The organism is Luteimonas sp. GW821-FHT14E02 (assembly GCF_058803905.1).
On the sequence record NZ_JBXAPK010000012.1, the window covers coordinates 1 to 56,022 of the forward strand.

A 56,022-nucleotide genomic window follows, 5' to 3' on the forward strand; every position below is an offset into this window, starting at 1 on the left:
TTTTTCTTTGGTTCGTTTCTTTTGACGCTTATCAAAAGAAATGAACTCGGCCGCGTAGCGGACGAAACGCTCTTGCTTTCAAACCCAAGACTTCAAGTGAAGTCAAACCCCAGGCTAGCGACTACCAGTCCTCTCCAACACCAGCAGCGGATCGATCCGCACATCGAACCAATTCATCCCCCAATGCAGATGCGGCCCTGTGGCACGCCCGGTCGCGCCGACAGCAGCAACGATCTGCCCTTGCTGCACGCGATCGCCAACCTTCACATCAATCCGCGACAGATGCAGGAAGTTGCTGCTCACACCATGGCCATGGTCGATCAGCAGCGTGCCGCCGGTGAGATAGAGATCGGGCGCGGCGAAGGTCACCACGCCGGCGGCCGGTGCCTTGACCGGTGTGCCCGCCGCAACGGCGATATCCATGCCCGAATGTCCCGCGCCGGGTTGTCCGTTGTACACGCGCGCGTTGCCGAAACGGCCGCTGATGCGGCCCTGCACGGGCCAGATGAAGGGTTGGGCGAAATCGCTGCGGTCGTCGTCGCGCAGTCGCGCGGCGGTCACCAGCGCCTGTTCGCGTTCGATGCGCTTGGCGATTTCGGGCGGCGGGTTGACCGTTTTTGGCGGAACGCCGTTAACGTGTTCTACCGGCCAGTTGCGCGGTGCCACCATGATCGAGACCGTGTCGGTGCCGCCATCGGCGCGACGCACTTCGATCGAGAGCGGCCCTTTCTCGTCACGCCCGACGCCGAACACCACCGTGCCGTAAGGTGTTGGCCGCAGATCGCGGCTGGCATAGCGGACGTGGCTGCCGGCGGGCACCTTGCCGAGCACCAGGGCGCCCTGCGAGACCGAAGTGGGAAAGATGATGCGTCTATCAGCTGCGTCCTGCGCGTTCGCCACGCCGAGGCAAGCGGTGAACAGCAGCATCGGCATGGCGAAAATCGCCCGCAACGCCGACCTCAACGCGCGAACTCCAGTCGCCGGCCCCGCGGTTCGCCGATCAGGCGCGAGCCATCCCACGCCAGCTCGCCATTGACCCAGGTCGAGGCGATGCGCGAACGGAACGTCGTGCCTTCGAACGGCGACCAGCCGCACTTGGACAGCACGTCCCCGCGCTGCACCGTGAACGGTGTGTCTTCGACCAGTACCAGATCGGCGTGATACCCCTCGCGCAGGTAGCCGCGTTCCTTTACGTCGAACAATTGCGCCGGCGCATGCGCGAACTTCTGCACGACCTGCGTCGTGCTCAGGCGACCTTCGTGGACCAGTTCCAGCGCCGCGACCAGGGCATACTGCACCAGCGGCAGACCGCTTGGCGCACGGGTGTACGGCTGCGATTTTTCTTCCAGCGTATGCGGCGCATGGTCGGTGGCGAGCACGTCGATCACGTCCGAGGCGAGGGCGCGGATCAGCGCCTCGCGGTCGCTCGCGTCCTTGATCGCCGGATTGCACTTGATGAGATGGCCGAGGCGGGCATAGTCGGCGCGATCGAAGCGCAAGAAATGGATGCAGGTTTCCGCGGTGATGCGCTTGCGCACGCCGTTGCCGTCGACCAGCAGGCCCGGCGTGAACAGGGCCAGTTCGTCGGCGGTTGAAATGTGCAGCACGTGCAGGCGCGTGTCGTGCTTGCGCGCGAGCGAGAGCGCGAGCTGCGTCGATTTCATGCAGGCTTCGCGCGAGCGGATATCCGGATGCTTGTCGGCCGGGATGTCGTCGCCATATTCGGCGCGATATTTCGCCAGCTGCGCATCGATCATCGGCGTGTCTTCGCAGTGGGTGATGATCGGCGTCGGCGCCTCGCGGAAGATCGCGTCCAGCGTGTCGGGGTTGTCCACCAGCATGTTGCCGGTGGAGGCGCCCATGAACACCTTGATGCCCGGCGCGGTCAGCGGATCGAGGCCGCGCACGTCGGCGAGGTTGTCGTTGCTCGCGCCGAAGTAGAAGCCGTAGTTGGCGCGGGCGCGTCCGGCGGCGCGGCGGTACTTGTCCTCCAGCGCGGCGGCATTGAGTGTCGGCGGGCTGGTGTTGGGCATGTCCATGAAGCTGGTCAGCCCACCGGCCACCGCCGCGGCCGATTCGGTGGCGATGTCGGCCTTGTGTTCGAGGCCGGGTTCGCGGAAGTGCACCTGGTCGTCGATCATGCCCGGCAGCAGGCGGCGGCCGCGCGCATCGATCACGATCTCGCCCTCGCGGGCGCTCAGGCCGCTGCCGATGGCCTCGATGCGGCCGCGTGCGATGCGCAGATCGCCATCGGATTCGCGCCCGTCGCTGACGAGGCGGGCGTTGACGATCAAGGTGCCGGGGGTATCGGCCATGCGGGGTCCTCAGGAGTGGGGCGGGACAGGGTCGTGCCCGCCCGGATGCAGCGGATGGCAGCGGCCGATGCGGCGGATCGCCAGCCAGCCGCCGCGCCAGGCGCCGAAACGGGCGATGGCTTCCATGGCGTATTCCGAGCAGGTCGGCACGAAACGGCAGCGTTGGCCGAGCAGGGGGCTCAGCCAGCGTTTATAGCCGCGTAGCAGGAAAATGAGGAGGCGGTCGATCACGGCGTATGAATGGGGCTGACCGCATACTGCCGCGGTTGCCGCTGTCAGCCGAGAAGGGTATAACAGCGCGCTTTCCCGTCCAAGGGAATCCTCTCCCGCCCGGGGGAAAATCAGGAAGGATTGCAGCAAAGTGGCAGTGAAGAAACCCGCGAAGAAGGCCGCCAAGGCCGCCAAGAAGCCCGCAAAGCCCGTCGCCAAGAAGGCCGCCGTCAAGAAGCCCGTTGCCAAACCGGTGGCGAAGAAAGTCGTGGCCAAGAAGTCGGCGCCAGCAAAGAAGGTCGTCGTCGCCAAGAAGCCGGCTGCCAAGAAGGTGGCTCCAGCGACCAAGAAGGCGCCGGCGCCGGCCAAGGCGGTGAAGAAGGCCCCGGCCCCGGCGAAGCCGGCCGCCAAGCCTGCCGTCGCCGTCGCCAAGCCGGCACCGGTGAAGAAGGCTCCGGTTCCAGCTCCCGCGCCTGCTCCCGAGAAAAAGCAGCCCGCGCCGCCGACCCGCGCCGCGACGCCAGCGCCCGCAGTCGCCGAGAAGAAGCCGGCTCCCGCCAAGGCGCCCGCTGCCGGCGAAGCCAATGGCAAGCCCGTCGCCGTCAAGTCGGCGTTCGCGCCGCGCCCGGTGGGCAAGGTGGCCGTGGCCATCGCGGCCAAGCCTTCCGCGCCCACGCCGAAGGTCAAGGTGAAGGTGGTGCCGTACAAGACCGACAAGGCCAGCGGCCGTCCGATCATTCCCGACGGCTACAAGCCGAGCGTGGACGAGGAGTACATGAGCCCGCTGCAGGTCGAGTACTTCCGCCAGCGCCTGCTGCAGTGGCGCGCGGACCTGGTCGAGGAATCCAAGCAGACCATCGAGAACCTCAAGGACGAAGTGCGCGACGTCGGCGACGAAGCCGAACGCGCCACCCGCGAAACCGAGAACTCGCTGGAACTGCGCACCCGCGACCGCTACCGCAAGCTGATCGGCAAGATCGACAGCACGCTCAAGCGTCTGGATGCCGGCGAGTACGGTTACAGCGTCGATTCGGGCGAGGAGATCGGCCTGGAGCGCCTGGAAGCGCGTCTCACCGCCGAGCGCACCATCGACGAACAGGAACGCTGGGAACATCTGCAGAAGCAGATCGGCGACTGATCCGGAACTGAAAAGCGCCGACTCTTCTTGCTTTTCATCCCGGCGCAAGCCGGGATCCAGCCTTTCGTCCAGGCAAACGAATCTTTCAGACAAGAGCTGGATCCCGGCTTTCGCCGGGATGACGATATTTCCTGGGCGCTCCAAGCCCCGGCATCACTCCCGTGTACTGATCACGGCACCGACGCTGGCGCAGATCACGAAGAGAATGCCCGCCATCTGTTGCAGGCTCAGCGGCTGCTGCAGGATGAGATAACCGGCGAGCGCGCCGATGCCGGGTTCGGCGCTCATCAGCACGCCGAACGTCGCCGAGGGCATGCGGCGCAGCGCCATCATTTCCAGCGCATACGGCAGCAGCGGCGTCAGGATCGCGAGACCGAACGTCTGCAGCATCAGCCCGCCCGGGATGTTGAGGTGGGTGATGTGGAGGCGGGTTTCGTACACGCCGAAGGGCGTCGCGATCAGTGCCGCGGCCGCGAGCGAGATCGCAAGGCCTTCCAGGCCATGGAAGGATTGTCCGATGCGCTTGCTCAGCAGGATGTAGGCCCCCCATCCCACGGCGGCGACGAGCGCGAAGCCGAAGCCGACCAGATCGACGCTCCAGCCTTCGCGAGTCCGCACCAGCAGCAGCACGCCGGCGAAGGCCAGCAGCAGCCAGACCAGGCGCCAGCTGCGCGCGAATCCCAGCGCGGCCACGCCGAGCGGTCCCAGAAACTCGATGGCCACGACCAGGCCGAGCGGCACGCGCGTGATCGCCACGAAGAACGAGAGCGTCATCATCGCGATCGCGGCGCCGAGGGCCAGCGCGGCGAGGATCTCCTTGCCGTGGTAGCGGCGGAAATCCGGGCGCACCACCACGCACAGGAGGAGCGCCGCCCAGACGAGCCGTCCCCAGGTCGTGGCGAAAGGCCCGTAGTCCTGCATGGTCGGTTGCGCCAGCGCGGCGCCCAGCTGCACCGAGATCATGGAACCGACGGCCATCAGGGCGGCGGTGCCCGAGCGCGAGGCGGATGGCTTGGTGTCGGCTGCGGCGCTGGCGCGATCGTTCTGCAAACTCATCTCCCGGGGCTCGCCATCGCCAGTTAACCATGCCGGGCCGGCGGAGGGCATGCGGGTCGACCTAATTGAGCGTCATCGACCGCCTGCTGAAACAAAAAGCCCCGCATGGCGGGGCTTTCTTCTTGCATGGCGCAGGTGCGCTCACCACCAGCAGTTCTCGTAGCAGCGCTGGTAGCCTTCCTCGCAATTCTCGCGACCGATCTGCGGGCACTCTTCCTGCCAATATTCCCGGCACAAGCGGAAGCAGGCTTCGTATGGGGTTTCTTCGTCATCGAAGGACAGCGCGCGCGGCGCCGGGGCCTTGCCTTCCAGTGCCGCCGACAACTGGGCGAGATCGCCAGCCGGTGTGTTGCGTTCGTCGGCGGATGCAACAGTGAGCATGGAAGCGGCGACCAGCGCGAGCGCGCAGATCGAGGCACGAATGCCATTCAACATGGTTCTCTCCTGTTTTGAAGTGGCCTGTCGCCGCATTCCCCCAAGGGCGCGGCCGCGCGAGTATGCATGCGCCGATGCGACATCGCCGTGACCGGCATGGTTGGAGATGTGACGGCGGTTGCCGTTGCTTATTGCAGATCGCGCAGATCGAGCCTGCGCAGTTTCGGCGCTTTCCAGGTCGTGATTCCGACCACGCCCAGCGTGACGAAGCCGCCCACGATCACCGCAGGCACCAGGCCGAGCAATCGCGCCATCACGCCGTCGTAGAAGGCGCCGAGCTCGTTCGAGGAGCCGATGAAGATGCCGTTGATCGAGGAAACGCGGCCACGCATGTCGTCGGGCGTGACCAGCTGCATGATGGTCGAGCGCATCACCACCGAGACGCCGTCGCACATGCCGTAGGCGACCAGGATCGCCGCCGAGAGCCAGAATTGCCGCGACAGCGCGAACGCGATCGTGCATAGGCCGAAGCAGGCGACGGCGATCAGCAGCACGCGGCCGGCATGCTTCTGCAGCGGATGCCGCGCCAGCCACAACGCGACCAGGATCGAACCCAGTGCCGGCGCGCCGCGCAGAATACCGAGGCCTTCCGGTCCGTAATGCAGGATGTCGTGGATGAAGGCGGGCAGCATCGACATCGCGCCGCCGAGCAGCACCGAGAACATGTCCAGCGCCATCGCCGCGAGCATGATCTGGTTGCCGAACACGAAGCGCAGGCCTTCGCCGATGCTGGAGAAGATTGGCGCGCGCTGCAGCAACTGCGGCGGCTCGGTGACGCGCATCGACGCCAGCGCGGCGACGGCCAGCAGCGCGATGGCGGCGCCCGTGCCGTAGGCGGTCGCCTTGCCGGCCACGCCCACCAGCGCGCCACCGAGCGCCGGCCCGATCACTAGGCTTGTCTGGAACACCACGCTGCCAAGGCTGGCGCCGCGCGTGAACTGTTCGCGCGGCAGCACGCGCGCGAACAGCGCGTTGTAGACCGGACCGAGGAACGCACGCACCATGCCGGTGAACGCGATCGCCACATAGATCGGCCACACGCCCGCGATCGGAAGCAGGCCGATCGTCAACGCCATCAACAGCAACGGCGTCAGCGCCAGACCGAGACAGGCCACCATGCCGAGCTTGCGCCGCGGCAGATGATCGACGAGATAGCCGGCGAACGGCGCCACGCAGAAATACGGCAGCACTTCCGCCAGTCCGATCAGGCCGAGCGCGAACGGCTGGCGCGTGACTTCGTAGACATGCCAGCCGACGGTGACCGCGACGATCTGGTACGACAGCATCGTGCAGATGCGGTACACCATCAGCGTCAGGAAGCCGCGGTTGCGCAGCGGCGAAACGGCTTCCGCCCCAACGGCGGCGGAAGCGTCGGTGCTCACAGTTTGCGCTGTGCCGTGTCGCGGATGTAGGCGAGCAGTGCCGCCAGCCCGTTGCTGCGCGTGGGCGACAGATGCTTGGCCAGGCCGACTGCGGCGATGTAGTCGGGCGAGGTGTCGAGGATCTCCTGCGCGCTGCGTCCCGAGTACACGCGCAAGGCGAGGTAGATCAGGCCGGAGACGATGGCCGAATCACTGACCGCGGCGAAATCGAGTCGTGAGGCATCACCGGACGGCACGATCCAGACCAGCGACTGGCAGCCGTGCAGGCGATGCTCTTCCGTCTTCCATGCTTCGGGGAAGGCGGGCAGCTTGCGGCCGAGATCGATCAAGTACTGGTAACGCTCGGACCAGTCGCCGAAGAAGGCGAACTCGTCCTTGATCGCGGCCTGGGCTTCGGTCGCGGTGGCTTCGAGCGGGAACAGGGCGGGGGAGGCGGCTGCGTTCATCCTAAAAAAATGGGGATGATTGAAATTGAAAGCAACCAACTTTTTCGCTCGTCATCCCGGCGCAAGCCGGGATCCAGCTGTTAGCAGCATCCCGAGCCAAAGGCTGGATCCCGGCTTGCGCCGGGATGACGGCGGTCAGCGTCATGCGCGCTTCCAGCGCACGCCTTGCGGCGTGTCCTCCAGCAGGATGCCTTCGGCGGCCAGTTGGTCGCGGATCGCGTCGGCGCGGGCGAAGTCGCGGTTCTTCTTCGCGGCCGCGCGTTCGTCGATCAGGCTCTGAATGCGGGCATCGTCGTCTTCAGACACGCCGCGCGCGAACCAGTCCACGGGAGATTGCTGCAGCAGGCCGAGCGCCAGTCCGGCGCCGAGCAGCTGCGATTTCAGGTGGCGCCTGGCTTCCACATCTTCTGTCTTGCGCGCATCGGCGGCAATGGCGGCGAGTTCGGCCAGCGCCTGCGGCGTGTTGAGATCGTCCTCGAGCGCCGCCTCGACGACGTCCGGAATCTCGGGCGTCGCCTCGATGTCCGCCAGATCGCGCAGCGTGCCGTACAGCCGGTCCAGCGTGCGCACGCTTTGCTCGATCAGCGCCGGCGACCAGTCCAGCGGCTGCCGGTAGTGCGCCGACAGCAGCGCGTAGCGCAGCGCCTCGGGCGGGTGCGCGCGCACGAGGTCGTGCACCTTCTCGATGTTGCCCAGCGACTTCGACATCTTCGCACCGGCGAAATTGAGCATGCCGTTGTGCAGCCAGAACCGTGCGAAGGTCCTGCCGCCGTGCGCGCATTCGCTTTGCGCGATCTCGTTCTCGTGATGCGGGAACTGCAGGTCGACGCCGCCGGCATGGATGTCGATGGTGTCGCCCAGATGCGCGGCGGCCATGGCCGAACATTCGATGTGCCAGCCAGGGCGGCCGCGGCCCCAGGGCGAGTCCCAGCCCGGGAGGTCGTCGCTGGAAGGCTTCCAGAGCACGAAATCGCCGGGGCCGCGCTTGTACGGCGCCACTTCGATGCGGGCGCCGGCCAGCATGTCCTCGGGATCGCGGCGCGAGAGCTTGCCGTAGCCGTCGAAGGTGTCGACCGCGAACAGCACGTGGCCTTCGGCCGCATAGGCGTGGCCGTTTGCGATCAGCGTCTCGATCATGGCGATGATCTGCGCGACGTGGCGCGTGGCCTCCGGCTCGATGTCCGGTGGCGTGACGCCGAGCGTGGCCATGTCCTCGCGATAGGCGGCGGCGAAGCGGTCGGTGATCGCGCTGATCGGGACGCCCTGTTCGCCGGCGGCCGTGTTGATCTTGTCGTCGATGTCGGTGATGTTGCGTGCGTACTTCAGTGCCCCGAAGCGCCGGCGCAGCAGCGCGGCCAGCACGCCGAACACCACGGGGCCGCGGGCGTTGCCGATGTGCACGTAGTTGTAGACGGTCGGGCCGCAGACGTACATCGTCGGGCAGGCCGGGTCGAGGGGCACGAACGGGTCGACCCTGCGGGTCAGGGTGTTGAAAAGACGCAGGCTCATCGTGAGGAGAAGCGGGAGAGGAGGGGATTCTACCGGCCGGGACGGAGCCATGACAGACGAGATTCAGCCCCCGTCGCGAAACGAGCACCTACACTGCTGCCGTCCCGGATTCCGTCCAAGGTTAATGCCACACAGCCGTCTCCTTACCACCGTCGTGTTGCTTGCCGCCGTGGCGCTCCCGGCGGCGGGGCAGGAACTGGTGATGCCTCAGCCGGAGAACGTGCGCACCGAGTTCGCGCAGGTGCTGCGGGCGCAGCCGGTCTACCAGACCCTGCGCGCGACCGGCATGACGGAGGAATGCGAGGAGCCGACACGGGCGGAAAAGCGCAAGAACAAGCCGGAAAACGGCGAGGAACCGCGCGGTTTCATGAAATTCCTCGATTCGGTCAAGGGCGTCTTCACGTCCGAGTCCGGCGCCGAGGACGGGCAATCGGTGGAGGAGGCGGGGACGCCGCCCGCCAAGGGCCGCAAGTGCCGGCTGGTGCCGGTCGACAAGGAATTCCGTCGACCGATCGCCTACGACGTCGACTACGTCCATCATGGCATCAAGTACCGATCGCGCCTGCCCTACGATCCGGGCAACCGCCTGCGCGTGCGGGTGTCGGTGACCCCGATCGTGGCCGGCGCCGACAACGACTAGGCAAACCTCGCCGGGCTGAGCGGGGTTTTCCTTGCGTGCTCCGGCGCCCCATGCGACCATGCGCGCACGATGCGCCAGACCCTTGCCGCCGCCGATATCCTCACCTCCGCCCGCATGGCGGCAGGGATGACGTCGCGCGCGCGCCGACCGGAAACCCGATTGCTCGCTGGGTAAGCCGGAGGCGGTCTCTCGTCTCGAGCTAGAAACCCGGCGAATGCCGGGTTTTTTCGTTTATGGATTCTCAGTGCCCCTCCGCAACAGCAAAGGTTCTTCCACACCATGAAGCACTTCCTCAACACCCAGGACTGGAGCCGCGCCGATCTCGACGCGCTGCTGACGCAGGCGGCGCTCTACAAGCGCAACAAGCTCGGCGATGCGCTGAGGGGCCGGCCTTTAGACGGCAAGTCCATTGCGCTTGTGTTCTTCAATCCGTCGCTGCGCACCCGCACCAGTTTCGAACTGGGCGCCTTCCAGCTCGGCGGGCATGCCGTGGTGCTGGCACCCGGCAAGGACGCGTGGCCGATCGAGTTCGAACTCGGCACGGTGATGGACGGTGAGGCCGAGGAGCACATCGCCGAGGTGGCGCGCGTGCTCAGCCGCTATGTCGACATGATCGGCGTGCGCGCCTTCCCGAAGTTCGTCGACTGGTCCGTCGATCGCCAGGACAAGGTGCTGGCCGGCTTCGCCAAGTACGCGACGGTGCCGGTGATCAACATGGAGACCATCACCCATCCCTGCCAGGAACTGGCCCACGCCCTGGCGTTGCAGGAACATTTCGGCACCGCCGATCTGCGCGGGAAGAAGTACGTGCTCACCTGGACCTACCACCCGAAGGCCCTGAACACGGCGGTCGCCAACTCCGCGTTGACCATCGCCACCCGCCTCGGCATGGACGTGACCCTGCTGTGCCCCACCGAGCAATATCTGCTCGACGAGCGCTACATGGGTTGGGCGCGCGACAACGTCGCCGAATCGGGCGGCTCGCTCACGATCAGCCACGACATCGACAGCGCCTACGCCGGCGCCGACGTCGTCTACGCCAAGAGCTGGGGAGCATTGCCGTATTTCGGCAACTGGGAGCCCGAGAAGCCCATCCGCGACCGTTACAAGCACTTCATCGTCGACGAGGCCAAGATGGCGAAGACCAACGACGCCGTCTTCAGCCACTGCCTGCCGTTGCGCCGCAACGTCAAGGCCACCGACGCGGTGATGGACTCCCAGCGCTGCATCGCCATCGAGGAAGCCGAGAACCGCCTGCACGTCCAGAAGGCGGTGATGGCCGCCCTGGCCGCACAGGGCTGACCCACCGCGGCCCCGGTGTCCAAAGACTGCAATCTGCCTGTTGTATCCCTTTCCGGTTTGCCCCCATCCCGTTATCACGAGTACCCCCATGACTGCTCCTCAATCTTCCGAACCCGGCGCCCAGGGCGACGTCGTCCTGGCGTTTTCCGGCGGCCTCGACACCAGTTTCTGCGTGCCTTACCTGCAGGAGCGCGGCTGGCGCGTGCATACCGTGTTCGCCGACACCGGCGGCGTGGATGAGGAGGAGCGCAAGTTCATCGAGGATCGCGCCGCGGAACTGGGCGTGGCCAGCCACGTCACCGTCGACGGCGGTCCGGCGATCTGGGACGGCTTCGTCAAGCCGTTCGTGTGGGCGGGCGAGGCGTATCAGGGCCAGTACCCGCTGCTGGTGTCCGACCGCTATCTCATCGTCGACGCCGCGCTCGCGCGTGCGCACGACCTCGGCACGAACGCGATCGCCCACGGCTGCACCGGCATGGGCAACGACCAGGTGCGTTTCGACCTGGCGGTGAAGGCCAGTGGCGACTACCGCATCCTCGCGCCGATCCGCGAAATCCAGAAGGAACACACCGAGGTACGCGCCTACGAGCAGCGCTACCTGGAGGAACGCGGCTTCGGCGTGCGCGCCAAGCAGAAGGCCTACACCATCAACGAGAACCTGCTCGGCCTGACCATGTCCGGCGGCGAAATCGACCGCTGGGAAGCGCCGGGCGAAGGCGCGCGCGGTTGGTGCGCGCCGCGCAGTGCCTGGCCGGCGGAGCCGCTGCGGACCACCGTGCGTTTCGTCGAAGGTGAAGCGGTGGCGCTCGACGGCGTCGAACTGTCTGGCGCCAAGTTGCTGGCCAAGCTCAACACCATGTTCGCGCAATACGGCGTCGGCCGCGGCCTGTACACCGGCGACACCACCATCGGACTCAAGGGCCGCATCGTGTTCGAGGCGCCGGGCCTGACCGCGCTGCTCGCCGCGCACCGCGCGCTCGAGGAAACGGTGCTGAGCAAGCAACAGAACCGCTTCAAGCCGGAGATCGGACGCAAGTGGGTGGAACTGGTCTACGAAGGCTTCTTCCACGATCCGCTCAAGAGCGATCTCGAAGCCTTCCTCGCCACATCGCAGAAGACCGTCAACGGCGAAGTCGTGCTGGAAACGCGCGGCGGACGCGTCGATGCCGTCGCCGTGTCCTCGCCGCACATCCTCAACGCCAAGGGCGCCACGTACGCGCAATCGGCGGACTGGGGCGTGGCCGAGGCCGAAGGGTTCATCAAGCTCTACGGCATGAGTTCGACGCTGTGGGCGGAAGTGAACCGAAAGTAATCGAGACCGACATGCTGCCTTCCGTTCTCGAACACCTCGCCGCGCTGGTGTCCTTCGATACCCGCAATCCGCCGCGTACCATCGGTACCGGCGGCATCTTCGATTACATCCGCGCGCAATTGCCGGATTTCCGCATCGACGTGCGCGATCATGGCGCCGGCGCGGTCACGCTGTTCGCCGTGCGCGGCGCGCCGAAGCGCTTGTTCAACGTGCATCTGGACACGGTGCCGAGTTCGCCGGCGTGGTCGGATGATCCGCTGAAACTGCGCGTCACCGACGATCGCGCCATCGGCCTCGGCGCGTGCGACATCAAGGGCGCGGCCGCCTGCCTGATCGCGGCCGCGAACGCGGTGCAAGGCGATGCCGCATTCCTGTTCTCCACCGATGAGGAAGCCAACGATGCGCGCTGCATCGACGCCTTCCTCAAGACGGACCATGGCTTCGACGAAGTCCTGGTCGCCGAGCCGACACGGTGCGAGGCGGTGCTCGCGCATCGCGGTATCGCTTCGGTGCGGATGGAGTTCAAGGGACGGGCCGGGCATGCCTCCGGCGCCGAAGCCCTGCAGACCAGCGCGCTGCATCAGGTGATCCGCTGGGGATCGGATGCGCTCGCACTGGTTGCCGCGGAATCGCACCAGCGCTTCGGCGGGCTCACCGGCCTGCGCTTCAACATCGGCCGCATCGACGGCGGCATCAAGGCCAACGTGATCGCGCCGCAGGCGGAACTGCGTTTCGGCTTCCGGCCGTTGCCGTCGCAGGGGCTCGACGATCTTCATGCGCGCTTCCACGCGCTCGCGCCCGAAGGCACGCTCTACGAACCGACGTTCCAAGGGTTGCCGCTGCCCGCCGGCGACACCGCCGATGCGGAAAACCGGCGCCTGGTCGCGCGTGATCTCGCCGACGCACTCGGCCTGCCGATCGGCAACGCCGTGGATTTCTGGACCGAGGCGGCGCTGTTCTCCGACGCCGGCCTCACCGCCGTCGTCTTCGGCCCCGGCGACATCGCCCAGGCGCATACCGCCGACGAGTGGGTGTCGCTTGAACAATTGCAGACCTATACGCAGCACGTTACCCGGATCATCGAACATGCAAGCGCATAAACAGACCCGCCAAACCATCGTGCGCCTGCTTTCCAGCATGGCCAGCGCGAAGGAAATCAGCCAGTACCTCAAGCGCTTCTCGCAACTGGACGCGAAGCGTTTCGCGGTGGTCAAGGTCGGCGGCGCGGTGCTGCGCGACGATCTCGACGCGTTGACCTCGTCGCTGGCGTTCCTGCAGCAGGTCGGCCTGACGCCGATCGTCGTGCATGGCGCAGGCCCGCAGCTCGACGAGGAACTGTCCGCCGCCGGCATCGAGAAGAAGACGGTGAACGGACTGCGCGTCACCTCGCCGGAAGCATTGGCAATCGTGCGCCGCGTGTTCCAGTCGTCGAACCTTAAGCTGGTCGAAGCCCTGCAGGCCGTCGATGCGCGCGCCACTTCGATCACCTCGGGCGTGTTCGAGGCCGAATACCTCGATCGCGACACTTACGGCCTGGTCGGAGAGGTGAAGCGCGTCAATCTGGCGCCGATCGAGGCCAGTCTTCAGGCCGGTTCGATCCCCGTGATCGCCAGCCTCGGCGAAACACCTGGCGGACAGATCCTCAACGTCAACGCCGATTTCGCCGCCAACGAACTGGTGCAGGTGCTGCAGCCGTACAAGATCATCTTCCTCACCGGCACCGGCGGACTGCTCGACGAGAAGGGCAAGGTGATCGACTCGATCAACCTGTCGACCGAGTACGAACATCTGATGCAGCAGCCGTGGATCAACGGCGGCATGCGCGTGAAAATCGAGCAGATCAAGGACCTGCTCGATGATTTGCCGCTGGCGTCGTCGGTCTCGATCACGCGTCCGGCCGATCTTGCCAAGGAACTGTTCACCCACAAGGGATCGGGCACGCTGGTGCGACGCGGCGAGCGCGTGCAACGCGCCTCGTCCTGGAGCGATCTAGATCTGGATCGCCTGCGTGGCCTGATCGAATCCAGTTTCGGCCGCCAGCTGGTGCAGGACTATTTCGAACGCACGCGGCTGCTGCGCGCCTACGTCAGCGAGAACTACCGCACGGCCGTCATCCTCACCGAGGAGGACGGGCTGCCGTATCTGGACAAGTTCGCCGTGCTGGACGATGCGCAGGGCGAGGGGCTCGGGCGCGCGGTATGGCAGGTCATGCGCGAGGAGACGCCGAAGCTGTTCTGGCGCTCACGCCACCATAACGCCGTCAACCATTTCTATTACGCCGAGTCCGACGGCTGCTACAAGCAGGAGAAATGGAAGGTGTTCTGGTACGGGCTGGAGAGCTTCGACGAGATCCAGCAGGCGGTGGCGCATTGCGCTACACGTGAGCCGACCTTGTTCGATCGCGTGGTGGCGGCATGAGCCTGTGGTCGCAAGTGCCGACGCTGCGTGGCGAGCATGTCCTGCTGGAGCCGCTGGCCCAGACGCATGCCGACGAATTGCGGGTATCGCTAGGCGATGGCGTGCTGTCGCGCGCCTGGTATACCAACGTGCCAAAACCGGAAGCAGTGGACGCCTACATCGCAGCGGCGTTGAAGATGCAGGCGGCCGGCGATGCGCTCGCATTCCTGGTGCGCGATGCAAAAGGAGAAGTGGTCGGCAGTACGCGCTACTACGCCATGGAATCCGAAGTGCCGAAGCTGAGCATCGGCTACACGTGGTATGTGCCCCGCGTGCAGCGTACCGGGCTGAATACGGAAGCCAAGCTGCTGTTGCTGGGCCATGCCTTCGAAACATTGGGTTGCATCTCGGTATTCTTCGAAACGAGTTGGTTCAACCATGCTTCACGTGCGGCGATCGCGCGTCTTGGCGCCAAGCAGGACGGTGTGCTGCGAGGCCACAAACGTCATGCCGATGGCAGCATCCGCGACACCGTGGTGTTCTCGATCATCGAGCCCGAGTGGCCGGCGGCGAAGCGGCATTTGCAATACAAGCTGGAGAATCACCGCGGCGGTGAAGGGGCGGGGCAGCCATGAGTAAGTTGATCGGCATCGTCGGCGCGCGCGGCCATACCGGCGCGGAGCTGATCCGGTTGGTCGCGAGACATCCGCACTTCGAACTGGCATTCGTATCGTCGCGGGAACTCGACGGCCAGCCGGTTTCGGCACACGTGGCCGAGTATCGCGGTGATCTGCGCTACAGCGCACCCGCGCACGAGACTTTGCCGACGCTGGGCGCGGATGCGGTGGTGCTGGCGCTACCCAACGGCAAGGCTGGCGATTGCGTGGCGGCTTTCGATGCTGCAGGTATCGGTCATGCTGATTCAGGGCCGGTGATCGTCGATCTTTCCGCTGATTACCGCTTCGACGATGCCTGGTACTACGGATTGCCGGAACTGACGCGCGATCGTTACGCAGGACAGAAGCGCATCAGCAATCCGGGCTGTTATGCCAGCGCGATGCAGCTCGCCATCGCGCCGATGCTGGATCTGATCATAGGTCCAGTACAGTGCTTCGGCGTTTCCGGCTACTCCGGCGCCGGCACCACGCCGTCGGATCGCAACGATCCGGAGAAGCTGCGCGACAACCTGATGCCGTACTCGCTGGCTGATCACATGCACGAGCGCGAAGTGACGCGCCAGCTCGGGCATCCGGTTGAATTCATGCCGCATGTCGCACCACATTTTCGTGGACTGACGATCACAGCCAATCTGCATCTGCGCGAAACGGTGACGCTGGAGGACGCCAAGGCGCGCTATACCGCGCGTTACGCCGATGAGCCGCTCGTTCAGGTGAGCGAGCGCGCGCCTTGGGTCAGTGAGATCGCCAATAAGCATGGTGTTGAGATCGGCGGCTTCACGCTGTCGCCGGACGGTCACCGCCTGGTGGTCGTCTCCACGCTCGACAACCTGCTCAAGGGCGCCGCGACGCAGGCGATGCAGAATCTCAATCTGGCCTTCGGCTTCAACGAACTGGAGGGCATTCCCGATGTCTGATCTGCTCTGGCAAAAACCCGGTGTCACCGTCGATGCGGAAATCCAGGCGTTCCTGGCGGGCGACGATGTGCTGCTTGATCGCGAGTTCTTCCTGCACGACATCGTGGCGAGCAAGGCGCACGCGGAAGGATTGCAGCGCATCGGCATCTTGTCCCGGGACGAGTTCGACGCGTTGTCGCGGGAACTCGATGTGCTGGCGGACGACTTTCGCAGTGGTGCCTTCGTACTCGATGCGCGGTACGAAGACGGTCACAGCGCGATCGAGGTGCGTCTGACCGAACGCCTGGGCGATGCCGGCCGTCGCATCCATACCGGCCGCAGCCGCAACGATCAGATCCTCGTCGCCACTCGGCTCTGGTTGAAGGAGAAGCTGGCGCGCATCGAGGCCTTGTGCATCGAAGTGGCCGGCATCGCGCTTGCGCGCGCGCAGGCGGAAGCCGACGTGCCGCTGCCCGGCTATACCCATCTGCAGCGCGCCGTGGTGTCTTCGCTGGGCATGTGGTGGGCAGGCTGGGCCGAGGCCTACATCGACAACGCGCGCCGTGCGCGCGATACGCATGCCTGGATCGACGCGAATCCGCTCGGGACCGCGGCCGGTTACGGTGTGAACCTGCCGCTCGCACGCGATGAAGTCACTGAGGCGCTCGATTTCGCGCGCATGCAGATCTCACCCATCTACGCGCAGCTCTCGCGCGGAAAGTTCGAGATGGCGGCGATCGAGGCGCTCGGCAGTGCCACGCTCGATCTGCGCCGTCTGGCCTGGGACCTCAGCCTGTTCACCGCCACCGAATTCGGTTTCGTGAAGTTGCCGCCGCAATACACCACTGGCAGTTCGATCATGCCGAACAAGCGCAATCCTGACGTGGTCGAACTGATGCGTGGCAGCCATGCCAGCGTCGCCGCTGCGCGCAGCGAGATCGAGCATCTGCTGTCGCTGCCGTCCGGCTATCACCGCGATCTGCAAACAAGCAAGGGCGCGCTGTTCCACGCTTTCAGCAAGGGCGTGCCGGCGCTGGCGTTGCTGCCTGACCTGTTGCGCAATCTGGAGTGGAACCAGCCGCGGATGGAAGCGGCGATCGAGCCGTCGATGTACGCCACCGACCTGGCGATCGATCTGGCGAAGCAGGGCGTGCCGTTCCGGGACGCCTATCGGCAGGCCGCCGATCCGCAGCGCTGGGCAGGCGGCGATCCCGCGGCCAGTCTCGCGGCGCGTGTTTCGCCAGGAGCGGCTGGTGATTTGCGTCTGGACATGCTGCGTGCGCGTCTGGATGAGCTCGTCGAAACGAAGCAGGGCGCATGAGCGGTTTCACCGAACAACAGCTGCCACCCTGGCGACGTGCCGTGCTCAAGGTGGGCAGCAGCTTGCTGGCTGCCAACGGTGGCGGGTTGTCGCCGCATTACGCCGAAGCGATCGCGGGATTCGTGGCTGCCAGCCAACGTGCGGGCCGCGAGGTGGTGATCGTCTCTTCCGGCGCGGTGGCTGCTGGGCGAGCGATTGCGCATCGACAGCCGGCGCCCGGCGCGGCGATGGCCGAGCGCCAGGCGTTGGCCGCGCTCGGGCAGGCGCAATTGATGGGCTTCTGGCAGGGATTCTTCGACCGCCCCGTGGCGCAGGTGCTGTTGACGCACGACGATTTGCGCAATCGCCGTCGTTATCTGAACGCACGCGCCACGCTGGGCGAACTGCTGCGCCGGTCGGCGTTGCCGATCGTCAACGAGAACGACACGGTTTCCGTCGACGAACTGAAACTCGGCGACAACGACACGCTCGCGGCGATCGTCGCCGCGCTCGTGGACGCGGAAGTGCTGTTCATCGCCACGGACATTGACGGTCTCTACGATGCCGACCCGCGTACCGATCGCAATGCCAAGCCGGTCGAAGTCGTCGCGCAGCTCAGCGCGTCGTTGCTGGCTGTTGCTGGTGGCGCAGGCAGTTCAGTGGGGACTGGAGGCATGCGCACCAAGCTGGAGGCGGCGCAACGCGCGGCGGCGGCCGGTGTGGCGACGGTGTTGTTCAACGGCACGCGCGCGGATGTGCTCGAAGGCCTGACGCGCGATCGCCTGACCGGCACCCGCATCCACGCCGCGCGCAGCCGCGTGGCCGCGCGCAAGCACTGGTTGCAGAACGCGCCGGCCGAACCCGGCGGCATCTTCGTCGACGACGGCGCCGCGCGCGCGGTGATCGAAAAGGGTGCCTCGTTGCTGCCTGGCGGCGTGCTGGATGCGCAGGGCGATTTCCGCCGCGGGGACATGGTGGAGGTGCGCTGGCGCAGCGAACGCGGCGAGCAACGTATCGCCCGTGGCGTGAGCCAGTATTCCGCGGCTGATATCCGCCGCATCGCACGCCGTCATTCGCGCGACATCGAGGCGACATTGGGGTACAACTACGGCGAGACGATCATCCATCGTGACGATCTGACGCTTTTGTAGCCCTTGCTCTCGCGGAGAGAAGATGGGCGAACGTTCGAGAGACACAGCCATGAGCGACATCAAGTCACAAGCCATCGCCTGTCGTGACGCCGCGCAAGCCGTCGCGCAGCTGTCCACGGACGACAAGAACACCCTGCTGCGAGCGATGGCCGCTGCGCTCGAGGCCGATGAGACCGCGATCCTCGCCGCCAATGCGCGCGATCTCGCGGCCGCGACGGAGAAGGGCATCACCGGCGCGATGCTTGATCGCCTGAAGCTGGATCCAAAACGCCTCGCCGGCATCGCTCAGGCGTTGCGTGAAGTCGCCGAGCTGCCCGATCCGGTCGGGTTGGTCACGCGCCGCGACACCCGTCCGAACGGCATCGGCATCGAACGCGTGCGGGTGCCGTTGGGCGTGGTGGCGATGATCTACGAAGCACGCCCCAACGTCACCGCGGATGCTGCCGCGTTGTGCCTGAAGGCCGGTAACGGCGTGATCCTGCGTGGTGGTAGCGAGGCCATCCATTCCAACACCGCGATCGCCGCGGCGCTGAAACGGGCGCTGCGTGAGGCGGGCGTGCCGGATGCCGCGCTGACGCTGGTCGAGGATCTGAGCCGCGAGACGATGCTGGAACTGTTGCAGCTCACCGACATCGTCGATCTCGCCATTCCGCGTGGGGGCGAGGGGCTGATTCGTTTCGTGGCCGAGCATGCGCGCGTGCCGGTGATCAAGCATTACAAGGGCGTCTGCCATCTGTTCGTGGATGCGAGCGCCGATCAGGAGTTGGCGTTGCGCCTGCTGCTCGACGGCAAGGTGTCGCGTCCTGGCGTCTGCAATGCGCTCGAGACCTTGCTGGTGCATGCCGACATCGCCACCGATTTCCTGCCGAAGGCCGCGGCGATGCTGCGCGAGCATGGCGTGGAGTTGCGCGGCGATGAGCGCACGCGGACCGCGATCGAGGACGCCAAGCCGGCCAACGACGATGACTACGCCGCTGAATTCCTCGATCTGATCATCGCGGTGCGGGTGGTCGATTCACTGGATGAAGCCATCGCGCACATCCGCCGCTTCGGCTCCGACCACACCGAGGTCATCGCCACGCGCGATGAGGCCAGCGCCGAGAAGTTCGTGCAGTCGCTGCGCGCCGCGGTGGTGATGGTCAATGCTTCGTCGCGTTTCTCCGATGGCGGCGAACTCGGCCTGGGCGCCGAGATCGGCATCTCCACCACGCGCCTGCATGCCTACGGGCCGATGGGCGCGGAATCGCTGACGGTAGAACGCTTCGTTGTGCGCGGGACGGGACAGACGCGCAACCTGCCGTAGGGCGGGCCTTGGCCCGCCATCGTCAAACTCCGGATCGCGACGGCGACCAGCGATCGAACAATCGGCGGCGCGAGATGGCAATGATGGGCCAAGGCCCACCCTACGATTTGCTGGATTGTCGCGACCTATGCCATTCGTCACTTCGACAGGTTTCGGCGAACGGCTAAAGTCCTCGCTTCCCTTCGGGAGGCATCTCCATGCGCGTTGCATTGATTCGTTGGCTGGTTCCTGCACTGGCCGTCCTGCTCTCCGGCACGGCCTTCTCGCAGACTTCGCCGATGACGCCGGACATCACCGGCAAGAAATTCGTCACCCCCACAAGCGGTTACGACTACGACAAGCGTGAGGTGATGATCCCGATGCGCGATGGCGTGAAGCTGCACACCGTGATCGTGGTGCCGAAGGGCGCGCGCAATGCTCCGATCCTGCTGACGCGCACGCCCTACGACGCCAGCGGACGGGCCAGCCGCATGGAGTCGCCGCGCATGATCGACGTGCTGCCGCAGGGCGACGAAGTCTTCGTGCAGGCGGGCTACATCCGCGTGTTTCAGGACATCCGCGGCAAGTACGGTTCGGAAGGCGACTACGTGGTGACGCGTCCGCTGCGCGGACCGCTCAACAACACCAAGGTCGACCACGCCACGGACGCCTGGGACACCATCGATTGGCTGGTGAAGCACGTGCCCGAATCCAACGGCCGCGTTGGCATGATCGGATCGTCGTACGAGGGCTTTACCGTGGTGATGGCACTGGTCGATCCGCATCCGGCGCTGAAGGTGGCGGCGCCGGAAAGCCCGATGGTCGATGGCTGGATGGGTGACGACTGGTTCAGCTACGGTGCCTTCCGGCAGGTGAACTTCGGCTACTTCACCGGACAGACGTCGGCGCGCGGGAAGGGCGCATCGATCGTCAATTCGGCTTACGACGATTACACCAATCTGCTTCGCGCCGGCTCTGCCGGTGCTTATGCGAAAGCGAATGGCCTTGATCAGTTGCCGTACTGGCTCAAGCTCAGCGAGCACCCGAGCTATGACGCCTATTGGCAGGAACAGGCGCTCGACAAGGTGATGGCGCGCACGCCGCTGAAGGTGCCCACGATGTGGCTGCAAGGCCTGTGGGACCAGGAGGATATGTGGGGCGCGATCCACAGTTACGCGGCGATGGAGCCGCGCGACAGCGGCAACAATCTCAATTATCTGGTGATGGGGCCTTGGCGCCACAGCCAGGTGAACTACGACGCTTCGTCGCTGGGTGCGCTGAAGTGGAACGGCGATACCGCACTGCAGTTCCGGCGCGACGTGCTCAAGCCGTTCTTCGATCAGTATCTGGTCGAGGGCGCGCCCAGGGCGGACACGCCGCCGGTCTTCATCTACAACACGGGCGAGAATCATTGGGATCGCTACACGGCGTGGCCGCGCAGTTGCGAGCAGAACTGTGGCGCACAACCGAAACCGCTGTACCTGCTCGCTGGCGGAAAACTGTCGTTCGACGCGCCGACGGCGGGGCAGGCCGAGTACGACGAATATGTTTCCGATCCCGCCAAACCGGTGCCGTTCGCACAACGGCCGGTGCGATTCGGTGACCGCGAGATGTGGACCACATGGCTGGTGCAGGATCAGCGCTTCGTCGACGGCCGCACCGACGTGCTCACCTTCGTCAGCGAGCCCCTGACCACACCGTTGCGCATCGCGGGCGCGCCGCAGGTGAACCTGCAGGCCTCCACCAGCGGTAGCGACAGCGACTGGGTGGTGAAGCTGATCGACGTCTATCCCGATCAGGTGGCTTCGAGCCCGGCGATGGGCGGATACGAACTGGCGGTCTCGCTGGCGATCTTCCGTGGCCGCTATCGCGAGAGTTTCGAGAAGCCGCAGGCGATCGCCTCCAATCAGACGCTGCTCTATCGCTTCGGACTGCCAACGGCCAACCACGTCTTCCTGCCCGGGCATCGTGTCATGGTGCAGGTGCAGTCGACCTTGTTCCCGTTGTACGACCGCAATCCGCAGACCTTCGTGCCGAATATCTTCTTCGCCAAGCCGGAGGATTACCAGAAGGCGACGCAGCGGGTGTGGCATACGCCGCAGCAGGCGAGTTTCATCAGTTTGCCGGTGATGTGATTTTTTCGGTATTGAAGAGCAAGGGCGTTTCGTCCGCTACGCGGCCGAGTTCATTTCTTTTGATAAGCGTCAAAAGAAACGAACCAAAGAAAAACGCTTTCCCCGACGAAGCAATCCCATAGCTTCATTGCTATGGGGATTTTTCGACTCGCCATCCATGGCTCGGTCGAAAAACGGCGCACATCCTTGTGCGCCGCCCTCCGGGTCTCCGGGGGCTGAGGGAGTTCAAGTATCTTTAGAAGCGAAAGGCGAAGCAAAGCTCCGTTTTTGCTCTTGGCTGCTGAGAATCTCTGCGAGCCGCGATGTGCCTAGACCCGAAGGGCGGCGGGCAGGAAGCCCGCCGTTTTCCGACCGAGCCATGGATGGCGAGTCGGAAAATCCTGGGGTTCAATCCGCCATGGGATTGCTGTGTCGAGAAAAGCGTTTTTCTTTGGTTCGTTTCTTTTGACGCTTATCAAAAGAAATGAACTCGCCCCTTCAGGGGCGAAACGCTCTTGCTTTCCCAAGACAAAAAAACCAAAAAACGAAACCCCCAACACAGAACCAAATCAACACCTACCAGGTGTCCTCCAGCATCCGCGGCCGCGATGCCATCCAACCGCCAATCAACAGTGCACCAACCGCGACCAAAAGCATCGCGAACGGCCACAGCCAGCCATGCGTATGCTCATGCAGCACGCCAAACAGCAGCGGCCCCAGGCAACTCAAGGCATAGCCCAGCCCCTGCATGAAACCGGACAATGCCGATGAACCCGCCGGTGTGCGCGTGCGCAGATTGATCAACGTCAATGCCAGCGGGAACGTCGATGGCCCGAGGCCGAGTAGGGCCACCCACAGCGCTGGCAGCAGCATCGGTGCGAATAACAGGCCGGCGAAGGCGGTCACGTGGCAGACGGCGCATCCGAGAATCAGCGGGAAGGGATTGCGCACGCGCACGGCCAGCGCCGGCATCCCGAGCGCGCTCAACAGGCCGAGCGTGGAGAACAGCGCCACCATCACCCCGCCGAAAGCGGGTGTGGCGCCGGCTTCGGTCAGCAGCTTCGGCAGCCAGGTGAACATCGAGTAGGTGATCAGCGAGGTGGTGCCGAACATCAGCGCCAGGCCCCAGGCGATCGGTGAACGCCAGGCCTTGCCGCGCGCGGGCGGAGCAGCCAGTTCGGGGGCTTCGTCGCCGTCCTTGCAGGCATGGTCGTGGACTTGCGCCAGCGCCGAGGACTTGCGACGTTCGGCGATCAGCACGCCGACCCACGGCACGGCGGCGACGAGCGCGGTCAAGGCCCAGATGCCCATCGACCAACGCCAGCCGGCGGCGTCGGCGAGCGGAACGGCGAGCAGTGCCGGCAGAATGGTGCCGGCCTGCAGCACGGTGAGGTAGATCGTGCTGATCGTGCCGACGCGATCGGCGAAATAGCGCTTCACCAACGGCGGCAACACCACGTTGCCGATGCCCATGCCGGCAAGGGCGATGATCGAGCCGAGCATGAGCACGCCGATGTTGCCGGCGAACGAGCGCAGGATTAGACCGGCCGCGGCCAGCAGCATCGACAGCAGTGCGGTGCGCTCCAGGCCGAGGCGGTGCGCGATCGAGGGTGTCGTCACGCCAAGCAGCGCGAACGAAGCGGTGGGCAGCATGCCGAAGACGCCGGCGACGGTGGCGCTGAACCCGAACGTGTGTCCCAACGAATCGAGTAGCGGTGTCAACGAAGTGACGGCCGTGCGCAGATTGAATGCCGACAACGCGATGCCGGCCAGCACCAGCGCCGCGCCCTTGACTTGAGGTGTTGCGGTGGCGCTGCGGGATGTCGTCAGGCGGGTCATGGGAAGAACTCGAATGCATCCGAGCAAGGATGGCCGTGGGTCACCCGACCATTCGTGACGGATACCGTCTATGCGATTGCACGGATACGCGGGAATCGCGCATCTGCGAGAAGAATTCGTCTGCGGGAGTCGGCCAAAGGGAGAATGGCCTGGAACACATCAGTATCAGTTTAACCGGAGGCGAGTGACGAACATGTCGGGAAAGCCGCAACGGAGTGTTGCGTGCTTCCCCATCGGAGCCCGAGGTCAGCGGTCCGGCGTAAATTCCACCGGCACAAGCACCGTCGATGCGACCGGCTTGCCGTTGCGCATGGCCGGCGTGAAGCGCCAGCGCATGACCGTGTCATGCGCAACGCGGTCGAGCTCGCGCACGCGGCTGCGACGCGCGAAGTCGACCTTCGTCGGTCTGCCATCCGGGCCGACCGTCACGCGCAACACCACCAGACCGCCTTCGCCGCCGCGCAACGCTTCGCGCGGGTAGGGCGGCTTCGGGCTCTGGCCCGGAATCGGCTTGGCCGCCACCGTCGTCGGGCGCGGCTTCTTGTCCTTTTTCTCTTTCTTCGGCTTCTTGGTCTCGGTCTGCTTGGCGACGGGCTTCTTCTCCGCCTGCGGCTCGACGGTGTTTTGCGGCGGCGTTTGCGCCTGCTGCGAAACCTGTGCCTGTCGCTGCGCCTCGACGATGACCGCCTGCAGCTCCTTGGTGGCTTCCGCGAACGCACTGGTGCCCTGCGGAACCGGGCGATGCAGGACCGGATCGGTATAGGTATGGGAGATCAGCACCAGCGCACCGACCGCGGAGGCGATCAGGAGCAGGCCCAACAGCACCAGCCAGCGGCTCGACTTCGCGCCCGGCAACAGCGTTCGCGATTCGGCGGGCGGAGCGGGTGGCAGGGAGGGCGTGGTCGGTGCGGTCGGCGCGACGGCCGTCACCGACAGCGGGAAGGCGCGTTCCTGATCCATGTGCAGGATCGAGATGCGGCCGCTGTTGAGCTCGGCGGCGATCTCCGGCGTCGCGTGCAGGGCGGCGGCGACGCGATCGAGCGTGACGTCGGCCTGCGGAGTCCGCCGTTCCTTGTCCTTGAAGCGCCAGCGGTTGTATTCCGCCCACAGGATCAGCAGGATTGTTGCTGCGATGGCGATCAGTGGCAGCGCCAGGATCAGGAACGGATCGATCTGGTGCTCGCGCAGGTACAGTTCGAAGATGGTGGTGCGGATGCCGAACAGCCACAGCACCAGTGTCAGCAGCGGCAGCCACAGATAGAGATACAGCGCCCAGAACGCGGCGGTGATGACACCGAAGAAAGAGCGGTGCAGGGCGGGCTGCGCACTGGGCTTGCTGATGATGCGCGGATCGAATTTTCCCCGGGCGGCGTTCATCGCACCCCCCGGTCCGGGCTGACCCAGGTCGCGCGTTGCCGGCGCCGCTTCAGCAGCGTCTTCGGCACGGCGGTGACCGTGGTGAGCAGGCTGAGCAGCCAGTACGCGATCGGATACCAGATCATCCAGTAGTAGTTGCGGCCGACGCGTGCTTCGTAGCGGCGGTCGATGATCAGGCTGGCCGCGAACTGGGTAAGGCAGACCATGGCCAGGATCACGCCATGCCACGACGGCAGGATGCTGCGCACTTCCAACTGCGCAGGCATCTGCACGAACAAGCCGATCGCCCACAGCAGCATGATGAACACCATGATGTAGGCCCAGATTACGCTGAGCAGGTATTCGAACAACACCAGCCACATGCGGCGCTTGCGCCAGCTCAGCAGATCGGCGCTGTGGCGCAGCATGACCTCCACGCCGCCCTGGGCCCAGCGCAGACGCTGTTTCCACAGGCCCTTGAGGGTTTCGGGCATCAGGATGAAGCACAGCGCGCGCGGCTCGTAGCGGATGTCCCAGTGGTCCATCTGCAGGCGCCAGCTGATGTCGATGTCCTCGGTGATCATGTCATCGGACCAGTAGCCGATGCGGTGCAGGGCGGTACGACGAAACGCGCTGATCACGCCCGAAACCGTGAACAGCCGTCCGTACACGCGCTGCGCGCGCTTGATCATGCCGATGATCGAGGAGAACTCGCCCACCTGCAGGCGGCCGAGCAGGGTGGAGCGGTTGCGGATGCGCGGATTGCCGGTCACCGCGCCCACGCGCGGTCCTGACATCAGATGCCACACCATCCAGTGCACGGCGTACTCGTCGAGCAGGGCGTCGCCGTCGATGCAGACCAGGTATTCCGAACGCGCCGCCAGCGCGCCCATGCGCATGGCGTTGGCCTTGCCGAGATTGCGGTCGAGGTGGACCACGCGCAGCCGTTCGTGCTGCGCGGCGAGCTGGTTGAGCTGTTCGGCGGTGTCGTCCTTGCTGCCATCGTTGATGGCGATGACTTCGAAGTCCGGATAGCGCTGCGCGAGCGCGGCGCTGATGGTCTCGCGGACTTGTTCACCCTCGTTGAAGCAGGGGATCAGGACCGAGACCAGCGGCGTGGATTCCAGAGGTGGTGGCTCGATGCGTGGCCGTTCTTTCCGCTCGCGACGGAAGTAGTAGTACAGACCGCCGGAAATCCAGAAGAAGGACATCACGATCGGGTACAGGAACGCGAACTGGAACAGCAGGGCAATCACCGGCGCCATCTTGGCTTTATCTCCTTAAGGGGTAGGGGAACCCGCGCGAGGAAATGATCTCGCGGGCCGTCTCCAGACGCGGCCTGTTGGCGATGAAATCATCGGGATACCAGGCCAGGTGGCGAACGCCCATCGCTTTCAGCTTGCGTGCCTGCTCGAGCAGGGTCTTGTCCGCGATCGGCTTGCGGCTGTTCCAGTCTACCGTCTGCAGTTCGAAGATGGTCTTGTCGAACTTTGGATCATGCTCGCCGACCATTTTCGCCAGGTGCTGCATCCAGCTCCACGGACGGTCGCCGCTGCCTTCCAGCCACGGCATCGCCATCAGCGCGGTGTAGTCGTAGTAACGGTTGAACGTGCCCAGTCGCTGCGCAAACCAGGCCTCGCTGGCGGGATCGAGTACCGTGCGCGCGTACAGATTGCGCACCGTCTTCAGCTTCGAGCGCCAGTGTTCGGCCGTGTTCCTCAGATCAAGCGTGAAATCGATCAGCGCCTGCGTGCGCTTCGCGGGATCGTTGCCCAGCGCGGGCAGTTCGTTGTCGCGCAGGAACGCATCGTCATGGAACAGCAGGCCCTGGAAGCTGCTGCTGGCGGCCATTTCATCGTAGATGCCTTCGATGATCTTGCGCGCTTCCGGCTTGGTGAAATCGAGGCGATAGACGTCCTTGGCATCGGCATTGGCGATGCCGAGCTCGCGGCGCTTGTCCGCATCCGGCAGTTCGAAGCCGAGCACCGGCAGCCAGGCATAGACTTGGGTTTGCGCGCGCGTCTGCAATTGCCAGGCGACGAAGCTGAAGAGATCGGCGCGCATCGGCAGATGGCTGTTCGGGAAGTACAGCGCGTCGGCGGAGCCGTTGCCGTCGGGGTCGGCGAAGGCCTGCAGGAACACGTAGTTCGGCCCGATCTGCTTGATGCGTTCGATCAGCGCGTCGATGTTGCGTGACTGCTGCTGCGGGTCGGCGTCATAGACGGCGTCCAGATCCACCTGCACGGCGCGGATGCCGTCCAGGCGCAGGTCGCGACGCAGGTCGACGGCCAGATCGGCGGCGGTCGGATTGTTGGTGATCAGCAGGCGGCCGAGGCCTTCCAGCCCATGATCGAGCCAGGTCGTGCGGCCTTCGAGGTCGAAGGTCGCGCCCATGCCCAACTCCTTGGAAATATCGTTGGCGACACCGTTCTCGGCGCCATAGGGCCAGACCAGCGAACGCGGCGCGTGGCCGAGGTGCTGCTTGATCTTGTCGCGGCTGCGGGCGAGGTCGGCGCCGATGCGGGCACGATAGGCGTCCTCGTCCTCATATTTGCCATTGGCCGAGTCGTAGAGCAGGGTGACCGCCGCCGGACGCTGGTTGCCCTGCGGGTTGGCCAGCAGGCCCTGGTGCATGTTGTCCGTATGCGATGCGACCTCGACCAGCCCGGAGGCCTGCATTTCGCGCAGCTGTTCCCAGGTGACGAAATCGTCGTGACCCATCGGGCGGCTGAACTGCACGGTCTGGCCTTGCGGCAGGTCGACCCATGCCGTGATCACGGCGACCAATGCCGGATAGTTGTAGGCGCGCAGCAACGGGAACACCTTGCTGTACACGCTGCGCAGGCCGTCGTCGAAGGTGAGCAGCACCGGTTTGCTCGGCAGCTTGGCGCGGCCGGCCGAGGCGTCGATCACCTGCTGCAGGCTCACCGGGTGATAGCCCTGCGCGTTGAGCCAGTCGAGGTGGCCGATGAAGTTCTGGGTGCTGATCGCGAACTGGTCGGGGTCGCCGTGCGGTGCGACGTCGTCGCGCACGTCGTGATAGTTCAGCACCAGCAGCGGCTCCGGCTGCGTGGGCGTTTCGACCGCAGCCGCGATACCGACGGGCAGCAAGCCGAGCAGCAGCAACAGCAGGCCGAGCGGTCTCAGGAAACGATGACGATGCATGATCTTATTTACCCCAACGGAATTCGGCATCGAAGCCAAAGTGACGCTCACGCTGCCCGTCGTAGACCGGGCGCGACCAGTTGACGCCGTAGACCAGCACCTGGCCGGTCGCGAACTGCCATTCGTGTTCGTAGCGGAGCGATGGCACCCAGGCGGTTCCGTAATCCTCCTGCCAGTAAGGCCCGACCGTCACCGTCAGGCGATGGCGGAAATAGCGCTCGTATTCGCGCCAGACGATCTGATCGGCGCGCACGCCGAATTCCATCGAGGCGTCGCGCGAGGGATTGAAGTAGGGCGCGTCGTCGCGCGTGCCGCGGCTGGTGTAGATCGAGGCCAGGCCGTTGAGCAGGAAGTGCGGTCGCGTGACCAGGCGCTGGTCGAGGTTCACGCCCAGCGACTGGCGGCGGTTGCCGTCGTCGAAACGATAGGCCTGCGCACTGGCCTGCACCGTGGTGAGTTCGCTCGGATGCCAATTGGCGGAGAGCGCGGCGGAGTCGGCGGTGATGCCGAATGCGCGCGCCTGCAGGGAGGCTTCCGGGTCGTACTTGCGCAGGGTCAGGCCGGCGTCGAAGACGTCGCTGAAGCGCCAGCCGACATCGAGGCTGGCGCCGGTGTTGTCGAGATCATCGTGGGAGCGGTTGGCCTGCAGATGCACGTCGAGGCGGTCGTAGGTGTAGCGCACACCGGCCGCGCCGCGGCGATCGTGGATGCGGCGGTCGTTGAAGTCGGCGTAGCGGTCGACGTAGCCGGCGGTGAGGCGCCAGCGATCGCCCAGCAGCGGAGTTTCCGCCTCGATGCCATAGACGCCGTCGCGCGAACCGACCGGCGAGACGTCCTGGTTGCCGTTACTGTCGCTGCGGCCCCAGGCCGCGAATGCGCGCCACTGCCAGCCCACATCACGGTTCCAGCGGTCACGCAGGGTGCGCGACTGCAAGGTGTCTGGGTAGACCGTCTGCAGTTCGTTGTAGATCGGCCGGGCCTGTTCGACGCGCTGCAATTCCAGCAGTGATTCGACCTGTCCGGCGCGGGCGTCGACGCTCTGCGGATCGAGCGTGCTGGCGATGCGATGCCGCTCCAGCGCCCGCTCGTGCCAGCCGCGACGGTCGTAGACCGAGCCCAGCGAGGATTGCACGCCGGAATCTTCTGGCCCATAGGCGCTCATGGTTTCCAGCGTCTTCTGCGCGCCGGCCAGGTCGCCGGCATAGGAGCGCACCATCGTTTCGTTGACTTCGGCGTGGTAGCGATCCCAGTTCTCGTAGGGAAGAGGGGCGCCGGGCACGGTGCGCCAGTCGGGATTCGCCTCGACCAGCGCCTTGAGCTCGGGCTGGGCGAGATCGAAGCGCTCGGCCTCCATGAGCGCGTAGGCGTGCATGATCTTGTACTGGACTTTCTTCGGATTGTCGTCCGGGATCGCCTCGATGGCTTTTTCCAGGACCGGAATCGCTTCCTTCGGCCGCTTCTGATCCATCAGCGAGGCGCCGATCGGGATCATCGCGTAGCCCGGGATGTCATGCCCCTCGGCGCGCAGCTTCTCGTATTCCTCGACCACCTCGCGGTGGCGCTCGAGCCGGTTGAGCAGGTCCAGCCGGTCGTAGCGCATGCGCAGCGGCATTTGCGATGCATCGATCCCGGCACGCTTGAGATAGTCCTGATTGGCTGCTTCGACGGCGCGTGCCTCCTCGAGGCGCCGGGTTTCGTCGGCGACGAAGTATTCGCTGGCGGAGGTCAGCCGCGCCAGGCGGTCGAGCTCGATGCGCTGTGCCTCCTCGGCGCTGAACAGCTGCGGCTTGGCCTGGTACAGCTGCCAGGCGCGCTCACGGGAGCCGATCTCGCTCAGGGTGTGGACGCGCAGCACGTAGAGCGCGTCGTCGTCCGGATACTTGGCCGCGGTCTGCTCGATCAGGGCAAGGGCGGGGAGCCACTGTTTCTGGTCGCGCAGTTGCCGGATCTCGGAAAGAGCGCTGTCCAGGCGCGAGGGTTGGTCGGTGCCGGACTGCGCCCAGGCAGGCGAGGCGGCAGCGGTCACGAGCGCAACCGCCAGTGCGAGGCGGCACATCGATGGAAAAGTCGGCATTGGAGCCCCAGCGTGTTGCGGCGAGTTATGAAATGCGACTTGAGTCACACAATTCGTCAGGGTAAGCCAGAAATCGTCAACGAAGTCTGAACTTAGGCTTCCGAATCTTCACAAACATGAACCACTTGACGCCTGGATATCGTCACACGACCGGCGTGAGCGCGCAGAGAACACAATCACAGAGCCGCGCCCTGGGTAGACGCGTGGATACGCGTCCGTGGGATTCGAAGGGCGGGAGGAAATCAAGAAGATGGTCGGGGAGACAGGATTCGAACCTGCGACCTCTACGTCCCGAACGTAGCGCTCTACCAGACTGAGCTACACCCCGACTTGGGTGAGCCGCGCATTGTAGAGATGCGGGGTGGGGTCGGGCAAGCGTTCGTTCGCATTCCGGTGCCGGCGGGCAGATCGCGGGGTTCGATCCGCCGCCGCGGATGCGGGGTGCGTCGCCCTTGCACGGGTTCCGTCGGCGTCGGCAGCCGCATTGATTCTCATGCCTCCGCGCGGGATGCGGCGCATGTCTGGCCGGCGTCATGCCAAGCGCGAGCCCCGCGACGTTAAACTGTAGGGAGCAATGCGCAGACGATCTGCGCCGGAGTCTTCCCCTTGATCAAGCCACGCACGCCCCCGGGCGTCCTGGAGCTGTTGCCCCGCGACCAGATCGCGTTCCAGCGCATGCTCGACACCATCCGCACCACGTTCGAGCGTTTCGGCTTCCTGCCGGTGGAGACGCCGGTGTTCGAGCTGTCGGAAGTGCTGCTGACCAAGTCGGGCGGCGAGACCGAGCGGCAGGTGTATTTCGTGCAGTCCACCGGCGCGCTCGAAAAGGCCGGTGACGGTTTGCCGGAGCGTGCTTTTCCAGAGCTCGCGCTGCGCTTCGATCTCACCGTGCCGCTGGCGCGTTACGTCGCCGAACACGAGCACGAACTGGCGTTTCCGTTCCGCCGCTACCAGATGCAGCGCGTCTACCGCGGCGAGCGCGCGCAGCGCGGTCGCTTCCGCGAGTTCTACCAGTGCGATATCGACGTGATCGGCAAGGACGCGCTGTCGCCGCGCTACGATGCCGAGATTCCCGCGGTGATCCATGCCGTGTTCTCCGCCTTGAACATCGGCGAGTTCACCATCCAGCTCAATCACCGCAAGCTGCTGCGCGGTTTCTTCGAGGGGCAGGGCATCGCCGACGATCAGCAGGTGGCGGTGCTGCGCGAGATCGACAAGCTCGACAAGCGCGGTGAGGATGCGGTGCGGGCGACGCTGGCCGGAGAGGGCTTCGGCCTGTCCGGCGAGGTGATCGACCGCCTGATGGCATTCTCGCGCGTGCGCTCCAACGGCCATGACGACGCGCTGGCGAAGCTCGACGCGCTCGGCGCCGGAACGCCGCTGTTCGAGGAAGGCCGCGACGAATTGCGCGCGCTGCTGCAGCGGCTGCGCGCGATGGGCGTGCCGGAATCCAATTACGCGATCAACCTGTCGATCGCGCGCGGCCTCGATTACTACACCGGCATGGTGTACGAGACGCAGCTTGATGCGCATCCGCAGATCGGCTCGATCTGCTCCGGTGGCCGCTACGACAATCTCGCCAGCCACTACAGCAAGTCGAAGCTGCCGGGTGTCGGCATCTCGATCGGCCTGACGCGCCTGTTCTGGCAGCTGCGCGAAGCGGGCCTGATCGCGACCGCGGAAAGCTCCGTGGACGTGCTGGTTTCGCTGCTCGACGACTCCGCGCTCGATCACGCATTGGCCTTGTCGCAGCGCTTGCGCGCCGCCGGGCTCAATGTCGAAACCCAGCAGGAGCCGCGCAAGCTGGCGAAGCAGTTGCAGTACGCCGATCGCGCCGGCATCCGATTCGTGGTGATCCGCGGCGAGGACGAGGCCGCGAAGGGCGTGGTGACGGTGCGCGATCTGCGCCGCGGCGAACAGTTCGAGGTGGCCGACGCCGAGATCGCCTCGGCGCTGCGCACCGAGCTGGAGCAGGCCAAGCTGCAACTACGCGTATCGCCACAATCCTGAGGATGAGGTCCCGATGAAAGCGATTCGACTCGACGGACGCTCGCTCACGCGCGCGCAGCTGTGCGCGGTGGCGCATGGCGCGCAGGTGGCGTTGGATGAGGGCGCGCTGACGGCGGTGGCCCGCGCAGCGGACTTCCTCGCCGAACAGGTGCGCCGCGAAGAACCGATCTACGGTGTCTCGACCGGCTTCGGCAGCAACGCCGACAAGCTGCTGGGTGCGCATCCGCTGCGCGACGAGTTGCCCGGTGCCATGCCTTCCGGCCGCTCGCTGCACAAGGAATTGCAGCAGAAGTTGATCGTTACGCATGCGGTCTGTGTCGGTGAGCCGCTCGCGGCCGAGGTGGTGCGCGCGATGCTCTGCATCCGCATCAACACGCTGCTGCACGGCCATTCCGGCATCCGCGTGCAGACGCTGCAGGCGCTGGCGGCGATGCTCAACGCCGGGATCGTGCCGGTGGTGCCGGCGCTGGGTTCGGTAGGCGCATCCGGCGATCTCGCGCCGCTGTCGCATCTGGCGATCGTGCTGCTGGGCGGCGGTGAGGCGTTCTACGGCGGCGAGCGCATCCCCGGCGCCGAAGCGCTGCGTTGTGCCGGTCTGGAACCGGTGTCGCTGTCCTACAAGGAAGGCCTGGCGCTGAACAACGGCACCGCGCAGATGCTTGCAAGCGGTGTGCTTGCGGTGCAGCGGATGGAAGAGTTGCTCGACACCGCCGATCTCGCCGCGGCGATGACCATCGATGCCTTCGCGGGACGCCTTGGCGCGTTCGCCGAGGAAGTGCATGCGTTGCGTCCGCATCCGGGACAGGTGCATGTGGCGGCGCATCTGCGCGAGCTGCTCGGCGGTTCCACGCTCGCGGACATCCCGTATCACCTGGTGCCGCGCTTCCGGCAATGGCTGCCGACCAGCTGGGACACGCCAGAGGCGCAACAACTCAGCTTCGACATCGGCTGGGATTGGGTGCCGTTCGGCCAGCGTCACGGCCGCGAGAAGTTCTACAAGCGCTTCAAGCCGTTCCGCGGCGGCAAGAAGCATCAGCCGCAGGACAGTTATTCGTTGCGTTGCATCCCGCAGGTGCACGGCGCGGTGCGCGATGCGGTGGCGCAGGCCAAACGCGTGCTCGACATCGAACTCAACGCGGTCACCGACAATCCGCTGGTGTTCCCGGACAAGCAGGCCGAGCACGTCGAACAGCAGGTGATCTCCGCGGGCCATTTCCATGGCATGCCGCTGGCGCTGGCGATGAGCTACGTGAAGGCGGCGATCCCGGTGCTGGCCTCGATCAGCGAGCGCCGCCTCAACAAGCTGGTCGATCCGGCCACCAACGACGGCCTGCCGGCGTTCCTGATCGGCAACGAGGACGGCACCGAATCCGGCTTCATGATCGTGCAGTACACCGCGGCGGCGATCGTCAATGATCTCGCCAGCCGCGCGCATCCAGCCAGCGTGTACTCGATTCCGACATCGGCCAATGCGGAAGACCACGTCTCGATGGGCGCCAACGAGGCGCGTCACGTGCTGGCGATGGCCGACGACCTCGGCAAGGTGCTCGCGCTCGAACTGATGACCGCCGCGCAGGCGCTCGATCTGCGCCGCGACATGATCAATGCCGCACGCGACCTTGCCGATCGCGCCGACGCCCGCACGTTCGCTGCGAAGGTGCAGGGCGGTCCGGCGCCGGATCACCCCGACTACGCCGGTTTCCTCGCCGAAGTGGAAGCGCTGCGTGTGGAGCTGGCCGCCGCCGACGCCTTCCACCCGGGCGCCGCGGTGGCGACCGCGCATGCGGTGATCCGTGGCGGGATCGCCTTCCTCGACCAGGACCGCGCGCTCGACGGCGACGTGGCGACGGCGGTGCGGCTGGTCGCCGACGACACGGTTCTCACGGCCCTGCACGCATGATCGGATCACACGAGGCCGTCTCGCCATGAACTTGACGCTGCACTACGGCTGGTTGGGCGTGCTGGAGGCCGGCGCGATCGCGTTCGCGATCGGAGCGGTGATCTGCCTGATCTGGCGGCCGCTGTGTCGCTTGATGGGATTGGATACCGGCCACGTCATCGGTTGGGCGTCCTTCGCGTCGGTGCTGATCGGCGCCGGGATCGATCTGCGGCTTCTGGTGTCGCTGTTCTTCGTCAATCCAGGCTCGCCGGCCTATGCGCAGCAGGCGCTGGCCGGCATCCACGATCCCGATCGCCTGGGGTTGCGTGTGTTGCTCGAAATTATCGGCGCGTTGACGGGGGTCGTGCTGGTCTGGCTGGCCTACGAGCAGCTCGGAAAGCAGCGCCCGCGCGACTGATCGGGTTGTCGCGGATGGCGTGATCGCTGAGGCGCGGTCGTCACGATCAAGAGGTTCCGTTCGCGCCGCCGGCTCTCAATCGACATGCCAGCGCGCCCGCCAGCAGGGACGGCAGGAACAGGGCGGCCTCGCGACTGCTGCCGGGCAGGGCGGCGAGCAGGGCGATCGCGGGTCCCGGGCAGTAACCACTCAATCCCCAGCCAAGACCGAACAACACGGCGCCGATCGCCAGCGGGCGATCGATGCGGGTGGCGAGTGGCAGTTCGAAGGAGGTCGCCAGCAACGGCGCCCGGCGCCGCAGGATCAACGGAAACAGGACGCCGGCGACTCCGACCGCACCGCCCAGCACGAACAGGAGGCTAGGGTCCCAGTGGCCGCCCAGGTCGAGGAATCCCAGCACCTTCTCCGGCAGCGTCATGCCCGACAACGCCAGCCCGGCGCCGAACACCAGGCCCGCGGCGAAGACGGCGGATAGCGTGCGTGATGCGCTCATCCCAGCCATTCCGGAAGATGACGCAGCACGCTCGCCGTCAGCAGGCCGATGCCAAGGAAGATCCCGGTCGCGACCAGCGAGCGCGGCGAGCGGCGCGCCAGCCCGCAGACGCCGTGGCCACTGGTGCAGCCATTGCTCATGGCCGTGCCGTATCCCACCAGCAGACCCGAGACGATCAGAAGCCAGGCCGGCATGCCGGTACGACTGAGTGGCGCCGGCATGCCGAGCCGATACAGCAGCGCGGCGCCCGCGATCAGGCCAAGCAGGAACAGGGCGCGCCAGGCGAACTCGAAACCGCGCGACAGCGGCAGTCTGCCGACGATCCCGCTGATGCCGGCGATGCGACCAAGCGCGAGCAGCAGCCAGCTCGCGCCGGCGCCGATCAGCAGGCCACCCAGCAGGGCGCTCACGGGTGTGAATGAAGCCATCAGCGGAAGCTCGTCAGGAAGTGCGGGCTACAGTTTCCACGCATACGCGAAACCTAACGAATCCTCGCTCAGCTGGATGTCCGCTTCGCCGCCACCGAACGGCTGCGGGATCGAGCCGCGCCCGTTTACTTCCTGCTCGAACGCGTGGCTGTAGAAGATGCTGAACTCACCGCGTTCGCCGGTCTGCCAGGTGGCGCCAAGGCTGAGCTGATCCTGCACCACGCCGGGCGCGAGGATGTTGAAGAAGGTCTGATCGTCGGGGATTGGCTGCTCCGCATGACTGAATCCGGCCCGCAACGTGAGCTTCGGCGAATAGTCGTAGCTGGCGGCGATCTTGTAGACATCGATGTCGCGCCAGCCGAAGCCCGGGCCTTGTTTTCCGCCCAGGGGCTGACCTTGCAACAGCGGTGCCAGCGAATTCCCGACGGATTTGGTTTTCGAGTAATAGATGCGTTGCACGTCGGCCAGCAACGTCAGTTTGTCTGTGGCGCGGAACGCGGCGCCGATACTGGCGTTTTGCGGAATGTCGAAGCCGCCGTTCTGGGCGAACAGGCCTTCGTAGTCGTCGAAATGGCCTTCGATCTTCGAGGCCCAGGTCGCGCCGAAGCTCAAGCGTTCGTCGAGGAAGCGGCCGGTCCAGCCCAGGCGCACGCCCACGCCGGTGGAGGTGGAATAATCGTTGCCGGTGAGCTTGTCCGGCGCCTGCGATGCACCTGCGAATCCTTCCAGCCCTTTCGCGTAGAAGCGCTGCACGGCGAAGTTCAGGCCGATGCCGATCGACTGCTGCTCGCCTACCCGGAAGGCCAGGGATGGCGTGAGGAAGATCTGCTGCAGGTTCACGCCCGCCGAGCCCCGGGCACCGAAGGCGCGATAGGGATTGCGGCGGTAATCGGTATTCATGCCGCCGTTGCCGGTGAGCGAGAGACCGAAGGACACATCATCGTTGATGCGATGGGTGTAGCCGGCTTCGGGCAATAAGAAATATTCGCGCGCGTTGCCGGAATACGCGCCGTCGGCGCCGAACGCGTTGCCTTCGATCGTCGACGAGCGATCAGGGCGGAATACGGTCAGCCCGACATCGACACGGTCACCGACGAACAGGATGCCGGCCGGATTGATGAAGCCGGCCAGCGAATCGACCGGGAATGCGGTGCCGGCGCCGCCCAGGCCGTTCGACTTCACGCTGGGGCCGTTGCTGAAGTAGCCGTTGGTGGCGATGGCGCTGAAGGGCAGTGATGCCATCGCCAGGGCGAGAACGCCCAGTCCACGCGCGCCCTTGCGGCGCGGCAGGAATGCCGACGTTTGCATGTGGAACCTCTGTTTACGACGTGGGGAATTCCGATATAGCCGCGTGCGTGAGTCCCTCCAAACCATTGTTTTGCATCAGGACAGAAGACGTGGGTATATGTGCTTGATTTTGTTCAGAGACGTGAGGGGTATGAGAAATCCATCGCCCGGGCCAACACCTGCTGTCGGGTCGGAATCGCCGGCTTGACGAGTCCATTTTCATGAATTAATGTATTAGCACGCTAATACATTAATTCAATGAAACAACGACTCGAACCCCTGCCGGAACGCGATGCCGATGCCTCTTTCAAGGCGCTGGCGCGGACGCTTGCCAGCCTGAGCCGTCCGCAGGACGTCGCCGCCTTCCTGGAAGACCTGTGCACGCCGGCCGAGATCGAAGCCATGGTCGATCGCTGGCGGGTGGTGCCGCTGCTGCTGGAAGGCGTGCCGTACCGGGAAATCCACGAACGCACCCAGGTCAGCGTGACGACCATCGGCCGGGTCGCGCGCACGCTCGAGCGCGGCGCCGGCGGCTATGCCATCGCGGCGCGTCAGCTGCCGTCTTCGCGCCAGAAAGCGTCGCACTGAGGAAGCTCCTATTTATGCGTTGCCCATGGCCCGCGTTGTCCCGGAATGGCCGTCAGGTGGTGTTGTGCGGTGCCGCGCCTTGCTGCCTGCAAGGTCAAGCCGCGCGGCGTCGCATGGCGGCCATTCCGGGACAACCCGAAGGGCCGGGACTGTCCGCGCGCAGTGCAGCGTCATCACTCGGTCGTGGATCGGCATCCACTCCCTCACTCTTCCTTGCCCTGCACGCGGACAGTCCCGGCGCGGGCCATGGGCAACGCATAAATAGGAGCTGCGCATGAGTCTCGCCGCCGCGACCGCGCGCGATCGTCTGCGCATCGCCATTCAAAAATCCGGCCGCCTGAGCGAGCCGGCGCGAGCGCTGCTGGCCTCGTGCGGGCTGTCGTGGCGCGAAAGCCGCGACAAGCTGTTCTGCTACGGCGAGTCGCTACCGGTCGACCTGCTGCTGGTGCGCGACGACGATATTCCGGGACTGCTGGCCGATGGCGTCTGCGATTACGGCATCGTCGGCCGCAACGTGCTCACCGAGCAGGCAGGCGAACGTGCCGAACGCGGGCTGCCGCAAGTCGCCTACGAATTGCGCGCGCTCGGTTTCGGCGGCTGCCGTCTCGACATCGCCGTTCCCGAGGAGTGGCAGTGGGAAGGGCCCGCGCAATTGGAAGGGCGGCGCATCGCCACGAGCTATCCCTATCTGCTGCAGAACTGGCTGCGCGAGCAGGGCGTGCAGGCGACGGTGGTTACGCTGTCCGGCTCGGTGGAGATCGCGCCCCGGCTTGGGCAGGCCGATGTGGTCTGCGACCTCGTATCGAGTGGCGCGACCCTGACGGCCAATCATCTCAAGCCCGTGACGACGTTGCTGCAGAGCGAGGCGGTGCTGGCCGGTCCTCAGGTGCCGTTCGTGGATGCGCGCGCGGAACTGGCGCAGCTGTTGCTGCGTCGTCTGGAAGGCGTGTTGAAGCTCAAGGACAGCCGCCTGCTGCTGTTCCAGGCGCAACGCAGCGCGGTGCCTGATCTGCTCAAGCTGCTGCCGGATGCCGAGTCGCCAATGATTATGCTTCAGGTGGACGGTGCCGACACCTTGGCGCTGCAAGCGCTCTGCCATGGTGCGATGACCTGGCAGCGGCTGGAGGATCTGAAGCATGCCGGCGCGCGCGGCCTGATGGTGTTGCCGGTGGAGCGGACACTGGCATGAGCACGATGATCAAGAGCGCGGCGATGCAAGCCGGAGTGGCCGTGGCGCGCCTGGATTGGGCCGCGCTCGATGCCGACGCGCGCGAGAACGCGCTGCAGCGGGCCACGCAGGCGACCTCGCGCCAGACGACGGAAGCGGTGGCCGACATCCTCGCGCGCGTGCGCGAGGGCGGCGATGCAGTGCTGCGCGAGTTGGGAACTCGCTTCGATGGCGTGACGTTGCCGTCGCTGGAAGTGCAAAGCGAGGAATTCGATTCCGCCGAGGCGAGCGTTCCCGCGGAACTGCGCGCGGCGATGGTGTCGGCCATGCGCCGCATCGAGACTTTTCACCGCGCCGGCATGACACAGCCCTATGCCGTGGAGACCGCGCCGGGCGTGGTGTGCGAACGCGTCATCCGTCCCATCGCGCGCGTCGGCCTGTACGTGCCGGCGGGGAGCGCACCGCTGCCGTCGACCGCGTTGATGCTGGGCGTGCCGGCGAAACTCGCCGGTTGCCGCGAAATCGTGTTGTGCACGCCGCCGCGCCGCGATGGCACCGCCGATCCCGCCGTGCTGGTGGCGGCGAGGCTCACCGGCGTGTCGCGCGTCTTCAAGCTGGGCGGCGCGCAGGCGATCGCGGCGATGGCGTTCGGCACGGAGTCGGTGCCCGCATGCGACAAGCTGTTCGGGCCGGGCAATGCCTACGTCACCGAAGCCAAGCAGCAGATCGCGCAGTCGGGTGCGGCGGCGATCGACATGCCGGCGGGGCCGTCGGAAGTGCTGGTGATCGCCGATGCCGGTGCCAATCCGGCGTTCGTGGCGGCCGATCTGCTGTCGCAGGCCGAGCATGGCCCGGATTCGCAGGTGTTGTTGTTGTCCGACGATGCCGGCCTGCTTTCGCGCGTGGAAGCGGAGCTTGCCGTGCAACTTGCCCAGCTGCCGCGTGCTGAAATCGCGCGCAGATCGTTGTCTCGTTCGCGTCTGATCCTGGTGCAGTCGCTGGAGCAGGCTTTCGAGATCAGCAATACCTACGCGCCCGAGCATCTGATCCTGGCCTTGCGCGAACCACGTGCCTGGCTTGATCGCGTACAAGCCGCAGGTTCGGTCTTCCTTGGCGACTGGACGCCGGAAGCTCTCGGCGACTACTGCAGCGGTACCAACCACGTGCTGCCGACGAACGGCGCCGCGCGGGCGTACAGCGGCGTGAGCGTCGCCAGTTTCCAGAACTTTGTCAGTGCGCAGTCGGCTACGCGCGCCGGTATCGGGGCCATCGGGCCGGATGCGGTGACGATGGCCGAGGCCGAAGGGCTCGATGCGCACGCCAACGCGGTGTCGCTGCGATTGAGCGCAGCGGCGGCGCGTCAGGACAATCGCGGGGAGGTCAGGCGATGAGCGCGTTGCTCGATCTCGTCCGTCCCGATCTGCGTGGCTTCGGCGGCTACAAATCCGCGCGCAGCGAAGCCTTGCGCGGCGATGTATGGTTGAACGCCAACGAATCGGCCTGGGCGAATCCCGCCGATGCCACGGCATCCAGCCGTCGCTATCCCGATCCGCAACCCCTCGCTTTGCGCGCAACGCTGGCGTCGCTGTACGGCTGCGAACCCGAACGCTTGCTCATCGGCCGCGGCAGCGACGAGGCGATCGATTTGCTGGTGCGCGCCTTGTGCGTGCCGGGACGCGATGCGGTGCTGATCGCGCCGCCGGTGTTCGGCATGTACGCGGTCAGTGCACGGCTGCAGGGCGCGTCCTTGCTGGAAGTTCCTTTGCGCGACGGCGATGCTGGGTTCGCTCCGGATTTCGAGGCCATCGCCGATACGGCGTTGTCGCAGCGGGTGAAGCTGGTGTTCCTGTGCTCGCCCGGCAATCCGACGGGGGAAGCACTCCCGCTGCGGGAGATCGAAGCATTGGCTCGCAAGCTCGCGGGACGAGCCCTGGTGGTGGTGGACGAGGCATACGGCGAGTTCTCCGAAACATCGTCCGCCACGACGTTGCAGGCGCGCTGCGAGAATCTGGTCGTGCTGCGCACTCTGTCGAAGGCGCACGCACTGGCGGCCGCGCGCATTGGTTGCGCGATCGCTGATCCGGCTCTAATTCCGGTGTTGCGTGCCTGCCAGGCTCCGTATCCGGTGCCGACGCCGTGCGCGGAGCTGGCGCTGGCGGGCCTGTCGCCGCAGGCGTTGGCGGAAACCCGGCAACGCGTCGCGCTCGTGCGCGCGGAGCGTGAGCGCATGCGCGAGGTATTGGTGAAGTTGCCGCAAGTGAAGCGCGTCTATCCGTCGCAGGGCAATTTCCTGCTGGTGCGCTTCGACGACGCGGAGACAGTGTTCCGCGCGCTGCTGGCTGCGGGCGTGGTGGTGCGCGATCAGCGCGCGGCGGCACAGCTCGGCGACGCGTTGCGCATCACGATCGGAACTCCGCAGGAGAACGATCGTGTGCTGGCAGCGTTGAAGTCTTCTTCTGCCGCGAGCGGAACGGTGACGCGGGAGGCCGCGGCATGACAACACAGACACCGGTCCTGTTCATCGACCGCGACGGCACCTTGATCCAGGAGCCGGCCGATTTCCAGATCGACGCCTACGAGAAGCTGCGCTTCGTCAACGGCGTGATCCCGGCGCTCCTGAAACTACGCGACGCCGGTTACCGCTTCATCATGGTCACCAATCAGGACGGCCTCGGTACCGAGACATTCCCGCAAGCCAGCTTCGATGGCCCGCACGCATTGATGATGCAGATCCTCGAAAGCCAGGGCATCGTGTTCCGCGATGTGCTGATCGATCGCAGCTTCCCGGCGGACAACGCGCCAACGCGCAAACCCGCCATCGGGCTGGCGCTGCCGTACCTGAAGGATCGAAGCATCGACTGGACGCGCTCCGCCGTGATCGGCGATCGCGAGACCGATCTGCAATTCGCCACGAATCTCGGCATCCGTGGTTTCCAACTGCGCACGGCGCAGTTCGGCGGCGAGTGGGACTGGGCCGCCATCGCGCATGAACTGGCCGACGCGCCGCGCCGCGCGTCGGTGCAGCGCGATACCAAGGAAACCAGGATCCGCATCGATCTCGATCTGGATCGCAGCGCCGATCCGCGCGTGCACACTGGTCTGCCGTTCTTCGATCACATGCTGGAACAGATCGGCAAGCACGGCGGCATCGCGCTGGAGGTGCGGACCGACGGCGATCTGCACATCGACGAACACCACACCGTCGAGGACACCGGGCTCGCGCTCGGGCAGGCGTTGCGCGAGGCGCTCGGCGACAAGCGCGGCATCGGCCGCTACGGTTTCACGCTGCCGATGGACGAAACCTTGGCCAGCGCGGCGCTGGATTTCAGCGGTCGGCCGTATTTCGTGTTCGACGGTGCGTTCCGGCGTGAACGCGTCGGTGATCTGCCCACCGAACTGGTTCCGCATTTCTTCCGCTCCGTCTGCGATGCCGCCGGCCTCAACCTCAACCTGCGGGTGCACGGCGACAACGATCACCACCAGGTCGAGGCCTGCTTCAAGGTATTCGCGCGCGCGCTGCGCCAGGCGGTGCGGCGCGAGGGCACCGAGCTGCCGACCACCAAAGGGCAGCTGTGAGGGGGCGGCCGTGAGAGAGCGAGTGACGGATGTCGCACTGATCGACGCGGGCGGCGCCAACCTCGGCTCGGTGCGCTATGCGCTGGAGCGGCTGGGGGTGACCCCGCGCATCGTCCGCGACGCCGACGGGCTCGCCGGCGCCGACCGGGTAATCCTGCCGGGCGTGGGCGCGGCGGCACCGGCCATGCGCGCCCTGCGGGCGCAGGGGCTGGTGGAGGCCCTACGCGATCTGAAAGTGCCGCTCCTGGGCGTCTGCCTGGGCATGCAACTGCTGTACGAGTCCTCGGAGGAGGGGGAGACCCCCTGTCTGGGGCTGCTCCCGGGGCGGGTGAAGGCGTTGCGGCCGGCCCCGGGAATCCGCATTCCGCACATGGGGTGGAATGCCCTGTCCTGCGTTACAGGAAATGGACTGTTGCAAGGCATCCGGGATGGCGATCGTGCCTACTTCGTGCACGGCTACGCCGCCCCGGTCGACGTGGGCGTGTCGGGTACCAGCGTGCTGGCCACCGCGCATCACGGCGAAGCCTTCGCAGCCATCGTCCGGCATGGACTGTATTTAGGCGCGCAGTTCCATCCGGAACGATCTTCGGCCCTTGGGTCACGGCTGCTGGAGAACTTCATCCGATGGGTACCATGAACGCATATGTGCTGCGCGAGACCTTCCAGATCTATCCGGCCATCGATGTCCGCTCCGGACGCGTGGTGCGGTTGGCGCAAGGCGACTATGCGCGCGAAACCCGGTATGCCGACGACCCGTTCACGCTCGCCAAGAGCTATGCGGATGCGGGCGCGCAGTGGCTGCATCTGGTCGATCTCGATGCCGCCCGCAACGGTGGCTACACGCTGGGCGATCTGCTGCGCCGGCTCAAGACGGAAACGCCGCTCTCGGTCCAGACCGGCGGCGGCGTGCGCAGCGAGGCCGACATCGAGCGCCTGCTGCAGGAGGGCGCCGACCGCGTCGTGGTCGGTTCGCTCGCCGTCACCGAACCCAACCGCGTGGTGCGCTGGATCAACCGTTACGGGAACGAGCGCGTGACCGTCGCCCTGGATGCCTGGTGCGGGCAGGACGGCCGCTGGTTCCCCACCAGCCACGGCTGGACCCAGCCCGGCCGCCGCAGCCTTGGCGATCTGGTGCGCTTCTACTCGCGTTCCGGTCTGCGCCATCTGCTGTGCACCGACATCGCCCGCGACGGCACCCTGGCCGGCCCCAATCTGCAGCTGTATCAACTGCTGCGGCAGTGGGCGCCGCGACTCGAACTGCAGGCCTCCGGCGGTGCCCGCGATCTGGACGACGTGCGCGACGCGCGCGGCGCCGGTTGCGCGGGCATCGTGCTCGGCAAGGCTCTGCTCGAAGGCAGGTTCGATCTGCCACAGGCGTTGCGGTGCTGAGCCGACGCATCATCCCTTGTTTGGATGTGCGCGACGGCCGTGTCGTCAAGGGCGTGCGCTTCCGCGATCACGTGGACATGGGCGACATCGTCGAACTGGCGATGCGCTACCGGGACGAAGGTGCCGACGAACTGGTGTTCTATGACATCGCGGCGAGCCCGCAGGGCCGCAGCGTCGATCGCGACTGGGTGGAGCGCGTGGCGCGGTCGATCGATATTCCGTTCTGCGTCGCCGGCGGCATCCGCAGCGTGGAGGATGCGCGCGCCGTGCTGCATGCCGGCGCCGACAAGATTTCGATCAACACGCCGGCGCTTGAACGGCCGGAACTGATCAGCGAGATCGCCGAAGTCTTCGGCGTGCAGTGCGTGGTGGTCGGCATCGATTCGCTGCGCGACGCCGATGGCCAGTGGCGCGTGCGCAGCCATACCGGCGACCCGGACAACATGCGCGCCTTGTCCAGGCGCACCGTCGATTGGGTGGTGGAAGCGCAGAAGCTTGGCGCCGGCGAAATCGTGCTCAACTGCATGGGCAGCGACGGCGTGCGCGGTGGTTACGACATCGCGCAATTGCAGGCCGTGCGCGCGCTGTGCCATGTGCCGCTGGTGGCTTCCGGCGGGGCCGGGGCGCCGGCGCATTTCATCGAAGTGTTCCGCGACGCCGATGTCGACGCCGCGCTCGCCGCGAGCGTATTCCACAGTGGGCAGATCGCGATTCCCGCGCTCAAGCGCGAGTTGCGCGAAGCCGGGTTCGAGGTACGTGATGACGGCTGATGCGGCTTCCGTCGGTTTTGACGCCAATGCATTGGCCTGGGACAAGCAGGACGGCCTGCTGCCGGCGATCGTGCAGGACACACGCACGCTGCGTGTGCTCATGCTTGGTTACATGAATCGCGAGGCGCTCGAGACGACGCTGCGGAGCGGGCGAGTCACCTTCTTCAGCCGCAGCAAGCAACGGCTCTGGACCAAGGGCGAGCAAAGCGGCCACGTGCTCGAATTCGTCTCCGTCGAGACGGATTGCGATAACGATACTTTGCTGGTGCAGGCAAATCCGCGCGGGCCGACTTGCCACCTCGGGCGCACGAGCTGCTTCCCCGAGGCGTCGGGTTCGCAGCTGGGCGCGCTCGACGCGCTGGTCGAACGCCGCGAGCGCGAGCGTCCGTCCGGCAGCTATACCACGCGCCTGTTCGAAGGCGGCACGCGCCGCATCGCACAAAAAGTGGGAGAAGAGGGCGTGGAGACGGCCCTGGCAGCGGTCGCCGAGGACGATGCCGCGCTGCTCGGCGAGGCCGCCGATCTTGCCTACCATCTGCTCGTGCTGCTGCGCGCGCGTGGCCTCGGCCTGGCCGATCTGGAGGTCGCGCTGCGGAAACGTGAGCGCTAGCGCTCGCGCATGACGTTCCGCAGATAGGGGCGAGGGGAGAGGCGCGGCATAATCGCGGCTTCCCACCAGGATGCCGGCGATGGGTCATCGCTTCCTCTGTGCATGTTTGCTGTTGATCGGCAGCGCCGCCGCGCATGCCGCGACGATCCGTGGTGTCGTGTTCGACGACGGCAACGGCAATGGCCGGCGCGATCCGGGCGAACGCGGCATCGCCGATGTCACAGTGTCGAACGGGCGCGACCTCGTCCGCAGCGATGCAGCGGGGCGCTACGCCCTGGAAACCCGGCCGGGCTTGCCGGTGTTCGTGATCAAGCCGGCCGGCTGGCGCGTGGAGGCGGGCATCGAAGGGCTGCCCGGTTTCTGGCGCGAGGCGTCATCCGACGCCGACTTCGCCCTGCGCAAGGCGCCGTTGTCGAAGCGCGCGCTGGACGTGCTCGTTTTCGCCGATCCGCAGCCGAAATCGCAAGTCGACGTCGACTACTACCGCCGTGACATCGTCGAGCCGCTGATCGGCAAGACCCAGGCCACGCTGGGGTTGAGCCTGGGCGACATCGTCAACGACGATCTCTCGCTTTATCCCGGCATGAATGCCGTCACCACGCGTCTCGGCGTGCCGTGGCTGCATGTCGCGGGCAATCACGATCTCGATGCGGATGCGAGTGACGACGAAAGCTCGCTGCGCACGTTCCGCCATCACTTCGGCCCGGACACCTTCGCCTGGGAGGAGGCGCAGGCGAATTTCGTGCTGTTCGACGACGTGATCTCGCAACCGGACGGGAAGCCAGCCTACATCGGTGGCTTGCGCGAGGATCAGTTCGCGTTCCTGGAAGCCTATCTGCGCGGCGCACCGAAGGATCGCTTGCTGGTGCTCGGCATGCATATCCCGCTGTTCGAGCCGGATGGGCAGGACACGTTCCGGGACGCCGATCGCGAACGCCTGTTCGCGCTGCTGCAGCCATTCCCGCACGTGCTGGTGCTGAGCGGGCATAGTCATACGCAACGTCATTTCTTCCACGATGCGAAGACGGGTTGGCATGGCGCCCGTCCCTTGCACGAATACAACGTCGGCGCCGCTTGCGGTGCGTTCTGGAGCGGCGTCAAGGACGCACAGGGCATTCCCGACACGACCATGAGCGACGGCACGCCGAACGGCTATGCGACGCTGCGGATCGATCGCGCCGGCGACTATTCACTGGCCTGGCATCCGGCACGCTTGCCCACGGGCGATGCCGCCCTCACCGCGGCGATGGCCCTGCATGCACCGAAGCTGTTGCGCAAAGGGGCGTATCCGGCGGCGGGCGTGTACGCGAACGTGTTCATGGGGCGCGACGACACACGCGTGGAGTATCGGATCGACGGTGGCGACTGGAAGCCCATGCGGCAGGTCGCGCAACCCGATCCAGGCGTGCTCGCGGAGAATGCGCTCGATGATGCGGCAACGTCGCTGCGCGGCTACGATCGCGCAGCCCAGGCCACGCCATCGCCGCATTTGTGGCGCGGCACCTTGCCCACCGATCTGGCGCTGGGCGAGCACGTCGTCGAAGTCCGCGCTTTCGATCAATGGCAAGGCGAGCGGCGCGCGACCACGCGTTACGGCCTGGCGGAGGCGCAGCCGTGAAGATGTCTTGCGACTTCCGTGAAGTTTTTCGTCGGGTTAGCTTCGCATCCTTCGCGTTGTGTATCGCCGCTGGCACGGCGCTGCACGCGAAAACGCCGCCGAAGGTCGAAGCCTGGATTCCCACGGGTGTGTCCGGCGACCAGTTCGAATCCCATCCCGCCTTCGATCCCGTCAACGGCGATTTCTATTTCGTCCGCAGCAATCCGCAGTTCAAGGGCTGGCGCATCCTGGTCAGCCGCTGCGGCGCCGAAGGCTGGACATCGCCGCAGCCGGCGGCGTTTTCGGGAGACGGCGTGGAAGCCGATCCATGGTTCGCGGACGAAGGGCGCACGCTGTATTTCATCAGCACGCGTTCGACCGATGGCATCAAGCGCAAGGATCTCGATATCTGGCGCGTGCAGCGCGATGCCGATGGGAACTGGGGCACACCGGAACGCTTGCCGGCGCCGGTGAATTCGACCGGCAACGAATGGTTTCCGCGCCTGGACAAGGACGGCTGGCTGTATTTCGGTTCCGATCGTTCCGGTGGGTTCGGCAAGACCGACATCTGGCGTGCGCGCCGGTCGCAGGACGGTCACTGGACGGTGGAGAACGCGGGCACGGCGCTCAACACGGCCGGCGACGAATACGAACCGCTGCCGGCGCCGGATGGCCGCACGCTGATCCTGATGGCCAACGATGGCCTTTACCGAAGCGAGCGTGACGCGCAAGGTGCGTGGCGCCCGCGCAAGAAGCTGCCGGCGCCGATCAATGTCAACGGCAGCGAGATCGGCGCGCTGTTCTCGCCGAGCGGAGATTCGCTGCTGTTCGCGCGCGATCTCAAGGGCGAGAAGTCGGGCGAATTCTTCGTCTGGCGTCTTCGCGGTGACGAAGCGTGGCCGCCGGCCTGTCCGGCATCAGCCACATCAGGAAAGGCGGACGAGCATGACCGCTGAGCTGCCGACAGACCTGCCGATCCAGCATTTCCGCAATGCCGCGGCCTTCGAGAAATGGCTTGCGGCGAACGTGGGCGAAAAGGGGCTCTGGCTGAAGATCGCCAAGAAGGAATCGGGTATCGCTTCGGTGACGTATGCCGAGGCGATCGAAGTCGCGTTGTGTCACGGGTGGATCGATGGCCTGAAGCGTAGCTGCGATGCGCAGTTCTTCCTGCAGCGTTTCACGCCGCGGCGCCCGCGCAGCCTGTGGTCGAAGATCAACATCGCCCATGTCGAGCGCCTGACCGTCGCTGGCCGCATGCAGCCGGCCGGCCTGCGCGAAGTGGAGGCCGCCAAGGCCGATGGCCGCTGGCAGGCCGCATACGACAGCGCGAAGACGATGGAAGTGCACGCGGAGCTGGCGGCGGCGTTGGCGAAGAACCGCAAGGCCAAGGCCTTCTTCGAAACGCTCGACAAGACCAACCGCTACGCGGTGTGCTGGCGGGTGCAGACCGCGAAGAAGCTGGAGACGCGCGCGGCTCGCATCGAGAAGCTGGTGGCGATGCTGGCGCGTGGGGAAAAAATCCATCAAGGCAAATAGCCGTCATTCCCACGAAAGCGGGAATGACGCAGGACTTTTCCGTGTGGCCAAAAACGAAAAACCCACGCGGATGGCGTGGGTTTCGTTAACGACTGGCTGGCGAGCGGATGCTGGCGGGCGAATCGTTGTGCGCGTCGCTGGCTGGCGTTGGCTGGCTGGCAGCGCCCGCGCAGTGTAGCGGGGCGCGCTTTTCGATGACGAAATGAGAATCGCTTTCAGCTGCGGCGGGCCGCCTCAGCGATCGTAGGGATAGGTCACCGAGGGGCCGATCTGCAGCTGCCGCTGCCAGGCCTGCAGCCGTGGGACGATGCCGTCGCCGACGTCGATCTGGGGCATCGACGGTTCCTGGCCGTCCTCGCGCTCCCATTTCGCGATCTCGGCCGTGGCGATGTCGTAGGCGCCGATGAAGCTGTCGCTGCGATTGAGGCCGTTGACGAGAAAGGCGCGGCCGAAATAGGTGATGTTCGATTCCACGCCGCAGCCGAACGAGGTGCGGTCCTCGCGCGAGGCGGTGATCACCAGGCTGTCGCTGCTGCGCAGGCCCGGGACGAAACCGCCCGAGTAGCAGGCCGAGACGATCACGACGCGGTTGCGGATGCCGGAGGCGTTGAGCGCGCCGCGCAACTGTTGCGGATCGATGGTGGCCTGGAAGACGGGCAGCAGTTCCGAGATCAGCTCGTGCTTCTCGGTGCCGTGCGTGGTGACGAACAGCAACACGATGTCCTCGTCGCGATCGACGATCTTGCCGATGCCGGCCAAGGCGAGGCGCAGGTTGTCGAGCGTCGCCAGCGGCCGCTGCGCATCGCCGAGGCTGTCGAGGTGGTTGACCAGCGTCACCACGCGTCCGCCGGTGCCGAAGCGCTGCGACATCAGCGTGTCGAGATAGGCGACTTCGTTGCGGAACACGTCCTCGTTGCCATCGCCGGCGAAGCCGACCACATAAAGATCGACCTTGCCCGGCCGTTGCGGCGACAGGCCGGCGAGGGACTTCTGCAATAGCTCGCGATCGCGCTCGGGGACACTGATGTCGTCGCCGGCTTGGACTGGCAGGGCGGCCAGCGCGAGCGCCAGCCAGACGAGTGCATGTATGGCGGACTTCATATGTCGTCGGGTCGTATCTCGGCGAAGCTTTCCACGCGGGGATGGCCGTGCGTGGCCTCGCCCGTGCGCGGCTGGGGGTAGTCCTCGCGGCGATCGACCAGCACCGTGCGCAGGCCGGCCTCGCGGGCGGCGTCGAGCTCCTCGACCACATCGGAGAGGAACACGATCTCGCCGGGGGCGTGCTTCCCAGACTCGCGTCCAAGCGCTTCGGTGATGCGGCGATAGCTGCCAGCTTCGCGCTTGCCGCCGACCTCGGTGTCGAAGAACGCGCCGAACACCGGCAGCAGGTCGCCGGCCTCGGTGTAGCCGTACAGCAGTTTCTGTGCGGGCACCGAACCGGAGGAGTAGACAGCCAGCGATCGGCCTTCCCCGTGCCAGCGTCGCAGCGCCGCGGCCGCGTCGGGATAGATGTGCGAGGTGTAGTCGCCGCTGCGATAGCCGTCGGCCCACAGCATGCCTTGCAGTGCCTTCAGCGCGGTGTGCTTGCGGTCCTGGTCGATCCAGCCTTGCAGCGTCTCGACGATCACATCGTCGCTGCAGATGCCGCCCGCCGCCTCGATCGCCACCGCGTCGAGCCAGCGCCGCACGTCCGGTTCCTGCCCGTGCTCGCGCACGAAGCGCGGCAGCTCGCGGCGCGCATACGGAAACAGCACGTCCTTCACGAACGAGATGCTGCTGGTGGTGCCTTCGATGTCCGTGAGGATGGTGCGCATCTTGATCGTGTCTGGGGAGAGGCCGTGGAAAGCCGTGCTGTGGAAGGTAGTGCCGTGGAAAGCTATGGGAACATCGTTGTCGATGTTCCCATGAGAAGACTGAAGGAGCGACTCAGGCCGCCTGTTTCTCGTAGCGCGGGAACCGCTGCGCGATGTCCGTGCCGGTGAAGTGGCCGATCCAGCCATCCGGTTGCTGGAAGAACCGGATCGCGACGAAGCTCGGCTCGGCGCCCATGTCGAACCAGTGCGTGGTGCCGTCGGGCACGGCGATCAGGTCGTTCTTCACGCATTCGATCTCGTAGACCTTGCCACTCACGTGCAGGGTGAACAGGCCGGAGCCGTCGACGAAGAAGCGCACCTCGTCTTCCTTGTGGTAGTGCTCGTCGAGGAACTTGCCGCGCAGCTCCTCGCGCTTCGGGTTGTCCGGCGCGATGCTGATCACGTCGATGGTGGTGAAGCCGCGCTCGGCGGTGATGCGGTCGATGTCGGCCCGGTAGGCGGCGATCACTTCTTCCTGTGTCGCGCCGGCCTGGATCGGCTGGTTGGCCTGCCAGCGTTCGAAGGTGACGCCGATCTTGTTCAGCTCGCGCGCGATGGCGTCGCCGTCATGGCTGACGAACTGGGGCGCGTCGGGGGCGTCGTCAGCGAAGATGCGGAGTCTGCTCATGGGGGAGATCTCGTCGAATGTGATCGGACAGGACAAGGGTAACAGCCTTGATCCGAAGCGCCGATGTACGTGCCGGAACGCCGGAATTCAATGGGGTGGGGCTTGGGGCGCCATGGCCGTCTTCACGTTTGGAGACGACTTCGCCAGGGGGCAATGGCGGCTGTAACACGGTGATGGTGGGCCAAGGCCCACCCTACGCGGTGTGCAGCTTGCGCAGTTCCAGTTCGCAGTTGATCAGGAACTCGAACGCTTCCAGATGGCGCCGCGCCTCGGCCATGTCGCGGCCCCAGGCGTACAGGCCATGACCGTCGATGAGGTAGCCCCACAGCCGGTCCTTGTCGAGCAGGGCGTCCACCTGCGCCGCCAGCGTCGGCATATGCTGGGTGTTGGCGAAAACCGGCACGTCGATCATCGACTCGTGCGTGGTGTTGCCGTGGAAGGCCTTGAGCAGTTCGTAGCCTTCCAGACGCAGATGGCCGGCGCCGGCGAACAGCCGCGAGGCGACGGTCTGCGCCTGCGAATGGGTATGCAGCACGCAGCCGATCTCGGGGAAGCGCTTGTACAGCTGCGTGTGCAGCAGCGTTTCCGCGGACGGCTTGTGATCGGTGGCGACGGGCTGGCCGTCGAAGTCGACCACCATGATGTCCGATTCCTTCAGCTTGCCCTTGTCGCGGCCGGAGACGGTGATCGCGGCGAAGCGGTCGTCGAGGCGGCGCGAGAAGTTGCTGCTGGTGGCCGGCGTCCAGCCGCGCGCGGCCAGCTCGCGGACGTTGATGATGATCTCGCCGGCGAGGTCGCAGAAGCGGTGATAGTCGTAGGGCAGGGCGCTCATGCCGCGAGTTTACAAACAAACCGGTGGGCGGCGGTGACAGGAACGTCCGAATTTCGGAAAACCACCCTCCAGGCGGCGGCTATTTGTTGCGTAGCCGGCTGTGGCGATAGCCGTAGCCGAAATAGATCAGGAAGCCGATCGCGCTCCACGCCGCCATCAGCATCCAGTTGTGCGGACCCATCGGATACAGCAGCGCCAGGCAACTGAGGACGCCCAGCGTGCACAGCAGCGGTGCGAACGGCATGCGGAACGGGCGCGGCAGATCCGGCTGGGTGCGGCGCAGGATCAGCACGCCGGCGCAGACCGCGGCGAAGGCGATCAGGGTACCCATCGAGGTCAGGTCGCCGAGGATATCCAGCGGAAAGACCGCCGCCAGCACGGCGATGCCGATTCCCGTGATGACCGTGTTGATGTGCGGCGTGCGGTATTCGGGATGGATGCGGGTAAACAGCGGCGAGAGCAGGCCGTCGCGCGCCATGATCATGAAGATGCGCGGCTGGCCGATGATCATCACCAGGATCACCGACGACAGGCCGATCAGGGCGCCGATCTCCACGATCACCCGCAGCCAGCCCAGTCCCGGATGCGCGGCCACGGCAGTAACCACCGGCTCGTCGGTGCCGAGCAGCGTGTAGGGCACCAGCCCGGTCATGACCGCGGCCATGGCGATGTAGAGCACTGTGCAGATGCCGAGCGAGAGCATCATGCCCAGCGGCAGGTCGCGCTGCGGGCTGTGCGATTCCTGCGCCGCCACCGACACCGCCTCGAAGCCGATGTAGGCGAAGAACACCATCGAGGCACCGCGCAGCACGCCTTCCCATCCGTATTTGCCCGGGCCTTCGCTGGCGGGGATGAAGGGTGTCCAGTTCGCCGGCTCGACGTATTTCCAGCCGACCGCGATCACCAGGAGAATCAGCCCGGTCTTCAGGATCACCATCGCCATGTTCATCGCCGAGGACTTGCTGATGCCGACGTAGCACAGCCAGGTCAGCAGCAGCACGATCGCTGCCGCCGGCACATTGAGGATGGCGCCGGTCGGCTGCAGCTTGGCGTCAAGTGGCGCCTGTACAAGTGCCTTGGGCAATACGATGTCGAAATGTTGCAGGAGGCTGAGGAAATAGCCGGTCCAGCTCGCCGCCACCGCCGAGGCGGACAGTCCGTACTCCAACACCATCATCCAGCCGATGAACCAGGCCGCGCCTTCGCCCAGCGTGGCGTAGGTGTAGGTGTAGGCACTGCCGGAAACCGGCACCATCGCCGCGAATTCGGCGTAGGCCAGCGCGCAGAAGGCGCAGCAGATCGCCGCCAATACAAAGGAGAGCATGATCGCCGGACCGGCATGCAGTGCCGCCGCCTTGCCGGTGATTACGAAGATGCCACCGCCGATCACCGCGCCGATGCCGAGCGCGGTCAGCCCCCAAGGGCCGAGCACGCGGCGCAGGCTCAGACCCTCGGCGTCGCTATGCGCGGCGTGCGGATGCTTGGTAGCCAGGAGTTGTCGCAACATCGTCCGTTCCGGTTGAATGAAAAGGCCAGCGAATGCCTCGCTGGCCTTAGTGGCATCTTGCCGATCAGCCGGCCGCGATGGCCGCCTTGCGGATTCTGCTGTTGCGGTAGCCGTAGACGAAATAGATGACCATGCCGATCGCGATCCAGGCCGTCATCAGGCGCCAGTGCTCGGAGAAGGCCTGCCAGAACAGGAACAGGCAGGCGAGCGCGCCCAGCGGGCAGACCACGATGGCGAGCGGCACGCGGAACGGACGCGGTAGATCGGGGCGCGTATAGCGCAGCACGAGGACGCCGATGCAGACGGTAGCGAAGGCGAGCAGGGTGCCCATCGAGACCAGTTCGCCCAGCACGCCGATCTCGAAGCTGGCCGCCAGCGACGCCGCGAGGATGCCAACGATAATCGTGCCGACATACGGCGTCTGATATTTCGGATGGATCTTGCTGAACAGCTTCGGCATCAGGCCGTCCTGCGACATCGTGTAGAAGATGCGCGGCTGTGCGATCGCCATTACCAGGATCACCGAACTCAGGCCCGCCAGCGCGCCGATCACCACGAATCCGCGCAGCCAGTCGAGTGACCCGTACTGCGCCAGCGCGGTCGCGACAGGCTCCGGCGTATTGAGGATGCGGAAATCAGCGATACCGGTCAGCGTGGCCGACACCAGGATGTAGAGCAGCGTACAGACGAACAACGAGCCGAGGATGCCGATCGGCATGTCGCGCTGCGGATTCTTGGCTTCGCCGGCCGCGGTGGAGACGGCGTCGAAACCGATGTAGGAGAAGAACACGATCGCCGCCGCGCGCGCGATACCGCTCCAACCGAATTTGCCCGGGCCTTCGTTTTCGGGGATGAAGGGGTGCCAGTTGTCCGGTTGGATGTAGCGGAATGCGAAGGCCAGGAAGAGCAGGATCACAATCAGCTTGATCGTCACGATGATGGAGTTGACGAAGGCGGACTGGGTAATGCCGACGTAGCACAGCCAGCTGATCGCGGCGACGATGGCGATCGCCGGAAGGTTGATCACCGTGCCGGTCGGCGTGGGCGTCCCGTTGACGAAGGTGAAGGGTGCCGATGCCAGTTCTTTGGGCAAGGCGAGTGACGCCCCGGTCCATTGGCTCAGCAGTGACAGGAGTTCGTTGAAGTAGCCGGACCATCCGACAGAAACGGTCGCCACCGCGAACAGATATTCCAGAACGAGACACCAACCGATGAACCAGGCGACGAACTCGCCCAGCGTGGCGTAGGAATACGAATAGGCGCTGCCCGACACCGGCAGCATCGCGGCGAATTCCGCGTAGCACAGACCGGCCAGAGCGCAGGCGAAGCCCGCGATCACGAAACTGAGCACTACGGCCGGACCTGCGTGCGCGGCGGCCGCCTGTCCGGTCAGAACGAAGATGCCTGCTCCGATCACGCCGCCGATGCCGAGCATCACCAGGTGCTTGGCCGTCAGGGCCCGCTTCAGCGTCGTCTCACCCTGCAGATGATCTGCATGGGCAGGTTCACTGGCATCTACATGCGCCGCGGGTTCCACCGGCTTGGTGATGAACAGGCCTCTCGACATCGAATTCCCCTCTCCCAAAGAAAAAATGTGACTGAACTCGCCATTCTTGGATGGCGATGACCGTGACCGGTGCTAGGCGGCGGGCCACCATACCCCACGGGAGAAACGGGGAGCAACAGGCGATCGTCATGCGCTTGCCGGCATACTTGTCGTTTCGACTCCAGCGATCGCGCACCCCAAGGCATGCAGGCGAGACATTCAGACCCGATCGAGCGGCTCCGTTCCAATTTCATCGACTATCGGCAGCGTTGGCCCGCCCAGGCGGAGGAAACGGCGCTGTTCCTCGCACTGCTCGATGACCCCGAAAATCCTTTCGAGCGCGGGCGCCTGGCCGGCCACTTCACCGCCTCGGCCTGGCTGATCAGCGCCGACGGCCGGCGCCTCTTGCTCACCCATCACCGCAAGCTCGATCGCTGGCTGCAACTCGGCGGCCACGCCGATGGCGACACCGATCTGCAGCGGGTGGCGCTCAAGGAGGCGGAAGAGGAGTCCGGCCTGACCGATCTGTCGGTCGAGGAGGGCATCTTCGACCTCGACCGGCACTGGATTCCGGAGCACAAGAACGTGCCGGGACACTGGCACTACGACGTCCGCTACGTCGTGCATGCGCGGGGGCAGGAGGCGTTCGTCATCAGCGATGAATCCAACGCGCTGGAGTGGCGGGACATCGAAGACCTGTTCAGCGATCCGTCGCTGGATCCGTCCATCCACCGCATGGCGGAAAAATGGAACCAGCGCGCGACATGAATGCGGGCAGGCGCCAGACATCCCGTGTGACACCGCTGACATAAGGATCAGCGGGCGGCGGCGACCCCGCGGCCGCCGAAATTGGCCCCGGGAAATTGTTACATTTGCTACCAACATCGTTTTAGACTTGGGCAGTCCGGGTGTTCGTGGCGTCTGCAGCCGCGTCCCTGTCTCTCGTCGGAGTGCGGCGTCCGCCGCGACACCACTACATGTGCGGAGGCAATGCATGAAACGTGTTTTGAAAGCTGGGGGCTTCAAACAGCTGCTTCTGTTGGGCGCCATGGGCTTCGTGACGTTGTGGACGGCCGGCAGTTCCGCTGGCACGACGGCGCAAGGCGGTTGGCTGATCAGGTATTACTCGGGCCCGGATTACGCCGAGGTGACCGGTCAGAAATACGTGCAGTACGCCCCTTGCCCCGCGGGCGTCGCCACGCCGACCTCGTGGGGAGTCGCGACCAAGTATTACAGGGAAATGGCCTACAACTGCAGCACGCTGCAACCGATGCAGCGCTGAGCGCCAGGTTGCGAGACGCGAAAGGCCGGGCATGTGCCCGGCCTTTCCGTTTATGTGGAGAACGAACAGCAGCACATGGATGCCGATCCAAGACCAACGACACAGGCCATCATCTTCGGCCCGCCGCACACAAAGCTACATTCGGAATCCGAACACCGCCATCCGCTGTCACGTACTGCTGAAGCTTTTCGGCGAGTCTGTGCCGATATTCGGCCTGCCGCCCGGACGACTTGTTGGAAAGCAACGAGGCAAATACCGGCGAAACATCCATTAGGTACTGCGTGCAGTCATCGGTGGACGCAAACGCCAAAGTCAGCGCTACCTCTTCAGTGCGAACATCCGAAAACCCGGCATCAATCATTTCCGTTTCCAGCGCATTCTCAGGCGAAGAAGGCTCGGGCGACGGCATATCGAACATCTCTCGGGCGACAGTCATCGCAAGGCTCGCCAGAGGACGGGCCTTCGGCCCGGCTTCCCAGACAGATGCGACGAACGAGCCATCGGGAGTCAGCATGCGTCGTATCGCGATCAACGCGTTCGACGGATTCGATAGATCTGTTGGACCCCAGCGCCAGAGAATGGCGTCGAAGCTGCCGTCACGGAAATCCAGTCGCTCGGCATCCGCTTCC

51 protein-coding genes, 1 tRNA gene and 1 pseudogene (1 of these 53 only partly in view) are annotated in these 56,022 nt (G+C 65.6%); 29 read left to right on the top strand and 24 right to left on the bottom strand.

The window, feature by feature from the left end; all coding sequences use genetic code 11:
• Positions 1-114 precede the first annotated feature (114 nt).
• Genes AC1RNP_RS16925 through yidD form a run of 3 tightly spaced genes read right to left on the bottom strand, consistent with a single transcriptional unit; the run spans position 115 to position 2,546 of the window.
• On the bottom strand, positions 115-927 hold the full coding sequence (locus AC1RNP_RS16925; protein ID WP_493052552.1) for a M23 family metallopeptidase: 813 nt from the start codon (positions 925-927) through the stop codon (positions 115-117).
• Between the two features lie 32 nt (positions 928-959).
• A complete protein-coding gene (locus AC1RNP_RS16930) occupies positions 960-2,315 on the bottom strand; it encodes a dihydroorotase (RefSeq protein WP_493052455.1) in 1,356 nt (451 codons plus the stop codon).
• 9 nt (positions 2,316-2,324) lie between these two features.
• Positions 2,325-2,546, bottom strand: coding sequence for a membrane protein insertion efficiency factor YidD (gene yidD / locus AC1RNP_RS16935; RefSeq protein WP_493052456.1), 222 nt, complete (start codon positions 2,544-2,546; stop codon positions 2,325-2,327).
• 130 nt (positions 2,547-2,676) lie between these two features.
• On the opposite strand from yidD, the gene dksA reads away from it, so the two are divergent.
• Positions 2,677-3,663: an RNA polymerase-binding protein DksA gene (dksA, locus tag AC1RNP_RS16940; RefSeq protein ID WP_493052457.1), complete on the top strand. Its 987-nt coding sequence runs from the start codon at positions 2,677-2,679 to the stop codon at positions 3,661-3,663.
• A 153-nt stretch (positions 3,664-3,816) separates the two neighbouring features.
• Here the strand turns inward: dksA and AC1RNP_RS16945 are convergent, their stop codons facing one another.
• From AC1RNP_RS16945 to cysS, 5 genes are all read right to left on the bottom strand, one after another.
• The gene (locus tag AC1RNP_RS16945; RefSeq protein ID WP_493052458.1) at positions 3,817-4,719 is read right to left on the bottom strand and encodes an EamA family transporter; all 903 of its coding nucleotides are present in this window, start codon (positions 4,717-4,719) and stop codon (positions 3,817-3,819) included.
• Between the two features lie 141 nt (positions 4,720-4,860).
• Positions 4,861-5,154 carry a hypothetical protein gene (locus AC1RNP_RS16950; protein ID WP_493052460.1) on the bottom strand — a complete coding sequence of 98 codons (294 nt, stop codon included), beginning with the start codon at positions 5,152-5,154 and terminating at the stop codon, positions 4,861-4,863.
• A gap of 128 nt (positions 5,155-5,282) precedes the next feature.
• A complete protein-coding gene (locus AC1RNP_RS16955) occupies positions 5,283-6,488 on the bottom strand; it encodes an MFS transporter (RefSeq protein ID WP_493052553.1) in 1,206 nt (401 codons plus the stop codon).
• Between the two features lie 44 nt (positions 6,489-6,532).
• The gene (locus AC1RNP_RS16960; RefSeq protein WP_493052461.1) at positions 6,533-6,982 is read right to left on the bottom strand and encodes a SufE family protein; all 450 of its coding nucleotides are present in this window, start codon (positions 6,980-6,982) and stop codon (positions 6,533-6,535) included.
• 141 nt (positions 6,983-7,123) lie between these two features.
• Positions 7,124-8,491, bottom strand: a complete 1,368-nt coding sequence (gene cysS / locus AC1RNP_RS16965; RefSeq protein WP_493052463.1) for a cysteine--tRNA ligase — start codon at positions 8,489-8,491, stop codon at positions 7,124-7,126.
• Positions 8,492-8,615: 124 nt separating this feature from the next.
• Between cysS and AC1RNP_RS16970 the strand changes: the two genes are divergently transcribed.
• The 11 genes and pseudogenes from AC1RNP_RS16970 to AC1RNP_RS17020 all read left to right on the top strand — a co-directional run bounded on the left by AC1RNP_RS16970 (position 8,616) and on the right by AC1RNP_RS17020 (position 21,583).
• Positions 8,616-9,131: a hypothetical protein gene (locus tag AC1RNP_RS16970; RefSeq protein WP_493052464.1), complete on the top strand. Its 516-nt coding sequence runs from the start codon at positions 8,616-8,618 to the stop codon at positions 9,129-9,131.
• A 279-nt stretch (positions 9,132-9,410) separates the two neighbouring features.
• Positions 9,411-10,433 (top strand): N-acetylornithine carbamoyltransferase, encoded by a 1,023-nt coding sequence (locus tag AC1RNP_RS16975; protein ID WP_493052465.1) that lies wholly within the window; start codon positions 9,411-9,413, stop codon positions 10,431-10,433.
• 88 nt (positions 10,434-10,521) lie between these two features.
• Positions 10,522-11,745, top strand: coding sequence for an argininosuccinate synthase (locus AC1RNP_RS16980; RefSeq protein ID WP_493052466.1), 1,224 nt, complete (start codon positions 10,522-10,524; stop codon positions 11,743-11,745).
• Positions 11,746-11,756: 11 nt separating this feature from the next.
• Positions 11,757-12,845 carry an acetylornithine deacetylase gene (locus AC1RNP_RS16985; protein WP_493052467.1) on the top strand — a complete coding sequence of 363 codons (1,089 nt, stop codon included), beginning with the start codon at positions 11,757-11,759 and terminating at the stop codon, positions 12,843-12,845.
• Positions 12,832-14,163: an acetylglutamate kinase gene (locus AC1RNP_RS16990; RefSeq protein ID WP_493052468.1), complete on the top strand. Its 1,332-nt coding sequence runs from the start codon at positions 12,832-12,834 to the stop codon at positions 14,161-14,163. Before AC1RNP_RS16985 ends, AC1RNP_RS16990 begins: the two co-directional genes overlap by 14 nt.
• The gene (locus tag AC1RNP_RS16995; protein ID WP_493052469.1) at positions 14,160-14,777 is read left to right on the top strand and encodes a GNAT family N-acetyltransferase; all 618 of its coding nucleotides are present in this window, start codon (positions 14,160-14,162) and stop codon (positions 14,775-14,777) included. The genes AC1RNP_RS16990 and AC1RNP_RS16995 overlap by 4 nt, the downstream gene beginning before the upstream one ends.
• The gene (gene argC / locus AC1RNP_RS17000) at positions 14,774-15,736 is read left to right on the top strand and encodes an N-acetyl-gamma-glutamyl-phosphate reductase (RefSeq protein WP_493052470.1); all 963 of its coding nucleotides are present in this window, start codon (positions 14,774-14,776) and stop codon (positions 15,734-15,736) included. The genes AC1RNP_RS16995 and argC overlap by 4 nt, the downstream gene beginning before the upstream one ends.
• The gene (gene argH, locus AC1RNP_RS17005) at positions 15,729-17,036 is read left to right on the top strand and encodes an argininosuccinate lyase (RefSeq protein ID WP_493052471.1); all 1,308 of its coding nucleotides are present in this window, start codon (positions 15,729-15,731) and stop codon (positions 17,034-17,036) included. Before argC ends, argH begins: the two co-directional genes overlap by 8 nt.
• Positions 17,033-18,166: a glutamate 5-kinase gene (gene proB / locus AC1RNP_RS17010; RefSeq protein ID WP_493052472.1), complete on the top strand. Its 1,134-nt coding sequence runs from the start codon at positions 17,033-17,035 to the stop codon at positions 18,164-18,166. Before argH ends, proB begins: the two co-directional genes overlap by 4 nt.
• A 13-nt stretch (positions 18,167-18,179) precedes the next feature.
• Positions 18,180-19,469: pseudogene (locus AC1RNP_RS17015) on the top strand (glutamate-5-semialdehyde dehydrogenase); the annotation flags it as partial.
• A gap of 197 nt (positions 19,470-19,666) precedes the next feature.
• The gene (locus tag AC1RNP_RS17020; protein WP_493052473.1) at positions 19,667-21,583 is read left to right on the top strand and encodes a CocE/NonD family hydrolase; all 1,917 of its coding nucleotides are present in this window, start codon (positions 19,667-19,669) and stop codon (positions 21,581-21,583) included.
• A 555-nt stretch (positions 21,584-22,138) separates the two neighbouring features.
• On the opposite strand, the gene AC1RNP_RS17025 is transcribed toward AC1RNP_RS17020, so the two are convergent.
• The 6 genes from AC1RNP_RS17025 to AC1RNP_RS17050 form a co-directional block, all read right to left on the bottom strand.
• Positions 22,139-23,401: a CynX/NimT family MFS transporter gene (locus AC1RNP_RS17025; RefSeq protein ID WP_493052474.1), complete on the bottom strand. Its 1,263-nt coding sequence runs from the start codon at positions 23,399-23,401 to the stop codon at positions 22,139-22,141.
• 246 nt (positions 23,402-23,647) lie between these two features.
• Positions 23,648-24,778, bottom strand: coding sequence for a poly-beta-1,6-N-acetyl-D-glucosamine biosynthesis protein PgaD (gene pgaD / locus AC1RNP_RS17030; RefSeq protein ID WP_493052475.1), 1,131 nt, complete (start codon positions 24,776-24,778; stop codon positions 23,648-23,650).
• Positions 24,775-26,022 carry a poly-beta-1,6-N-acetyl-D-glucosamine synthase gene (pgaC, locus tag AC1RNP_RS17035; RefSeq protein ID WP_493052477.1) on the bottom strand — a complete coding sequence of 416 codons (1,248 nt, stop codon included), beginning with the start codon at positions 26,020-26,022 and terminating at the stop codon, positions 24,775-24,777. The genes pgaD and pgaC overlap by 4 nt, the downstream gene beginning before the upstream one ends.
• A 7-nt stretch (positions 26,023-26,029) precedes the next feature.
• Positions 26,030-27,922: a poly-beta-1,6-N-acetyl-D-glucosamine N-deacetylase PgaB gene (pgaB, locus tag AC1RNP_RS17040; RefSeq protein ID WP_493052478.1), complete on the bottom strand. Its 1,893-nt coding sequence runs from the start codon at positions 27,920-27,922 to the stop codon at positions 26,030-26,032.
• 4 nt (positions 27,923-27,926) lie between these two features.
• The gene (pgaA, locus tag AC1RNP_RS17045) at positions 27,927-29,996 is read right to left on the bottom strand and encodes a poly-beta-1,6 N-acetyl-D-glucosamine export porin PgaA (RefSeq protein WP_493052479.1); all 2,070 of its coding nucleotides are present in this window, start codon (positions 29,994-29,996) and stop codon (positions 27,927-27,929) included.
• Positions 29,997-30,247: 251 nt separating this feature from the next.
• Positions 30,248-30,324: transfer RNA gene (locus tag AC1RNP_RS17050), tRNA-Pro, on the bottom strand.
• Positions 30,325-30,602: 278 nt separating this feature from the next.
• Here AC1RNP_RS17050 and hisS point away from each other — a divergent pair.
• From hisS to AC1RNP_RS17065, 3 genes are read left to right on the top strand one after another with little or no spacing between them, the layout of a single operon-like run.
• The gene (hisS, locus tag AC1RNP_RS17055; protein ID WP_493052480.1) at positions 30,603-32,006 is read left to right on the top strand and encodes a histidine--tRNA ligase; all 1,404 of its coding nucleotides are present in this window, start codon (positions 30,603-30,605) and stop codon (positions 32,004-32,006) included.
• A gap of 13 nt (positions 32,007-32,019) precedes the next feature.
• Positions 32,020-33,906: an HAL/PAL/TAL family ammonia-lyase gene (locus AC1RNP_RS17060; RefSeq protein WP_493052482.1), complete on the top strand. Its 1,887-nt coding sequence runs from the start codon at positions 32,020-32,022 to the stop codon at positions 33,904-33,906.
• A 25-nt stretch (positions 33,907-33,931) separates the two neighbouring features.
• Positions 33,932-34,303: a hypothetical protein gene (locus AC1RNP_RS17065; RefSeq protein WP_493052483.1), complete on the top strand. Its 372-nt coding sequence runs from the start codon at positions 33,932-33,934 to the stop codon at positions 34,301-34,303.
• Positions 34,304-34,349: 46 nt separating this feature from the next.
• On the opposite strand, the gene AC1RNP_RS17070 is transcribed toward AC1RNP_RS17065, so the two are convergent.
• Genes AC1RNP_RS17070 through AC1RNP_RS17080 form a run of 3 tightly spaced genes read right to left on the bottom strand, consistent with a single transcriptional unit; the run spans position 34,350 to position 36,532 of the window.
• A complete protein-coding gene (locus tag AC1RNP_RS17070) occupies positions 34,350-34,796 on the bottom strand; it encodes a DUF6691 family protein (protein WP_493052485.1) in 447 nt (148 codons plus the stop codon).
• A complete protein-coding gene (locus tag AC1RNP_RS17075; protein ID WP_493052486.1) occupies positions 34,793-35,224 on the bottom strand; it encodes a YeeE/YedE family protein in 432 nt (143 codons plus the stop codon). Before AC1RNP_RS17075 ends, AC1RNP_RS17070 begins: the two co-directional genes overlap by 4 nt.
• A gap of 27 nt (positions 35,225-35,251) precedes the next feature.
• Positions 35,252-36,532, bottom strand: coding sequence for an OmpP1/FadL family transporter (locus AC1RNP_RS17080; RefSeq protein ID WP_493052487.1), 1,281 nt, complete (start codon positions 36,530-36,532; stop codon positions 35,252-35,254).
• 237 nt (positions 36,533-36,769) lie between these two features.
• On the opposite strand from AC1RNP_RS17080, the gene AC1RNP_RS17085 reads away from it, so the two are divergent.
• From AC1RNP_RS17085 to AC1RNP_RS17140, 12 genes are all read left to right on the top strand, one after another.
• Complete coding sequence (locus AC1RNP_RS17085; protein ID WP_226468121.1) at positions 36,770-37,099, top strand: YerC/YecD family TrpR-related protein; 330 nt, start codon at positions 36,770-36,772, stop codon at positions 37,097-37,099.
• Between the two features lie 274 nt (positions 37,100-37,373).
• Complete coding sequence (hisG, locus tag AC1RNP_RS17090) at positions 37,374-38,288, top strand: ATP phosphoribosyltransferase (protein WP_493052488.1); 915 nt, start codon at positions 37,374-37,376, stop codon at positions 38,286-38,288.
• 41 nt (positions 38,289-38,329) lie between these two features.
• Entirely contained in the window at positions 38,330-39,658 is a 1,329-nt protein-coding gene (gene hisD / locus AC1RNP_RS17095) for a histidinol dehydrogenase (RefSeq protein WP_493052554.1), read from the top strand.
• Entirely contained in the window at positions 39,655-40,764 is a 1,110-nt protein-coding gene (gene hisC / locus AC1RNP_RS17100) for a histidinol-phosphate transaminase (protein ID WP_493052489.1), read from the top strand. Before hisD ends, hisC begins: the two co-directional genes overlap by 4 nt.
• Positions 40,761-41,843 (top strand): bifunctional histidinol-phosphatase/imidazoleglycerol-phosphate dehydratase HisB, encoded by a 1,083-nt coding sequence (hisB, locus tag AC1RNP_RS17105; protein ID WP_493052490.1) that lies wholly within the window; start codon positions 40,761-40,763, stop codon positions 41,841-41,843. The genes hisC and hisB overlap by 4 nt, the downstream gene beginning before the upstream one ends.
• A gap of 22 nt (positions 41,844-41,865) precedes the next feature.
• Positions 41,866-42,480 carry an imidazole glycerol phosphate synthase subunit HisH gene (gene hisH, locus AC1RNP_RS17110; protein ID WP_493052491.1) on the top strand — a complete coding sequence of 205 codons (615 nt, stop codon included), beginning with the start codon at positions 41,866-41,868 and terminating at the stop codon, positions 42,478-42,480.
• Positions 42,477-43,232, top strand: coding sequence for a 1-(5-phosphoribosyl)-5-[(5-phosphoribosylamino)methylideneamino]imidazole-4-carboxamide isomerase (locus AC1RNP_RS17115; RefSeq protein ID WP_493052555.1), 756 nt, complete (start codon positions 42,477-42,479; stop codon positions 43,230-43,232). The genes hisH and AC1RNP_RS17115 overlap by 4 nt, the downstream gene beginning before the upstream one ends.
• Entirely contained in the window at positions 43,226-44,002 is a 777-nt protein-coding gene (gene hisF / locus AC1RNP_RS17120) for an imidazole glycerol phosphate synthase subunit HisF (protein ID WP_493052492.1), read from the top strand. The genes AC1RNP_RS17115 and hisF overlap by 7 nt, the downstream gene beginning before the upstream one ends.
• Positions 43,992-44,612, top strand: coding sequence for a bifunctional phosphoribosyl-AMP cyclohydrolase/phosphoribosyl-ATP diphosphatase HisIE (hisIE, locus tag AC1RNP_RS17125; protein ID WP_493052493.1), 621 nt, complete (start codon positions 43,992-43,994; stop codon positions 44,610-44,612). The genes hisF and hisIE overlap by 11 nt, the downstream gene beginning before the upstream one ends.
• A 79-nt stretch (positions 44,613-44,691) precedes the next feature.
• Positions 44,692-46,230, top strand: a complete 1,539-nt coding sequence (locus AC1RNP_RS17130) for a calcineurin-like phosphoesterase C-terminal domain-containing protein (protein ID WP_493052494.1) — start codon at positions 44,692-44,694, stop codon at positions 46,228-46,230.
• Positions 46,231-46,286: 56 nt separating this feature from the next.
• Complete coding sequence (locus AC1RNP_RS17135; protein ID WP_493052495.1) at positions 46,287-47,165, top strand: TolB family protein; 879 nt, start codon at positions 46,287-46,289, stop codon at positions 47,163-47,165.
• The gene (locus AC1RNP_RS17140) at positions 47,155-47,745 is read left to right on the top strand and encodes a YdeI/OmpD-associated family protein (protein ID WP_493052497.1); all 591 of its coding nucleotides are present in this window, start codon (positions 47,155-47,157) and stop codon (positions 47,743-47,745) included. The genes AC1RNP_RS17135 and AC1RNP_RS17140 overlap by 11 nt, the downstream gene beginning before the upstream one ends.
• 234 nt (positions 47,746-47,979) lie before the next feature.
• Here the strand turns inward: AC1RNP_RS17140 and AC1RNP_RS17145 are convergent, their stop codons facing one another.
• From AC1RNP_RS17145 to AC1RNP_RS17170, 6 genes are all read right to left on the bottom strand, one after another.
• Positions 47,980-48,846 (bottom strand): C13 family peptidase, encoded by an 867-nt coding sequence (locus AC1RNP_RS17145; RefSeq protein ID WP_493052498.1) that lies wholly within the window; start codon positions 48,844-48,846, stop codon positions 47,980-47,982.
• On the bottom strand, positions 48,843-49,565 hold the full coding sequence (mtnC, locus tag AC1RNP_RS17150) for an acireductone synthase (protein ID WP_493052556.1): 723 nt from the start codon (positions 49,563-49,565) through the stop codon (positions 48,843-48,845). The genes AC1RNP_RS17145 and mtnC overlap by 4 nt, the downstream gene beginning before the upstream one ends.
• A gap of 106 nt (positions 49,566-49,671) precedes the next feature.
• Positions 49,672-50,226 (bottom strand): 1,2-dihydroxy-3-keto-5-methylthiopentene dioxygenase, encoded by a 555-nt coding sequence (locus AC1RNP_RS17155; RefSeq protein WP_493052499.1) that lies wholly within the window; start codon positions 50,224-50,226, stop codon positions 49,672-49,674.
• Positions 50,227-50,419: 193 nt separating this feature from the next.
• Positions 50,420-51,058: a methylthioribulose 1-phosphate dehydratase gene (locus tag AC1RNP_RS17160; RefSeq protein WP_493052500.1), complete on the bottom strand. Its 639-nt coding sequence runs from the start codon at positions 51,056-51,058 to the stop codon at positions 50,420-50,422.
• Between the two features lie 79 nt (positions 51,059-51,137).
• Positions 51,138-52,565 carry an amino acid permease gene (locus tag AC1RNP_RS17165; RefSeq protein WP_493052501.1) on the bottom strand — a complete coding sequence of 476 codons (1,428 nt, stop codon included), beginning with the start codon at positions 52,563-52,565 and terminating at the stop codon, positions 51,138-51,140.
• Positions 52,566-52,629: 64 nt separating this feature from the next.
• On the bottom strand, positions 52,630-54,132 hold the full coding sequence (locus tag AC1RNP_RS17170; RefSeq protein ID WP_493052502.1) for an amino acid permease: 1,503 nt from the start codon (positions 54,130-54,132) through the stop codon (positions 52,630-52,632).
• 183 nt (positions 54,133-54,315) lie between these two features.
• Here AC1RNP_RS17170 and AC1RNP_RS17175 point away from each other — a divergent pair, with 183 nt between their 5' ends.
• Together AC1RNP_RS17175 and AC1RNP_RS17180 are read left to right on the top strand one after the other, a co-directional pair.
• Positions 54,316-54,879: an NUDIX hydrolase gene (locus AC1RNP_RS17175; protein WP_493052504.1), complete on the top strand. Its 564-nt coding sequence runs from the start codon at positions 54,316-54,318 to the stop codon at positions 54,877-54,879.
• 226 nt (positions 54,880-55,105) lie between these two features.
• Complete coding sequence (locus AC1RNP_RS17180; RefSeq protein WP_493052505.1) at positions 55,106-55,393, top strand: hypothetical protein; 288 nt, start codon at positions 55,106-55,108, stop codon at positions 55,391-55,393.
• A 109-nt stretch (positions 55,394-55,502) separates the two neighbouring features.
• Here the strand turns inward: AC1RNP_RS17180 and AC1RNP_RS17185 are convergent, their stop codons facing one another.
• On the bottom strand, positions 55,503-56,022 hold the 3' portion of the coding sequence (locus tag AC1RNP_RS17185) for a class I SAM-dependent methyltransferase (protein WP_493052506.1). Its footprint extends 323 nt past the window's final position; 520 of the gene's 843 nt are visible here — the last part of the coding sequence; its start codon lies off the right edge, out of view; it ends in the stop codon at positions 55,503-55,505.

What these genes read in the sequence shown, in the direction of transcription:
- AC1RNP_RS17170 (WP_493052502.1), bottom strand. Translation starts at nt 54,132, where the DNA reads ATGTCGAGAGGCCTGTTCATCACCAAGCCGGTGGAACCCGCGGCGCAT.
- hisIE (WP_493052493.1), top strand. Translation starts at nt 43,992, where the DNA reads ATGACGGCTGATGCGGCTTCCGTCGGTTTTGACGCCAATGCATTGGCC.
- AC1RNP_RS17155 (WP_493052499.1), bottom strand. Translation starts at nt 50,226, where the DNA reads ATGAGCAGACTCCGCATCTTCGCTGACGACGCCCCCGACGCGCCCCAG.
- cysS (WP_493052463.1), bottom strand. Translation starts at nt 8,491, where the DNA reads ATGAGCCTGCGTCTTTTCAACACCCTGACCCGCAGGGTCGACCCGTTC.
- hisG (WP_493052488.1), top strand. Translation starts at nt 37,374, where the DNA reads ATGAGTCTCGCCGCCGCGACCGCGCGCGATCGTCTGCGCATCGCCATT.
- AC1RNP_RS16960 (WP_493052461.1), bottom strand. Translation starts at nt 6,982, where the DNA reads ATGAACGCAGCCGCCTCCCCCGCCCTGTTCCCGCTCGAAGCCACCGCG.
- AC1RNP_RS17080 (WP_493052487.1), bottom strand. Translation starts at nt 36,532, where the DNA reads ATGCAAACGTCGGCATTCCTGCCGCGCCGCAAGGGCGCGCGTGGACTG.
- proB (WP_493052472.1), top strand. Translation starts at nt 17,033, where the DNA reads ATGAGCGGTTTCACCGAACAACAGCTGCCACCCTGGCGACGTGCCGTG.
- AC1RNP_RS17180 (WP_493052505.1), top strand. Translation starts at nt 55,106, where the DNA reads ATGAAACGTGTTTTGAAAGCTGGGGGCTTCAAACAGCTGCTTCTGTTG.
- AC1RNP_RS16925 (WP_493052552.1), bottom strand. Translation starts at nt 927, where the DNA reads ATGCTGCTGTTCACCGCTTGCCTCGGCGTGGCGAACGCGCAGGACGCA.
- AC1RNP_RS16970 (WP_493052464.1), top strand. Translation starts at nt 8,616, where the DNA reads ATGCCACACAGCCGTCTCCTTACCACCGTCGTGTTGCTTGCCGCCGTG.
- AC1RNP_RS16985 (WP_493052467.1), top strand. Translation starts at nt 11,757, where the DNA reads ATGCTGCCTTCCGTTCTCGAACACCTCGCCGCGCTGGTGTCCTTCGAT.
- AC1RNP_RS17145 (WP_493052498.1), bottom strand. Translation starts at nt 48,846, where the DNA reads ATGAAGTCCGCCATACATGCACTCGTCTGGCTGGCGCTCGCGCTGGCC.
- AC1RNP_RS16990 (WP_493052468.1), top strand. Translation starts at nt 12,832, where the DNA reads ATGCAAGCGCATAAACAGACCCGCCAAACCATCGTGCGCCTGCTTTCC.
- AC1RNP_RS16930 (WP_493052455.1), bottom strand. Translation starts at nt 2,315, where the DNA reads ATGGCCGATACCCCCGGCACCTTGATCGTCAACGCCCGCCTCGTCAGC.
- AC1RNP_RS16980 (WP_493052466.1), top strand. Translation starts at nt 10,522, where the DNA reads ATGACTGCTCCTCAATCTTCCGAACCCGGCGCCCAGGGCGACGTCGTC.
- argC (WP_493052470.1), top strand. Translation starts at nt 14,774, where the DNA reads ATGAGTAAGTTGATCGGCATCGTCGGCGCGCGCGGCCATACCGGCGCG.
- pgaD (WP_493052475.1), bottom strand. Translation starts at nt 24,778, where the DNA reads ATGAACGCCGCCCGGGGAAAATTCGATCCGCGCATCATCAGCAAGCCC.
- AC1RNP_RS17140 (WP_493052497.1), top strand. Translation starts at nt 47,155, where the DNA reads ATGACCGCTGAGCTGCCGACAGACCTGCCGATCCAGCATTTCCGCAAT.
- AC1RNP_RS17065 (WP_493052483.1), top strand. Translation starts at nt 33,932, where the DNA reads ATGAACTTGACGCTGCACTACGGCTGGTTGGGCGTGCTGGAGGCCGGC.
- hisC (WP_493052489.1), top strand. Translation starts at nt 39,655, where the DNA reads ATGAGCGCGTTGCTCGATCTCGTCCGTCCCGATCTGCGTGGCTTCGGC.
- AC1RNP_RS17115 (WP_493052555.1), top strand. Translation starts at nt 42,477, where the DNA reads ATGAACGCATATGTGCTGCGCGAGACCTTCCAGATCTATCCGGCCATC.
- AC1RNP_RS16975 (WP_493052465.1), top strand. Translation starts at nt 9,411, where the DNA reads ATGAAGCACTTCCTCAACACCCAGGACTGGAGCCGCGCCGATCTCGAC.
- pgaC (WP_493052477.1), bottom strand. Translation starts at nt 26,022, where the DNA reads ATGGCGCCGGTGATTGCCCTGCTGTTCCAGTTCGCGTTCCTGTACCCG.
- AC1RNP_RS17175 (WP_493052504.1), top strand. Translation starts at nt 54,316, where the DNA reads ATGCAGGCGAGACATTCAGACCCGATCGAGCGGCTCCGTTCCAATTTC.
- AC1RNP_RS17130 (WP_493052494.1), top strand. Translation starts at nt 44,692, where the DNA reads ATGGGTCATCGCTTCCTCTGTGCATGTTTGCTGTTGATCGGCAGCGCC.
- pgaA (WP_493052479.1), bottom strand. Translation starts at nt 29,996, where the DNA reads ATGCCGACTTTTCCATCGATGTGCCGCCTCGCACTGGCGGTTGCGCTC.
- AC1RNP_RS17075 (WP_493052486.1), bottom strand. Translation starts at nt 35,224, where the DNA reads ATGGCTTCATTCACACCCGTGAGCGCCCTGCTGGGTGGCCTGCTGATC.
- AC1RNP_RS16945 (WP_493052458.1), bottom strand. Translation starts at nt 4,719, where the DNA reads ATGAGTTTGCAGAACGATCGCGCCAGCGCCGCAGCCGACACCAAGCCA.
- AC1RNP_RS17025 (WP_493052474.1), bottom strand. Translation starts at nt 23,401, where the DNA reads ATGACCCGCCTGACGACATCCCGCAGCGCCACCGCAACACCTCAAGTC.
- argH (WP_493052471.1), top strand. Translation starts at nt 15,729, where the DNA reads ATGTCTGATCTGCTCTGGCAAAAACCCGGTGTCACCGTCGATGCGGAA.
- AC1RNP_RS16995 (WP_493052469.1), top strand. Translation starts at nt 14,160, where the DNA reads ATGAGCCTGTGGTCGCAAGTGCCGACGCTGCGTGGCGAGCATGTCCTG.
- AC1RNP_RS17160 (WP_493052500.1), bottom strand. Translation starts at nt 51,058, where the DNA reads ATGAGCGCCCTGCCCTACGACTATCACCGCTTCTGCGACCTCGCCGGC.
- pgaB (WP_493052478.1), bottom strand. Translation starts at nt 27,922, where the DNA reads ATGCATCGTCATCGTTTCCTGAGACCGCTCGGCCTGCTGTTGCTGCTG.
- AC1RNP_RS17165 (WP_493052501.1), bottom strand. Translation starts at nt 52,565, where the DNA reads ATGTTGCGACAACTCCTGGCTACCAAGCATCCGCACGCCGCGCATAGC.
- hisB (WP_493052490.1), top strand. Translation starts at nt 40,761, where the DNA reads ATGACAACACAGACACCGGTCCTGTTCATCGACCGCGACGGCACCTTG.
- AC1RNP_RS17060 (WP_493052482.1), top strand. Translation starts at nt 32,020, where the DNA reads ATGAAAGCGATTCGACTCGACGGACGCTCGCTCACGCGCGCGCAGCTG.
- AC1RNP_RS17085 (WP_226468121.1), top strand. Translation starts at nt 36,770, where the DNA reads ATGAAACAACGACTCGAACCCCTGCCGGAACGCGATGCCGATGCCTCT.
- AC1RNP_RS17070 (WP_493052485.1), bottom strand. Translation starts at nt 34,796, where the DNA reads ATGAGCGCATCACGCACGCTATCCGCCGTCTTCGCCGCGGGCCTGGTG.
- AC1RNP_RS17020 (WP_493052473.1), top strand. Translation starts at nt 19,667, where the DNA reads ATGCGCGTTGCATTGATTCGTTGGCTGGTTCCTGCACTGGCCGTCCTG.
- AC1RNP_RS16950 (WP_493052460.1), bottom strand. Translation starts at nt 5,154, where the DNA reads ATGTTGAATGGCATTCGTGCCTCGATCTGCGCGCTCGCGCTGGTCGCC.